The organism is Stenotrophomonas sp. 05N37 (genome assembly GCF_056397365.1).
Genome location: NZ_JBFTNG010000006.1, coordinates 1 through 57,671, shown reverse-complemented (window position 1 = coordinate 57,671; position 57,671 = coordinate 1). Strand labels below are relative to the sequence as shown.

At 68.7% G+C, this 57,671-nt stretch carries 52 protein-coding genes (1 of these 52 running past the window's edge); 3 read left to right on the top strand and 49 right to left on the bottom strand.

Translation table 11 applies throughout. The annotated features are described in order from the left end of the window. The 3 genes in view from AC1DGC_RS15935 to AC1DGC_RS15925 are tightly spaced (at most 23 nt apart) and all read left to right on the top strand, a layout consistent with a single transcriptional unit that may run on beyond the window. Positions 1-754, top strand: the 3' portion of a protein-coding gene (locus AC1DGC_RS15935) for a carbohydrate porin (RefSeq protein ID WP_478048319.1). Its footprint begins 542 nt before the window's first position; 754 of the gene's 1,296 nt are visible here — the last part of the coding sequence; its start codon lies beyond the left edge, outside the window; the stop codon is at positions 752-754. 23 nt (positions 755-777) lie between these two features. Further along, positions 778-1,800 carry an amidohydrolase family protein gene (locus AC1DGC_RS15930; protein WP_394163751.1) on the top strand — a complete coding sequence of 341 codons (1,023 nt, stop codon included), beginning with the start codon at positions 778-780 and terminating at the stop codon, positions 1,798-1,800. An 11-nt stretch (positions 1,801-1,811) separates the two neighbouring features. Then, positions 1,812-2,690 carry an amidohydrolase family protein gene (locus AC1DGC_RS15925; protein WP_259202492.1) on the top strand — a complete coding sequence of 293 codons (879 nt, stop codon included), beginning with the start codon at positions 1,812-1,814 and terminating at the stop codon, positions 2,688-2,690. 59 nt (positions 2,691-2,749) lie between these two features. Here AC1DGC_RS15925 and AC1DGC_RS15920 read toward each other — a convergent pair whose 3' ends face one another. The 49 genes from AC1DGC_RS15920 to AC1DGC_RS15680 all read right to left on the bottom strand — a co-directional run. Then, complete coding sequence (locus tag AC1DGC_RS15920) at positions 2,750-4,492, bottom strand: hypothetical protein (RefSeq protein WP_478048318.1); 1,743 nt, start codon at positions 4,490-4,492, stop codon at positions 2,750-2,752. A 162-nt stretch (positions 4,493-4,654) separates the two neighbouring features. After that, complete coding sequence (locus tag AC1DGC_RS15915) at positions 4,655-5,725, bottom strand: protein-glutamate methylesterase/protein-glutamine glutaminase (RefSeq protein WP_259202496.1); 1,071 nt, start codon at positions 5,723-5,725, stop codon at positions 4,655-4,657. Continuing rightward, positions 5,722-6,318 (bottom strand): chemoreceptor glutamine deamidase CheD, encoded by a 597-nt coding sequence (gene cheD, locus AC1DGC_RS15910; RefSeq protein WP_259202497.1) that lies wholly within the window; start codon positions 6,316-6,318, stop codon positions 5,722-5,724. The genes AC1DGC_RS15915 and cheD overlap by 4 nt, the downstream gene beginning before the upstream one ends. Further along, entirely contained in the window at positions 6,315-7,178 is an 864-nt protein-coding gene (locus AC1DGC_RS15905) for a CheR family methyltransferase (RefSeq protein WP_259202499.1), read from the bottom strand. Before AC1DGC_RS15905 ends, cheD begins: the two co-directional genes overlap by 4 nt. Before the next feature lie 53 nt (positions 7,179-7,231). Beyond that, positions 7,232-9,505 (bottom strand): methyl-accepting chemotaxis protein, encoded by a 2,274-nt coding sequence (locus tag AC1DGC_RS15900; protein ID WP_259202501.1) that lies wholly within the window; start codon positions 9,503-9,505, stop codon positions 7,232-7,234. An 809-nt stretch (positions 9,506-10,314) separates the two neighbouring features. Continuing rightward, entirely contained in the window at positions 10,315-12,687 is a 2,373-nt protein-coding gene (locus tag AC1DGC_RS15895) for a methyl-accepting chemotaxis protein (RefSeq protein ID WP_259202503.1), read from the bottom strand. A gap of 96 nt (positions 12,688-12,783) precedes the next feature. After that, entirely contained in the window at positions 12,784-13,167 is a 384-nt protein-coding gene (locus AC1DGC_RS15890) for a hypothetical protein (protein WP_259202505.1), read from the bottom strand. A 152-nt stretch (positions 13,168-13,319) separates the two neighbouring features. After that, the gene (locus AC1DGC_RS15885; protein ID WP_259202506.1) at positions 13,320-13,811 is read right to left on the bottom strand and encodes a chemotaxis protein CheW; all 492 of its coding nucleotides are present in this window, start codon (positions 13,809-13,811) and stop codon (positions 13,320-13,322) included. 435 nt (positions 13,812-14,246) lie between these two features. Further along, complete coding sequence (locus tag AC1DGC_RS15880) at positions 14,247-15,026, bottom strand: flagellar brake protein (protein WP_394163754.1); 780 nt, start codon at positions 15,024-15,026, stop codon at positions 14,247-14,249. Positions 15,027-15,232: 206 nt separating this feature from the next. Beyond that, complete coding sequence (locus AC1DGC_RS15875; RefSeq protein WP_478048317.1) at positions 15,233-17,473, bottom strand: methyl-accepting chemotaxis protein; 2,241 nt, start codon at positions 17,471-17,473, stop codon at positions 15,233-15,235. A gap of 705 nt (positions 17,474-18,178) precedes the next feature. After that, on the bottom strand, positions 18,179-20,158 hold the full coding sequence (locus tag AC1DGC_RS15870) for a chemotaxis protein CheA (protein ID WP_394163756.1): 1,980 nt from the start codon (positions 20,156-20,158) through the stop codon (positions 18,179-18,181). Between the two features lie 51 nt (positions 20,159-20,209). Further along, on the bottom strand, positions 20,210-20,575 hold the full coding sequence (locus AC1DGC_RS15865) for a response regulator (RefSeq protein ID WP_038688521.1): 366 nt from the start codon (positions 20,573-20,575) through the stop codon (positions 20,210-20,212). Next, a complete protein-coding gene (locus AC1DGC_RS15860; RefSeq protein ID WP_259202517.1) occupies positions 20,572-20,880 on the bottom strand; it encodes an STAS domain-containing protein in 309 nt (102 codons plus the stop codon). The genes AC1DGC_RS15865 and AC1DGC_RS15860 overlap by 4 nt, the downstream gene beginning before the upstream one ends. Before the next feature lie 267 nt (positions 20,881-21,147). After that, positions 21,148-22,281, bottom strand: a complete 1,134-nt coding sequence (locus tag AC1DGC_RS15855) for a chemotaxis protein CheW (RefSeq protein WP_478048380.1) — start codon at positions 22,279-22,281, stop codon at positions 21,148-21,150. 386 nt (positions 22,282-22,667) lie between these two features. Continuing rightward, positions 22,668-23,450, bottom strand: a complete 783-nt coding sequence (locus tag AC1DGC_RS15850) for a ParA family protein (RefSeq protein WP_259202518.1) — start codon at positions 23,448-23,450, stop codon at positions 22,668-22,670. Positions 23,451-23,455: 5 nt separating this feature from the next. Beyond that, the gene (gene motD, locus AC1DGC_RS15845) at positions 23,456-24,451 is read right to left on the bottom strand and encodes a flagellar motor protein MotD (protein ID WP_478048316.1); all 996 of its coding nucleotides are present in this window, start codon (positions 24,449-24,451) and stop codon (positions 23,456-23,458) included. A 1-nt stretch (position 24,452) separates the two neighbouring features. Next, positions 24,453-25,193, bottom strand: a complete 741-nt coding sequence (locus tag AC1DGC_RS15840; RefSeq protein WP_259202520.1) for a flagellar motor protein — start codon at positions 25,191-25,193, stop codon at positions 24,453-24,455. Positions 25,194-25,282: 89 nt separating this feature from the next. Beyond that, the gene (locus AC1DGC_RS15835) at positions 25,283-27,118 is read right to left on the bottom strand and encodes a chemotaxis protein CheA (RefSeq protein ID WP_478048315.1); all 1,836 of its coding nucleotides are present in this window, start codon (positions 27,116-27,118) and stop codon (positions 25,283-25,285) included. Between the two features lie 4 nt (positions 27,119-27,122). Continuing rightward, entirely contained in the window at positions 27,123-27,737 is a 615-nt protein-coding gene (locus AC1DGC_RS15830; protein WP_259202522.1) for a protein phosphatase CheZ, read from the bottom strand. Then, positions 27,737-28,129: a chemotaxis response regulator CheY gene (cheY, locus tag AC1DGC_RS15825; RefSeq protein ID WP_256776952.1), complete on the bottom strand. Its 393-nt coding sequence runs from the start codon at positions 28,127-28,129 to the stop codon at positions 27,737-27,739. Before cheY ends, AC1DGC_RS15830 begins: the two co-directional genes overlap by 1 nt. Before the next feature lie 16 nt (positions 28,130-28,145). After that, positions 28,146-28,892: an RNA polymerase sigma factor FliA gene (locus AC1DGC_RS15820; RefSeq protein ID WP_259202525.1), complete on the bottom strand. Its 747-nt coding sequence runs from the start codon at positions 28,890-28,892 to the stop codon at positions 28,146-28,148. After that, positions 28,889-29,776, bottom strand: coding sequence for a MinD/ParA family ATP-binding protein (locus tag AC1DGC_RS15815; protein ID WP_259202527.1), 888 nt, complete (start codon positions 29,774-29,776; stop codon positions 28,889-28,891). Before AC1DGC_RS15815 ends, AC1DGC_RS15820 begins: the two co-directional genes overlap by 4 nt. Further along, positions 29,763-31,589 carry a flagellar biosynthesis protein FlhF gene (gene flhF, locus AC1DGC_RS15810; protein ID WP_478048314.1) on the bottom strand — a complete coding sequence of 609 codons (1,827 nt, stop codon included), beginning with the start codon at positions 31,587-31,589 and terminating at the stop codon, positions 29,763-29,765. The genes AC1DGC_RS15815 and flhF overlap by 14 nt, the downstream gene beginning before the upstream one ends. Positions 31,590-31,742: 153 nt before the next feature. Beyond that, positions 31,743-33,824 (bottom strand): flagellar biosynthesis protein FlhA, encoded by a 2,082-nt coding sequence (gene flhA / locus AC1DGC_RS15805; protein WP_259203511.1) that lies wholly within the window; start codon positions 33,822-33,824, stop codon positions 31,743-31,745. Positions 33,825-33,847: 23 nt separating this feature from the next. Then, complete coding sequence (gene flhB / locus AC1DGC_RS15800; RefSeq protein WP_259202530.1) at positions 33,848-34,978, bottom strand: flagellar biosynthesis protein FlhB; 1,131 nt, start codon at positions 34,976-34,978, stop codon at positions 33,848-33,850. Between the two features lie 102 nt (positions 34,979-35,080). After that, a complete protein-coding gene (locus AC1DGC_RS15795; RefSeq protein ID WP_259202531.1) occupies positions 35,081-37,213 on the bottom strand; it encodes a putative bifunctional diguanylate cyclase/phosphodiesterase in 2,133 nt (710 codons plus the stop codon). 178 nt (positions 37,214-37,391) lie between these two features. Further along, a complete protein-coding gene (gene fliR / locus AC1DGC_RS15790) occupies positions 37,392-38,183 on the bottom strand; it encodes a flagellar biosynthetic protein FliR (protein ID WP_394163762.1) in 792 nt (263 codons plus the stop codon). A gap of 5 nt (positions 38,184-38,188) precedes the next feature. After that, complete coding sequence (locus AC1DGC_RS15785; protein WP_038688486.1) at positions 38,189-38,458, bottom strand: flagellar biosynthetic protein FliQ; 270 nt, start codon at positions 38,456-38,458, stop codon at positions 38,189-38,191. A gap of 1 nt (position 38,459) precedes the next feature. Beyond that, positions 38,460-39,245, bottom strand: coding sequence for a flagellar type III secretion system pore protein FliP (gene fliP / locus AC1DGC_RS15780; RefSeq protein WP_259202535.1), 786 nt, complete (start codon positions 39,243-39,245; stop codon positions 38,460-38,462). A gap of 2 nt (positions 39,246-39,247) precedes the next feature. Beyond that, positions 39,248-39,649 carry a flagellar biosynthetic protein FliO gene (fliO, locus tag AC1DGC_RS15775; protein WP_259202536.1) on the bottom strand — a complete coding sequence of 134 codons (402 nt, stop codon included), beginning with the start codon at positions 39,647-39,649 and terminating at the stop codon, positions 39,248-39,250. Then, positions 39,646-39,984 carry a flagellar motor switch protein FliN gene (gene fliN / locus AC1DGC_RS15770; RefSeq protein WP_259202538.1) on the bottom strand — a complete coding sequence of 113 codons (339 nt, stop codon included), beginning with the start codon at positions 39,982-39,984 and terminating at the stop codon, positions 39,646-39,648. Before fliN ends, fliO begins: the two co-directional genes overlap by 4 nt. Beyond that, positions 39,981-40,988 (bottom strand): flagellar motor switch protein FliM, encoded by a 1,008-nt coding sequence (gene fliM, locus AC1DGC_RS15765; protein WP_259202540.1) that lies wholly within the window; start codon positions 40,986-40,988, stop codon positions 39,981-39,983. The genes fliN and fliM overlap by 4 nt, the downstream gene beginning before the upstream one ends. A gap of 9 nt (positions 40,989-40,997) precedes the next feature. Next, the gene (locus AC1DGC_RS15760; protein WP_259202541.1) at positions 40,998-41,531 is read right to left on the bottom strand and encodes a flagellar basal body-associated FliL family protein; all 534 of its coding nucleotides are present in this window, start codon (positions 41,529-41,531) and stop codon (positions 40,998-41,000) included. Positions 41,532-41,979: 448 nt separating this feature from the next. Further along, positions 41,980-43,140, bottom strand: a complete 1,161-nt coding sequence (locus AC1DGC_RS15755; protein ID WP_478048379.1) for a flagellar hook-length control protein FliK — start codon at positions 43,138-43,140, stop codon at positions 41,980-41,982. Next, positions 43,140-43,598, bottom strand: a complete 459-nt coding sequence (gene fliJ, locus AC1DGC_RS15750; protein ID WP_394163763.1) for a flagellar export protein FliJ — start codon at positions 43,596-43,598, stop codon at positions 43,140-43,142. The genes AC1DGC_RS15755 and fliJ overlap by 1 nt, the downstream gene beginning before the upstream one ends. 3 nt (positions 43,599-43,601) lie before the next feature. Next, positions 43,602-44,990, bottom strand: a complete 1,389-nt coding sequence (locus tag AC1DGC_RS15745; RefSeq protein WP_259202544.1) for a FliI/YscN family ATPase — start codon at positions 44,988-44,990, stop codon at positions 43,602-43,604. Next, on the bottom strand, positions 44,987-45,622 hold the full coding sequence (locus AC1DGC_RS15740) for a FliH/SctL family protein (protein WP_259202546.1): 636 nt from the start codon (positions 45,620-45,622) through the stop codon (positions 44,987-44,989). Before AC1DGC_RS15740 ends, AC1DGC_RS15745 begins: the two co-directional genes overlap by 4 nt. Then, entirely contained in the window at positions 45,619-46,605 is a 987-nt protein-coding gene (fliG, locus tag AC1DGC_RS15735) for a flagellar motor switch protein FliG (RefSeq protein WP_259203514.1), read from the bottom strand. The genes AC1DGC_RS15740 and fliG overlap by 4 nt, the downstream gene beginning before the upstream one ends. Positions 46,606-46,624: 19 nt before the next feature. Then, positions 46,625-48,268: a flagellar basal-body MS-ring/collar protein FliF gene (gene fliF, locus AC1DGC_RS15730; RefSeq protein ID WP_259202547.1), complete on the bottom strand. Its 1,644-nt coding sequence runs from the start codon at positions 48,266-48,268 to the stop codon at positions 46,625-46,627. Positions 48,269-48,280: 12 nt separating this feature from the next. Then, the gene (gene fliE / locus AC1DGC_RS15725; protein ID WP_259202549.1) at positions 48,281-48,643 is read right to left on the bottom strand and encodes a flagellar hook-basal body complex protein FliE; all 363 of its coding nucleotides are present in this window, start codon (positions 48,641-48,643) and stop codon (positions 48,281-48,283) included. Between the two features lie 532 nt (positions 48,644-49,175). Then, positions 49,176-50,672, bottom strand: coding sequence for a sigma-54 dependent transcriptional regulator (locus tag AC1DGC_RS15720; RefSeq protein ID WP_449335818.1), 1,497 nt, complete (start codon positions 50,670-50,672; stop codon positions 49,176-49,178). Beyond that, entirely contained in the window at positions 50,665-51,045 is a 381-nt protein-coding gene (locus AC1DGC_RS15715) for a response regulator (protein WP_259202551.1), read from the bottom strand. The genes AC1DGC_RS15720 and AC1DGC_RS15715 overlap by 8 nt, the downstream gene beginning before the upstream one ends. A 14-nt stretch (positions 51,046-51,059) precedes the next feature. Then, the gene (gene rpoN, locus AC1DGC_RS15710; RefSeq protein WP_259202552.1) at positions 51,060-52,469 is read right to left on the bottom strand and encodes an RNA polymerase factor sigma-54; all 1,410 of its coding nucleotides are present in this window, start codon (positions 52,467-52,469) and stop codon (positions 51,060-51,062) included. Between the two features lie 276 nt (positions 52,470-52,745). Beyond that, positions 52,746-53,378, bottom strand: a complete 633-nt coding sequence (locus AC1DGC_RS15705) for a response regulator (RefSeq protein ID WP_312239169.1) — start codon at positions 53,376-53,378, stop codon at positions 52,746-52,748. 121 nt (positions 53,379-53,499) lie between these two features. Then, the gene (locus tag AC1DGC_RS15700) at positions 53,500-54,099 is read right to left on the bottom strand and encodes a PilZ domain-containing protein (RefSeq protein WP_259202553.1); all 600 of its coding nucleotides are present in this window, start codon (positions 54,097-54,099) and stop codon (positions 53,500-53,502) included. Then, on the bottom strand, positions 54,096-54,401 hold the full coding sequence (locus AC1DGC_RS15695; protein ID WP_259202555.1) for a hypothetical protein: 306 nt from the start codon (positions 54,399-54,401) through the stop codon (positions 54,096-54,098). Before AC1DGC_RS15695 ends, AC1DGC_RS15700 begins: the two co-directional genes overlap by 4 nt. Beyond that, on the bottom strand, positions 54,401-54,817 hold the full coding sequence (gene fliS / locus AC1DGC_RS15690; protein WP_259202556.1) for a flagellar export chaperone FliS: 417 nt from the start codon (positions 54,815-54,817) through the stop codon (positions 54,401-54,403). The genes AC1DGC_RS15695 and fliS overlap by 1 nt, the downstream gene beginning before the upstream one ends. 133 nt (positions 54,818-54,950) lie before the next feature. Then, a complete protein-coding gene (gene fliD, locus AC1DGC_RS15685; RefSeq protein WP_259202557.1) occupies positions 54,951-56,333 on the bottom strand; it encodes a flagellar filament capping protein FliD in 1,383 nt (460 codons plus the stop codon). Between the two features lie 447 nt (positions 56,334-56,780). Then, positions 56,781-57,671: flagellin (locus tag AC1DGC_RS15680; protein WP_478048313.1), on the bottom strand; the 891-nt coding region annotated here is incomplete at its 5' end.

The window sequence follows — 57,671 nt, the reverse complement described above, 5'->3', positions numbered from 1 at the left end:
CATCGTGCGCTACGACGTGGGCGACCGCTGGTACGCACAGGCCGGCGCGTTCGACTACAACAACGCGTTGAACCAGGCCGGCGAGAACGGGCTGGACTTCTCGGTGGGCGAGGGCACCGGCACCATCACCGCCTACGAGGTGGGCTACCAGACCACCTTTGCCAACGACCGCCTGCCGCGGACCTACCGCCTGGGCATGTACCGCAACAGCGATGGGGGCAAGAGCTCCTACTACGACGCCAACGGCAACTCGGCGGCGCTGACCGGCAGACCGACGGCGGTGCAGGAGGGGGCACGGGCGGGCGGGTATGCGATGGCCGACCAGACCGTCTGGCGGGGTGCAGGCAAGCGCAATCTCGCGTTGTTTGCACGCGCGTACGTAAACACGGGCAACGAAGCGCCGATCGACACCTTCTTCTCGGCCGGCTTCGTCAAGACCGGCACCTTCGCCGGCCGCGACCAGGACACGATGGCGATGTTCGTCTCCAACACGCATTTCAGTGACGAGCAGATCGACTACCTGCGTGATCGCCGCACCCGCAACGGCGGCAGCGGCGCACCACACGCCGACGAGATTATCGCCGAGCTCAGTTACGGCTGGGCGGTCTACAAGGGCGTGCGGCTGATGCCCAACGTGCAGTACGTCATCAACCCCGACCCCATTTACGCACCCACCCGCATCACCGACATCCCCGATGCACTCATCGTCGGGCTGCGCGTGGACGTGCATTTCGCCCAGCTGTTCGGCTGGTGATTCCTCCCCCACGAGGCCATTCCATGATCATCGACTGCCACGGTCACTACACGACCGCCCCCGCCAGCCACGACGCGTTCCGCAAGCAGCAGGTGGCGCATTTCAACGATGCGTCCCTGCCCGCGCCGGTCTACCCCCTGATCAGCGATGACGAGCTGCGCGAGAGCGTGGAGGGCAACCAGTTGCGACTGCTGCGCGAGCGCGGCGCGGACATGACCATTTTCTCGCCGCGTGCCAGCACCATGGCCCATCACATCGGCGACGAACAGGTCAGCGCGGAGTGGACGCGCCGCTGCAACGACCTTATCGCGCGCGTGGTCGGTTTGTACCCGGACACCTTCATCGGTGTCTGCCAGCTGCCACAGTCACCGGGTGTGCCGATCGCCCATTCGATTGCCGAACTGGAGCGTTGCGTCAACGAGCTCGGCTTCGTCGGCTGCAACCTCAACCCGGATCCTTCCGGCGGGCATTGGACCGGCCTGCCGCTCACCGATCGCGCCTGGTACCCGTTCTTCGAGAAGATGGTGGAGCTGGACGTACCGGCGATGGTGCACGTGTCGGGCAGCTGCAATTCCAACTTCCACGCCACCGGCGCGCACTATCTCAACGCCGATACCACCGCGTTCATGCAGTTCTTGCAGGGCGACCTGTTCCGTGATTTCCCGGACCTGCGCTTCATCATCCCGCATGGCGGCGGCGCGGTGCCGTACCACTGGGGCCGCTTCCGCGGGCTGGCGGACATGCTGGGCAAGCCATCGCTGAACGAGCATGTCATGAAGAACGTGTTCTTCGACACCTGCGTCTATCATCAGCCGGGCATCGACCTGCTGTTCAAGGTGATCGATATCGACAACATCCTGTTCGGGTCGGAGATGGTAGGGGCGGTGCGCGGCATCGACCCGGAGACCGGGCAGTACTTCGACGACACGCTGCGTTATGTGGAGGCGCTGGGGCTGTCCGACGCCGACCGGCGCAAGGTGTTCGAAGGCAACGCGCGCAGGGTATATCCGCGTCTGGACGCGCAATTGAAGGCGAGGGGGCTGTGATGAGTGCATTCGTGAAAGACGCTGACTGGCTGGATTTCTGCCCGGCCCCAAGCGTGCCGAGGTTCGTGCCGCCGCCTGGCGCGGTGGACGCGCATTGCCATGTGTTCGGCCCGGGGGAACAGTTTCCGTATGCGCCCGAGCGCAAGTACACCCCATGCGATGCGGGCAAGGACCAGCTGTTTGCGTTGCGTGACCGGCTGGGCTTCAGCCGCAACGTGATCGTGCAGGCCACCTGCCATGGCGCCGACAACCGCGCGCTGGTCGACGCGCTGCTGGCCTCCGAAGGCAGGGCACGCGGCGTGGCGACCGTGCGCGACAGCGTGACCGACGCCGAACTGCAGGCGCTGCACGCCGCCGGTGTGCGCGGGGTGCGCTTCAACTTCGTGCGCCGCCTGGTGGACCCCAAGCCTGACGCGTACTACCGGGCAATCATCGAGCGGATCGCGCCCCTGGGCTGGCATGTGGTGGTGTATTTCGAGGCGGCCGACCTGGCCGAGCGCTGGGCGTTCTTCACCTCGTTGCCCACCACTGTGGTGGTGGACCACATGGGGCGGCCGGATGTGAGCCAGCCCGTGGAGGGCCCGGCCTTCCAGCAGTTCGTGCGGCTGATGGACGAGCACCCGAATGTGTGGAGCAAGGTCAGCTGCCCGGAACGTCTGTCGCAGAGCGGTCCGCCGACCTATGACGATGTGGTGCCGTTCGCACGCCACCTGGTGGAGCGCTTCCCGGACCGCGTGCTGTGGGGCACCGATTGGCCGCACCCGAACCTGACCTCGCACATGCCCGATGACGGCGCGCTGGTCGATGTCATTCCGCGCATTGCGGTGAGCGCCGAAGAGCAGCGAAGGCTGCTTGTAGACAACCCCATGCGGTTGTACTGGGGCCAGTGACGTTGCCGCGCCCCTGCCGACCGGCGGGGGCGCGGTTGCCATTCAAGGCGGTCTGGCGATCAGCGCGGATCGAACGCAGCCCGGGGCAGGCTCTGGCAATGCCGGGTGGCCGCAGCGAGGTCGATGGCGCTACCGGCGGCGGCGCCGCGCTTGAGGTTGACCGTGGCGGCGGTTTCCCACAGGCCGGGCAGGGCCGGGCCCTTGTCCAGCACCATCGCCTCCAGCGGGCCATGCAGCGTGCTGGTGTAGTCCAGGTCGGGCACGACCACGCAGACGCGCGTGCCGGGCAGGGCAGCGGTCTGCTGCAGCACCTCCTGGAAGCGGGCGGCGTTGTCGGCGCTGTCGGGCAGGGTGTTCAGGGCGTCGTCGTTGCCCAGGCCCAGGCTGCGGTAGTGCACCGTGCCGGGCTCGAACAGGAACACCGCCATCTCCACGCGTGCGCGCAGCGCGGGCTGGGCCGGGGCCTGGCAGGAGGTGCGGGGCTGCACGACCGGGTTGTTCTGCAGCGTGCCGTCCTTTGCCACCTTGGTGCTGTAGAGCAGGCACATGCCGCCACCGATCTTCATGAAGACCTCGTAGTCGGCGCCCGGTTCGGGGATGAACTGCAGCGAGAGGTCGGCCGCGCAGCGGTAGTCGTTGGTGTTCTCGATGCGGGCATCGAAGATCAGCGGACGGCCGCCGGCCACCTCGAACTCCTGGTAGTTGGGCTTGGAGAAGGCGAAGCTCTTCATGTTGTGCACGGTGTCGGTCTCGGGCATGCCCAGCGAGACATTGTCCGGCGCACCGCCGAACACGCTGCCGATGGCCCGGCCCGCCGAACGCACTACCTCGATCTTGCCACTGTACTGCTCGCGGCACGGCGCATCGGTGAGCATGGTGATGCCCTGGCCATTGGCGCCGAAGATGCGGATGCGCGATTTGGCCGCGGCAGCGTCGCCTTCCTTCGGCGTGTTGTTGGCGGCGGCGAGCTTGAGCGCGACGGCCTCTTCGTTGGCCACGTCCTGCAACAGGTTGGGCAACTGCGCGGCGAACACTTCAGCGCACGCTTCGGCGACCTGGCGAGAGGCCTGCCGGACCTTGGCATAGTCGTCGGCCTGCCATTCCTGCAGGGTGGCCACCTGCGGCGGGGTGTTGCACTGCACGTTGCGACCGGCCGGCCCGCGCAGCACGCTGGCGATCGGGAACCCGATGTTCAGCTCGTGACGCAGCTCGTAGGCGGTGGCCCCGGGGGCCAGGTCCTGATACACCAGCGTCCATTGCGTGGTACGCGCTTCCAGGATGTGGCTCTCGCCGGGAATGGCGCCGGGATGGGCGCTGAAATAGCGGTCCAGCCGCTCGGCGAGCAGGCCCGGCAGGGCGTCGTGGGCGGGGCTGGGCAGATCGGGGATGAGCTCACCCTTGAGGTCGTCCTTGGAGAAGGTGCGGGTGGTGCCGTAGCCGCCGAGCGCGCGCAGCGCGAACTCGCCGACCTTCAGCGCGGTCACCTTGGCGGTGTCGCTGCGGACCACCAGGCGCAGGGTGCCTTTGTCGTTCTCAGTGTCGCGGGTGCCGGTGCCGGGCCGGCTGCGCACGATGATCTGCTTGCGCCAGTCGACGGCGGTGGCCGGGGCGGCCAGCGCGGTGGCGAGTGTGGCATCGGTGCTGGCGTCGGTGACGGCGGCCGGTGTGGCGTTCGCGCCAGGGGCCGGGGTGGGCGTGGCGGCATCCGCAGTGGCGCTGACCGGGTCGGCGGCGAAGGCCGGCGTGGACAGCAGCAGGCTGCACAGCAGCATGCAACGGAGGGTGTGATGTGAGGCTCTCACGGTGGTGCTCCTTGGAAAAATCCGGGTGTACGGTGTGGCGTGCGTGCGTGCGTGCATGCGGCGGGGGTTGCCACGCATGGCGTGGCAGTACCGGGACGTGCGGTGCGGATGCGCGCGGTAAGGGGGTGCCACGCATGGCGTGGCACTACCGGCAGGCAGGGGCTAGGCGCGCGCCAGGGCCATCAGGCGGTCGGCGATGCGCTCCAGGGGCACCATTTCTTCGGCGGCGCCCAGCTTGTAGGCGGCGCCCGGCATGCCCCAGACCACGCTGGTGGCTTCGTCCTGCACCAGCGTGGGGGCGCCGGCGTTGCGCAGTTCGAGCAGGCCGCGGGCGCCGTCGTCGCCCATGCCGGTGAGGATGGCGCCAATGGCGTTGCCGCCGGCACTTTCGGCGACCGAGCGGAACAGCACGTCCACCGCCGGTTTGTGGCGGTTGACGGCCGGGCCGTCATCGACGCGGCAGCGCCAGCGCGCACCGTCGCGGATGATGCGTAGATGCTTGCCGCCGGGCGGCAGGTAGGCGTGGCCGGCCAGCACGGCTTCGCCGTCGGTGGCTTCGCGCACGGACATCGCCGAATGACGGTCGAGGCGTTCGGCGAAGGGGGTGCTGAAGGCGGCGGGCAGGTGCTGGGTCATCACCACGGCCGGGGCGTCGGCGGGCATGCCTTCGAGCACCACGCGCAGGGCTTCGGTGCCGCCGGCCGAGGCACCGATGGCGATCAGGCGGTCGGTGGTGCGGAACTGGATGCTGCGTGCCGGCGCGGCGGCTGCCACGGTATCGAGGGTGATGCGCGGGGTGATCGGGCGGGCGAGGGTGCGTACCCGCGAGCGCGCGGCCATCTTGACCTTGCCGATGATTTCCTCGGCATAGCCCTGCAGGCCGCGGGCGACGTCGAATTTGGGCTTGGAGACGAAGTCCACCGCGCCCAGCGCCAAGGCCTGCAGGGTGGTGTCGGCGCCGCGCTCGGTGAGCGAGGAGATCATCACCACCGGCAGCGGGTGCAGGCGCATCAGGTTTTCCAGGAACGCCAGGCCATCCATGCGCGGCATTTCCACGTCCAGGGTGATCACGTCCGGGGCCAGGCGTTTGATCTTCTCGCGTGCGAGCAGCGGGTCGGCGGCGGTGCCGACCACCTCGATGCCGGGATCGCTGGCGAGGATTTCGCTGAGCATCTGCCGGACGACGGCGGAGTCGTCGACGATCAGCACGCGGCAGGGGCCGTTCTGGGTCATTCGAACAACTCCACGCCGCCGGTGACCGGGGCCTTGGACAGGCGCGCACGCACCGCCGATTCGGTCGCGGCCACTTCGGCCTCGTGGGCATGCGGCAGGCGCTGGACGACTACCCGGCCGGTGGTGGCGAAGAACCACACCTTGCGCGGATGGATGCCGCACAGGTCTTCGGCCAGCACCGGAATGTGCTCGGCCTGCAGGTACTGGCGCACGAACTCGGCGTTGCGGGTGCCGACCGGGTTGCTGGTGAAGCCCTTGAGCACGTTGGCCCCACCGAACACCTTGGCTTCCAGGCGCTTGCGATGGGCGCCGCGCTTGAGCAGGTCGTTGATCAGCAGTTCCATGGCGTAGCTGCCGTAGCGCGCGGGCGCGCCGTCGCCGACGTTGCCCTCCGGCAGCAGGAAATGGTTCATGCCGCCGATCTTGAGCACCGGGTCGCGCAGGCAGGCGGCCACGCACGAGCCCAGCGTGGTGGTCAGTGCGGTGTCGTCATCCACCACCAGGTACTGGGTGGGCAGCAGCTTGGCCGCGGTCACCTTGAAGCGGCTGTCGAAGTACCGCATCACATCGTCGTTGCGCACCGCTACATTCATGCCGGTGCTCCGGGCGCGCGCTTGTACAGGGTGCGACCGCACGGCTGGATCAGGTCGGCGGCGTGCAGGTAGTTCTCCGAGTGGCCGGTGTAGAGCAGGCCATCGTCGCCCATGTGCTGGATCAGGCGCGACAGGATGCCGCGCTGGGTGGGCTTGTCGAAATAGATCATCACGTTGCGGCAGAACAGCGCGTCGAACGGACCGCCGACGTCATAGCGCGGGGCCAGCAGGTTGAGCGGGCGGAAGTCGATCAGGTCGCGCAGCGCCGGATTGACCCGGCAGTGGCCCTCGTTGGGGCCGCTGCCGCGCTGGAAGTAACGCTTCTTCAGCGCCGGATCGAGCCCGGACACGCGGTCGATGGCGTAGACGCCGCGGCTGGCGGTGGCCAGCACCTGGGTGTCCACGTCGGTGGCCAGGATGCGCACCGGCGGCTTGAGCGTGCCGAACGCTTCGCAGGCGGTGATCGCCATGGAGTAGGGCTCTTCGCCGGTGGAGGCCGCGCACGACCACAGCTGCAGCGTGCCGTGGCCGGCGCGCGCACGCAGTTCGGTGTCGAGCTTCTCGAAGTGGTGCGGTTCGCGGAAGAACGCGGTGAGGTTGGTGGTGAGCGCGTTGGTGAACGCCTGCCACTCCTCGCCGCCGTCCTTTTCGAGCTGGTCCAGGTACTCGGTGAAGCTGCGCAGGCCGAGCGCGCGCAGGCGGCGCGAGAGACGGCCATAGACCATATCGCGCTTGGCCGGCGCCAGCGAGATGCCGACGCGTTGGTAGATCAGGTCGCAGACCCGGCGGAAATCGCGGTCGGCGAACTCGAATTCGCGGCCGTTCTGGGCGGTGGCGGCAGGAGCGGAAGGCGTGGACACGGGCGCACTCGATGGGGGTGGGGAGGCGGCGGCCGGGTGGCCGCCGCAAGGGCTCAGAACTCTTGCCAGTTGCCGTCGTCAGGGGTGGGGCTGCGCTGCGCACGGGGCGCCGGCTGCAGCCGCGCGACCGGTGCGGCGCCGCCCCTGGCCGTGGGGCGCAGCGCGGCGGGCACGACCACGCGCGCGGTCACCGCGCTGACTGCGGCCGCGACCTGGTTGTCCAGGCGGAAGATGGCCACGGCATCGGCGAGCTGGGTGGCCTGTTCTTCCATGGCACGCGCGGCGGCGGTGGCTTCTTCCACCAGCGCGGCGTTCTGCTGGGTGGTTTCGTCCATCTGGGTGACGGTCTGGTTGACCTGTTCGATGCCGGCCGACTGCTCCTGCGAGGCCGCCGAAATCTCGGCCATGATGTCGGTCACGCGCTGCACCGAGGCGACGATCTCGCCCATGGTGCTGCCGGCCTTGCGTACCAGGGCCGAACCATCGGCGACGCTGGCCACCGAGTCGTCGATCAGGCCCTTGATCTCCTTGGCGGCCCCGGCCGAACGCTGGGCCAGGGTGCGCACCTCGGAGGCGACCACCGCGAAGCCGCGGCCCTGCTCACCCGCACGCGCCGCTTCCACCGCGGCGTTGAGCGCCAGGATGTTGGTCTGGAAGGCGATGCCGTCGATGACCGAGATGATCTCGGCGATGCGGCGCGAGCTGGCTTCGATCGCGCTCATGGTGGTGACCACCTGGCCGACCACCTCGCCGCCCTGGCTGGCCACGCCATGCGCGCCGATGGCCAGCTGGTTGGCCTGGCGGGCGTGCTCGGCGTTCTGGCGCACGGTGGAGGTGAGCTCCTCCATCGAGGCGGCGGTTTCTTCCAGGTTGGCCGCCTGCTGCTCGGTGCGACGCGACAGATCGGTGTTGCCCGAAGCGATCTCGCCCGCGGCCTGGTTGATGCTGCCGGCCGAGGCCTGGATCTGGCCGACGATCTGGGTGAGCTGGCTGACGGTGGCGTTGGCGTCGTCGCGCATCCGCGCGAACACGCCCTGGAAGTCGCCGTGCATGCGCACGGTCAGGTCGCCCTCGGCGATGCCGGACAGCAGCAGCGAGAGCTTGCCCAGGTTGTCGTCGCTGACCTGCATCATCGCGTTGAGGTTGGCGATCATCAGGCGGAAGTCGTGGTCGAAGCGGGCGGTGTCGCCGCGCTGGCTGAAATCACCGGCTGCCGCGGCGCCGGCCAGGCGCTTGATTTCGTCGTTGATGCTGCCCAGGTTGCGCTTGACCGTGTCCACCGTGGTGGTGATCCCGGCCTTCTCGCCCGGGTAGCGGGCGATGTCGGCGTGCAGGTCGCCCACCGCATAGCGCTGCACCACCTGCAGCACGTCGTCCATGGTCTGTACGTGGGCGCCGACCAGGGCATTGGTCTCGTGCACCATCAGGCCGTACTCGCCGGGGAAGGCGCTCTCGTCCATGCGGAAGCGGGTCTGGCCGGCCTCGTGCTGGCTGGCCATCTCGCGCTGGCCGCTGATCACCGCGTGCAGCTGTTTCTGCATGCGGCCCATGCTTTCGAGCAGGCGGCCCGGTTCGTCGTGGGCCTGGGCGCCGATGCGGCTGTCCAGCTTGCCCGCGGCGATGCTCTCGGCCACGTGGGTGGCCTGGCGCAGGGGCAGGGTGATGCGGTTGCCGATCAGCCAGCTCAGCGCCAGCACGATCAGCACGACCACGCCGCCGGCCACGGTCATCACGGCGGTGAAGGCCAGAGCGTCGGACTGCACATCGTCCATGTAGACGCCGCTGGTCACGACCCACTGCCAGGGCGCGTACATGTCGGCGTAGGTGACTTTTTCGATCAGGTCATCCTTGCCGGGCTTGGTGGTCTTGTAGTACGTGAAGCCGCCGCCGGACCGGGCCATGTCCACCTGCTGCAGGTAGATCGGCACGCCGTCCTTGGAGGTGTAGTCCTTCTGCACCTTGCCGACGCGGTCGCGGGCGAAGGGATGCATCAGCAGCGTGTATTTCGTGTCGAGCACGTTGTAGTACGCGCTGTCGTTGTCGGCGCGCATGACCTCCAGTGCCTGCAGCGCGGCCGCCTTGGCGGCGTCCTCGGTGAGCTCGCCGGTGGTGGCCAGGCGCTTGTAGTGGTCCAGGATGCCGTAGCTGAGTTCGACCTGGGTCTTCAGCGCGTCCTTGCGGGTTTCCGCCAGATCCAGGTACTGCATGCGCGCGGCAATGATGGCCAGGGCGATGACGCCCACGGCGATGAGGGCGGTGAGCAGGTTGAGCTTGCGCCTGACCGACAGGTTGGCGAAGGACTGGTTCCAGCGGCTGAGCAGATTCATGGGCAGGGGTCTTTGATCGACGAACGTGTCGCGGCAATGCTGTTATCGGCCGCAGGGCGCGCGTATTGAGGCGGTGTGGCTGAGCGTATTCAGGTTGGAGCGGGGGCGGTGTGCGGCGCGACGTCCCGCGTAGCGGCATCGCATGGGTGGATGCATGTGGGGCTGGACGGAACAGCAGCCACGCATGGCGTGGCTCTACGCGGTATGGGTGCGTTTGTAGAGCCACCCCGTGGGTGGCTGCGCGCGGTGCCGGACGGAAGAGCAGCCACGCATGGCGTGGCTCTACGTGGTGTGGGGTCGCGTTTGTAGAGCCACCCCATGGGTGGCTGCACGCGCTGCCGGACGGAAGAGCAGCCACGCATGGCGTGGCTCTACGTGGTGTGGGGTCGTGTTTGTAGAGCCACCCCATGGGTGGCTGCGCGCGGGGCCGGACGGAAGAGCAGCCACGCATGGCGTGGCTCTACGTTGTGTGGGTGCGTTTGTAGAGCCACCCCATGGGTGGCTGCGCGCGGTGCCGGACGGAAGAGCAGCCACGCATGGCGTGGCTCTACGTGGTGTGGGGTTGCGTTCGTAGAGCCACCCCATGGGTGACTGCACGCGGTGCCGGACGGAAGGGCAGCCACGCATGGCGTGGCTCTACGTGGTATGCGTGCGTTTGTAGAGCCACCCCATGGGTGGCTGCGCGCGGTGCCGGTCGGAAGAGCAGCCACGCATGGCGTGGCTCTACGCGGATTGCAGCTTGACCAACAAAAAGGCCCCGACGGGTGTCGGGGCCTTTTGCAGTACCGGTTTACGGGCCGCAGGCGGGCTTAGAACTCCTGCCAGTCACCGTCGGCCAGTTCGGTGGCGACGGGGCGGGCAGCCGCGCGGCGGGCAGGTGCTGCCGGTGCGGCGGCGGCCTGGCGCACGGGTGCGCGCGGGGCCGGAGCGCTGAAGGCGACCGGTGCCGCCACGTCCTGCTCGTCGAGCGTGAAGATCGACACGGCGTCGCTGAGGTGGCCGGCCTGTTCTTCCATCGAGCGGGCGGCGGCGGTGGCTTCTTCCACCAGCGCGGCATTCTGCTGGGTGGTTTCGTCCATCTGCACGACGGTCTGGTTGACCTGTTCGATGCCGGCCGACTGTTCCTGCGAAGCCGCCGAGATCTCGGCCATGATGTCGGTCACGCGCTGCACCGAGGCGACGATTTCGCCCATGGTGGCGCCGGCCTTGTGCACCAGCGCCGAGCCGTCGTTGACCTTGCCGACCGAGTCGTCGATCAGGCCCTTGATCTCCTTGGCGGCACCGGCCGAACGCTGGGCCAGGGTGCGCACTTCAGAGGCGACCACGGCGAAGCCGCGGCCCTGCTCACCCGCACGCGCCGCTTCCACGGCGGCGTTGAGCGCCAGGATGTTGGTCTGGAAGGCGATGCCGTCGATGACCGAGATGATCTCGGCGATCTTCTTGGACGAGGTCTGGATCGCGCTCATGGTGGTGACCACCTGGCCGACCACTTCACCGCCCTGGCTGGCCACGGTGTGGGCACCGATGGCGAGCTGGTTGGCCTGGCGGGCGTGCTCGGCGTTCTGGCGCACCGTGGAGGTGAGCTCCTCCATCGAGGCGGCGGTTTCTTCCAGGTTGGCGGCCTGCTGCTCGGTGCGGCGGGAGAGGTCGCTGTTGCCGGTGGCGATCTCGCTGGCAGCCGAACTGATCGCCTGGCTGGAGTGCTTGATGCGGGTGACGATGCCGCTGAGCTGCTCGGCGGTGGCGTTGGCGTCGTCGCGCATGGTGGCGAACACGCCCTGGAAATCGCCGTGCATGCGCACGGTGAGGTCACCCTGCGACAGCGCGGTGAGCAGGCCGGAGATCTGTTCGATGCTGGCCGCGTTGGCGTCCAGCAGGCCGTTGATCTGCTGGGCCAGCTGCAGGAAGAAGCCGTCCTTGCCTTCGGCGACGATGCGACCGGACAGGTCGCCGGCGGCGGCCTTGGCGATCACGCGCGCCACTTCGGCTTCGACCAGCGCTTCGGGGGTGCGGTCACGCCACTCCACGACGTGGCCGACGCTCTCGCCTTCCTCGTTGCGGATGGTGGAGACCACCTGGGCAAACTGGGCATCGCCGAACTGCATGGCGCGACGGGCCACGCCATGCTGCTTCAGGTTGGCCAGCAGGCTGGCGTCCATCTCGCCGCGGTGCTCGAGCACGGTGAGCGGACGGCCGACCAGCGAGGCGCCCGCGTCGAAATCGGGCAGGTGCTTGCGCAGCTCGTCCTGGTACTGGGACAGGCTCTGCTCCAGGGCGCGGTTGGCGTAGACGATGTTGAGCTGGTTGTCGGTGAGGTAGACGCCGGTGGAGCTGTAGTCCAGCGCGGTGCGGATGCGCAGGTTCTCGCGGGCGATGGCCTGGTCGGTCTCGGTGCGCTCGCGCAGGTCGCGCTGCATGCGCTGCATGGCCTGCATCAGGTCGCCCACTTCGTCCTTGCGGCTCACGTCGATGTGGCCATCGAGCTTGCCGCTGGCGACATCGTTGGCCACCGACACGGCGCCGCGCATGCTGCCCACCAGCGAACGGGCGAACAGGTACACCAGGACCAGGCCCAGCGCGGCACCGCCGAGCAGGGCGATGACGGTCAGGGTGGCCGAGGCGGCATAGGTGGATTCGGCTTCCTCGCGCGAGGCGCGGGCCAGCCGGTTGTCTTCGGCGATCAGCGCTTCGAGCGCCGACGAGGCCTTCAGGTGCTTGCTGCGGGTTTCGCCGACGAAGGTGTCGATGGCGTCGTCCGGCAGGTCCAGCTCGAGCATCTCGGTGACCGCGTCGTAGGAGGCCAGCGAGTCTTTCCAATCCTTGGCGAAGGTGTCGAACAGCTTCTTCTGCTGGGGATTGTCGATGAGTTCGGGGTACTTCTTGATGGCCAGGTCGATCTGGCCACGCAGGTCCTTGGCACGCTTCTTCGCGTCGGCCTTGACGTCTTCGCTGGCGCGGATCAGGCCCTGGTAGGCCGAGTTGCGGTACTCGCCGACCATGCCGCGGATCTCACCGGCGGTACGGATGCTTTCCATCCGGTGGCCGGCCAGCTCGGTGGTGACGTTGTTGAGCGAGTAGAGGCCGCGATAGGCCACGATGCCCTGCAGCAGCATCACCAGCAGGAGGACGCCGAAAGTCAGCATCAACTTCGGCATCAGTTTGAGGTTGTTGATCCAGGGCATGAGCAGTGCGATCTCCAATGGCAGACGCGTCCGGGCGTCGTGCCCGGTTGCAACGTCCACGCCGGCCAGTGCCGGCGTGGCATGGCGTACGGCGGATTACTTGATGTTGGCGAGCTTCAGGCCGGCCGGCGAGCTGACTTCGATTTCAGCGCGCGATGCATCGCGGGCGATCTTGCCGATCACGCAGACGGTCTTGCCTTCCAGGGTTTCCAGCGGGAAGCTGAACTTGCCGCGGTTCGCACCGGCGATGCGGGCCGAGAAGGTGTGGCGCGGGAAGGCGCCGCCCATGTACAGGAAGGTCGGCTGGCCTTCGGAGCCTTCGGCGTAGCGGGCCTTTTCGACCTTGCCGCAGACCATGCCGTCCTTGCCGACCGAGCGCGGTGCCATTTCCGGCGGGATCATTTCGGCCGACTGGGCGAAAGCGGACGAGGCGGAGGTGGCGAGAACGGCAACCGAGAACAGCGCAAGCAGGGACTTCATCGGGAAAAATCTCCGGGGAAAATGGACGAATTGGCCCGGCCTTGGGCAGCCCCACACAGCCGGGTCCTGAAGCAGCTATCGGCCGTGCCGGGGGGAACTGAAGAACTTTTTTCGACCACGGCCGCAGGACGCTTTGGCCGGGGTACTGCGGATCAGGCGGCGACGTCTTCGACCGGGGTGGGGTTGCCCATGTCGGCGCTGTCGAGGAGGGTCTCGATGTCCAGCAGGATGAGCATGCGATCGTCCTGGGTACCGATGCCGGAGATGAAGCGGGTATCGACGGCGGCGCCGAACTCGGGCGTCGGGCGGATCTGGTCGGCGCTGAGCGGGATGACGTCGGAGACGCTGTCGACGACGATGCCGACGACGCGGTCCTCCACGTTGAGCACGATCATGACGGTGAAGGCATCGTAGGTGGCCTTGTCCAGGCGCAGCTTGAGGCGCAGGTCGATGACCGGGACGATGGTGCCGCGCAGGTTGATGACGCCCTTGATGTAGTCCGGCGCATCGGGGACGCGGGTGACCGAGTCGTAGCCGCGGATTTCCTGCACCTTGAGGATGTCCACGCCGTAGTGCTCGGCGCCGAGGGTGAAGCTGAGGTACTCGCCACCGCTGCTGGCGGCGTTGGGGTTGCTGTCGTTCATCGAGGGAATCCTGGGTCGGGCGTGGCGGTAAGGAAAAACCGGGCGTCACGCTCAATATCGGCCTGGATGGGGGCGACTTTAGCGGGCGTGGAGAGGGCGGTCGGCTGTGCACTGCCGAGGCGTGGCGGGCGGTGCCAGGCCCACAGATTCCGCGATCGGTTGGATGGAGCCGCCGCTGGCGGGGAGGGGGAGTGTCGAGCGCTGCTCGGCACCTGGACCCCCGGACGCTGCGAGCGCTTGCTCTCTACGCGGCCAAAGCCACCTGTCCCGGGGCGGTACGGGTGGGTTGGCGGGACCCGTTTTGCGCCATGGATGGCGCAAAAGGAGCCTGCACGGACGTACTTGCGGCGTGTCCCGCCAGCCCACCCGTACCGACCCTGCGCGCCACAGACGACCCGCCGCAGTTGACGTTGCTCCCAGGAAAAGCAGCCCGCCTTAACTCTCCCCGTTCTTGCGCGCACTGCGCTGGCGGTCGATGCGGAAGATGTAGCGCTGGATGGCGCTGTCGCCGCCGCGCGGCAGCGTGTCGAAGCGCATCCCGATCCGCTTCATCTCCACCCCGTTGGGCAGCTTCACCGCCAACTGGTTGCAGACGATGAGCGACACCTGCAGCGGCCCGCTGTCGGGCATGTCCAGGCGTGCGTCGTAGCGCTTCTGCAGGGAGAACACGTTGCAGTCCGGTGGCACCGTCACCGCCAGGCCGCCGCCGCTGATGTCCACCACCCGCAGGCTCAGTGCCTCGCTGCGATCCTCGTTGATCGGGAACAGCAGGTGTGGCGAGTCGGTGATCGGCGTCTCCAGCCGATACAGCTCGCGACGCTGGAGGTGCACCAGTTCGCTCGGGAACGCCACGCGGAAGGCCACGTGGCCCGAGCCGCCGGTGCGCTCCAGGTGATCCAGCCGGAACCGCACCATTACCCGGTCCAGCTGCGCGAAGCAGAGCAGGTGCCCGGCCTCCTCGGCGGCGCGGTTGGCCGGTTCGGACGGACTGCCGTCCAGCAGCAGCGTGTCCTCGTCCTCGTCCAGTTCCAGGATCGCGGTCGGGAACGACTGGTCGCGGCCGCCCAGGTGGGCGTTGATCAGCGAACGCTGGTCGATCAGGGCCTGCAGCAACTGGCGGATCTGCCTCGGGTTGCGGACCAGGTAACGGTCGTCCGTGCCGTCGTCGTGGGCGGCATGGGTTCCGTCGTGTACGTCAAGGCTACCTTCGGACATGGACTCTTGCTGGCTTGGGCGGGCGCCGATGGCGGACTTTGCCAGGGCTCTGTCCGTTTATCGGCAGCAGTTCACGTTTATGTAGGGGGAATTGTGTGTCGGGGGCGGGCTCATGCCGCGGCCGATGCCACGCCACCCGGTAGCCAAAACAGCGACACCCCGCCGGAGCGGGGTGTCGTGTCTTTATCGAAACCCGCGGCGGCGGATCAGAACTCCTGCCAGTCGCCGTCGTTGGCCAGCACCGGCTCGCGTACCGCGGCGCGGCGCGCCGGTGCCGGGGCGGGGCGGCCGCGGCCGGGGGTGGCCGCCGGCGCGCGGCTGCTGCCGGCCGGCGCAGTGGCCAGCGCGGCCGACTGGCCATCCAGCTTGAACAGCGCCACCGCATCGGTCAGGTGACCGGCCTGCTCTTCCATCGAGCGGGCCGCCGCGGTGGCTTCCTCCACCAGCGCGGCGTTCTGCTGGGTGGTCTCGTCCATCTGGGTGATGGTCTGGTTGACCTGCTCGATGCCGGCCGACTGCTCCTGCGAGGCCGCCGAAATCTCGGCCATGATGTCGGTCACCCGCTGCACCGAGGCGACGATCTCGCCCATGGTGCTGCCGGCCTGGTTGACCAGCGCCGAGCCCTCGGCCACCTTGCCGACCGACTCGTCGATCAGGCCCTTGATCTCCTTGGCCGCGCTGGCCGAACGCTGGGCCAGGGTGCGCACTTCCGAGGCGACCACGGCAAAGCCGCGGCCCTGTTCACCGGCACGCGCCGCTTCCACGGCGGCGTTGAGCGCCAGGATGTTGGTCTGGAAGGCGATGCCGTCGATGACGGTGATGATGTCGGCGATGCGGCGCGAGGAGGCGTCGATTTCATGCATCGTGCTGACCACCCGGCCGACCACTTCGCCGCCCTGGCTGGCCACGCTGTGGGCACCGATGGCGAGCTGGTTGGCCTGGCGGGCATGTTCGGCGTTCTGACGCACGGTGGAGGTGAGTTCCTCCATCGAGGCCGCGGTTTCTTCCAGGTTGGCGGCCTGCTGCTCGGTACGGCGCGACAGGTCGTTGTTGCCCGAGGCGATCTCGCCGGCGGCGGTGCTGATGCTGGAAGAGGCGTGCTGGATGCGCCCCACGATCTGGGTCAGCTGGGCGACCGTGGTGTTGGCATCGTCGCGCATGCTGGCGAACACGCCGTGGAACTGGCCCTGCATGCGTGCGGTGAGGTCGCCGTTGGCGATCGCCTGCAGCAGGTGCGAGAGCTGGGACAGGTTGCCGTCGGCCACTTCCATCATGGTGTTCAGGTGCTCGATCATCACCCGGAAATCGTGATCGAAGCGCAGTGCGTCGCCGCGCTGGCTGAAGTCGCCCGCGGCCGCGGCCTGGGCCAGCGACTGGATCTGGGTGTTGATCGCCAGCAGGCTGGCCTTGGCCGCATCCATCGATTCGTGCAGGATCGCGCGGCTGCCCGGCAGGCGGCGCGCGTTCTGCGACAGGTCGCCGGCCGCGTACTGGTTGAGCACGGCGATGGCGTCCTTGATCGCATCCAGGTGGTCGAACACCACCGTGTTGGTGCCCACGGCCAGTTCACCGTAGACGCCGGGGAAGTCCACCGGCATGCGGTGGGAGATATCCGGGCCGGCGTGCATGGCCGACATCTGACGGGTTTCGTCCGAGTAGCGGCGCAGCATGCTGGTCATCTCGCCGGTGGCGGCCAGCATCTGCCCGACTTCGTCGGCGCTGGTGGCACGGGTGGTGACGCTGAGATCGCCCCGGGCGACCGATTTGATGGCGTGCACGGCCTGCGACAGCGGCCGGGTGATCACCCGCGAGATGACGAACGCCAGGGCGGCGGCCACCACCGACAGCAGCACCATGCAGACCACGATGGCGATCACGCTGGCGCGGTGGGTGGCGTTGGCGCCAGCGATACGCTCGGCCATGAGGCTGTTGCTGTACGCGCCCAGCGCCTTGAGGTCTTCGAACAACTGGCGGCGCGCCGGACGCGACTTGTTGTCGGAGATGTCGCGGGCACCGGCCGCATCGCCGGCGGCCACGGCGGCGCGCAGGTCGGTGTTGGCCAGGAAGTAGGCGTCGGTGTCCGCGGCGACCTTGGCGTACAGCGCACGCTCGCGGTCATTGGCCGGCAGCGCGGCGTAGGCCGCCAGTTCGTCGCGGACAACCTTGGCCGAGTCGTCCATGCGCTTGTTGTAGTCGGCGACCTTGTCGGGCTGGTCGAGCATGCTGACCTGGGCCAGTTCGTAAGTGCGGAACTCACCCAGCACTGCGCGCGCCTCACCCAGGTGCTGGAGGGTGGGAATGTTGTTGCCGGCCATCGCGGCCAGTTCGGCATTGGCGCCGTTGAGGCGGACCAGGGCGAACACGCCCAGGACGACGGTCATCAGCGTGGTGAGGGTGAACCCCACCGCCAGCTTGCGGGCGATGGGCAGATCATGGAACCACTTCATGGTGTGAACTCCGGGCAGGGCGGGGGCGCACAGCCGTGGGGTGCTGGGCGAGAGGTCGTAACGAAGGCGAGGTGGGGCGCGGGACACGTGACGATGGCGTCATAGCTCTCCCGGGATAACGGCGCTGCCCCGTCGCAACTTGAGTGCTCGATGTCACATTTTTTTTGAAAACGACGCAGCGCAGGGCATACCGCATTGGTTGCAAGAGCAAGCAATGGCAAGGCTTCCGCGTGCGTCGCCCGAAAGACGGGTCAGTCCGCCCGCGTATCGGCCAAGTTCGACGTCACAGCTTCAAAAAAGGCGCGTAACCCGCACGCGTAGCGCCGCGCCGTTGATCGCAGGCCCGGGTGTGCCGAACGCGAGGCGGCAGCACCCAACGCCGCAACCACCCGGCGTGTCGGCGCAGGAGTCGTGCGGGGCGCGGGCCAAAGGTAAGGTCTGGAGCCCACGCAAGCAGCCCGCGCCACTGATCGGGGGTACGGTAGTGCCGGCCGTTGGCCGACAGCACGTGACGCTGCAACCACCGCGAGTATCGATGCAGGAAAGACTGCGAAGAGCCGGCCAACGGAAGGCGCGGAACCCAAAGACGAGGAGCCCCCGCTAGTAGCGGGGGCGCGCCGACGGCGGGGGGTGTTGGGTGCTGGTGAGGCCGGGGCCCAGGGTTTGCGTAGCAAACCCTGGGGAAATCTTCGCGAATGCGCAGATTTAAGCGGCCTGCGGCACCCGCAGCGACCGCACCAGCCCGCCGATGTCCACGATCAGCGAGACCCGGCCATCTCCGAGGATGGTGGCGCCGGACACACCGCTGATGCGGCGGTAGTTGTTCTCGATGTTCTTGACCACGACCTGCTGCTGGCCAACCAGCTCGTCCACTTCCAGTGCGATCTTCTGGCCATCGCCTTCGACCACCACCACCAGCGAATCGTCCTTGGTGCGCCCGCCAAACCCGTAGTACTCGCTCAGCGAGAGGATCGGCAGGTACTCGCCACGCACGCGCAGGACGCGGCCTTCGCCGGCCATGGTGCGCACGTCTTCCGGCTGCGGCTGCAGTGCTTCGAGCACGTAGGCCAGCGGCAGGATCACCGTTTCGCCGGCCACGGCCACGGTCATGCCGTCGAGGATGGCCAGGGTGAGCGGCAGGCGGATCAGCACGCGGGTGCCGTTGCCGGCCTTGCTCTCCAGCTGCACTTCGCCGCCCAGCGCCTGGATGTTGCGGCGGACCACGTCCATGCCCACGCCACGCCCGGACAGGTCGGTGACCGCATCGGCGGTGGAGAAGCCGGGCTGGAAGATCAGGTCCCAGACCTGCGCGTCGGTGGGGTTGTCGGGCACGCTCAAGCCACGTTCGAGCGCCTTGGACAGAATCTTGTCGCGGTTCAGGCCGCGGCCGTCGTCGCTGACTTCGATCACGATGTGGCCGCCCTGGTGCGAGGCCGCCAGGGTGATGGTGCCGGTCTCGTCCTTGCCGGCATCGCGACGGATGTCGGGCATTTCCAGGCCGTGGTCGATCGAGTTGCGGACCAGGTGGACCAGCGGGTCGGCGATCTTTTCGATCAGGCCCTTGTCCAGCTCGGTGCCTTCGCCGATGGTGCGCAGGCGGACCTGCTTGCCGAGCCGCGAGGAGAGATCGCGGACCAGGCGCGGGAAGCGGCGGAACACCGCATCCACCGGCAGCATGCGCACGCCGATCACCGCTTCCTGCAGGTCGCGGGTGTTGCGTTCGAGCAGGTCCAGGCCGGCGAACAGCTGCTCGGCATGGACCGGGTCCAGGGCATGCGAGACCTGCTTGAGCATGGCCTGGGTGATGACCAGTTCGCCGACCAGGTTGATCAGCGCATCGACCTTTTCCACGGCGACGCGGATGGAGGTTTCCGCTTCGTGCGCGGCGGCAGCCGGCGCGCCGGCCGCCGGTGCGGCAGCAGAAGCGGCAGGCGCCACCGCTGCCGGGGCAGCCGGGGCGCTGGTGGCCAGGCTGGGCGGGGCGGCCGGACGGATGTCCAGCTCGCAGTCGTCCACGACCCAGGCGAAGGTGTCTTCGATCTTGCTGCGCGGCACCTTGCCGACCAGGCCGAGGTCCCACGCCAGGTGCGCTTCGAGCGGGTCGAGCTGGTCGAAGCCGGGCAGGCGCTCCATGCGCGCGGCGACCTGCAGCGAACCGAGGTGTTCCAGCTCGCGGATGATGCGCAGGGGGTCGTTGCCGCTCATGAACAGCGACGGCGACGGCACGAAGCCGATCTGCCACGCTTCCGGGGTGTCATCGACCTTGGCGGCGGCGACCGGGGCGCTGGCAGCGGCCTGGCCGGACAGCACCGCTTCCAGCCGTGCCTTGATCGCGGCCACCGCCTGCGGGTCGGCGGGCTGGCCGTGTTCGGCCTCGCGCAGCAGGGCGCGCAGCACGTCCACCGAGGACAGCATGGCATCCACCGCGTTGGCTTCCAGGGCACGCTTGCCGGCGCGCAGTTCGTCCAGCAGCGTCTCCAGCACGTGGGTGAGCGCGGCGATCGCATCGAAGCCGAAGGTGCCGGCGCCGCCCTTGATGGAGTGCGCGGCGCGGAACACCGAATTGATGATTTCCGGGTCCTGCTGGCCCGATTCGAGCGCCAGCAGGCCAGCCTCCATGGCATCCAGCCCTTCGCGGCTTTCTTCGAAGAACGTGGCGTGGAAACGTTGCAGATCCATGCTCATGGTGCGTGGGGTCCGGTTGCGAAGGGAGGGAGGGGCGAAGCGGCGCTGGGCTCAGCCCAGGACTTTCTGCACGGTGGCCACGAGCTGTTCGGGATTGAACGGCTTGACCAGCCAGCCGGTGGCACCGGCGGCCTTGCCTTCGGACTTCTTGTCGGCCGCCGATTCGGTGGTGAGCATCAGCATCGGGGTGAACTTGTAGTCCGGCAGCTGGCGCAGCTCGCGGATCAGCGAGATGCCGTCCATGTTGGGCATGTTGACGTCGGTCACCACCGCGTTGAAGCGCTGGCCCTTGGCCCGGCCCAGCGCGACGGCGCCGTCCTCGGCTTCTTCGACGGAAAAGCCGGCCGAGGTGAGGGCGAAAGAGACCATCTGGCGCATCGACGCCGAATCGTCCACCACCAAGATACGTGCGCTCATGCAGCGTTCTCCACAGATTTCAGGTTGTCATGGGTTGCGTCCAGGCCGAGGGCCTGGGTGACGCCGAGCAATCGCGCGGCATCACGGAAGGTTGCAGTGCAACCGTCGAATCCGGTCGGGTAGCCTGCCTGGCGGCGGGCGTCGACGAATGCGCACAGGACCTGCATTGCTGCGGTATGGATACGGCTCACTTCGCTGGCATCCAGCGTCAGTTCGCCGGCCTGGTCCACCAAAGGGGCCAGGCGGGTTTTCAGCTCGGTGCTGGTCTCGATACCGAGATCACCACCCAGGGCCACAGTGCTCATCGTTGCTCCGGACAAACGGTTCCGAGGTTTATAACGGCCCAAAGCGGGGAAGCTTTAGGGGGACGGGCCAAGGGATCTTCACCGTTAGGGGAAACCGCCCGGTAGCGCGAGCCCTTGGAAGGCGGCGCGGCAGCGCAACGGAGCCGTCCGGGCGCCATCGGGCGGTGCTGGCGCCGGGTCGGAGAGCAGCCACGCATGGCGTGGCGCTACCGGGGACCGGGTGCCGAGGTGGAGCAAGGCCCTGGGGGGCTGCCCTGCAGATGGCGGTCAATTCAACAGCTGGGTCGCATCGAGCAGGATCATCGGCTGTGCGGTGACCCGCGCCACGCCGCGGAACAGGTCGTTGGAAATCTGGCAGATGCGCGCGGTATCGGGCGGTTCGATCTGCGAGTCGGTGAGGTTGGCGACATCCTCCACCGCCGACACGCGCAGGCCCATGGTTTCGCCATCTTCCTCCAGCACCACGATGCGGGTGTTGGCGTCGTCCTGGGCCGGGCCGGCGCCGAGGTGGATGCCCAGGTCCATGACCGGCACCACCTGGCCGCGCAGGTTCATGATGCCCAGCATCGCCGAGGCGGTGCCGCGCAGCGGCAGCAGGGGTACCGGCAGCACTACTTCCTGCACCTTCAGCAGTTCCAGCGCATAGGCCTGGGCGCCGCAGCGCAGGCGCAACCAGCGCGAGGTGCGTTCGCTGGCGCGGCGGCTCTCGCGCGGGCTGGAGGCCGGGTTCTGCGCCTGCGCCTGCAGTTCCTGCCAGCTGCCCGGGCGGGTGTGGGCCGGGGCGGGGGCGGCGGCACGGGCGCTGGGCGCGGACAGGGGCATCGTCGTCGGCATGGGGCGGGCGGCAGGCAGCGGGGCGGGAGCGGGGGCAACGGGAGCCGGGGCGATCGGTGCCGGCGCCGGTGCGGCGGCCTTGGGCGGTGCGCTGTCGTGCAGCACCTCGTCAGGCAGATCGTCCCAGCTGGGGCGGCCGGCCTCGGCAGCGGCAGGAGCAGCCGAGCGTGGCTCGGCTCTACCGGGCGAGGTGGGAGTTTCGTGAGCGGACGCGCGGTTATCGACCGGCGGGCCGAGCGCGGGGTCGTTCATCAGTTCGTCGAGCAGCGCGAGGTTGGCCGGGCTGCCGGGTGACGTCGGCGTGTCGTGCGCGGTCGCGATGCTCTCGACCGGCGGGCCTAGCGCGGGGTCGTTCATCAGTTCGTCGAGCAGCGCGAGGTTGGCCGGGGAGCCAGGTGACGTCGGCGTGTCGTGCGCGGTCGCGATGCTCTCGACCGGCGGGCCCAGCGCGGGGTCGTTCATCAGTTCGTCGAGCAGCGCGAGGTTGGCCGGGGAGCCGGGCGAGGTCGGCGTGTCGTGCGCGGTCGCGACGCTCTCGACCGGCGGGCCCAGCGCGGGGTCGTTCATCAGTTCGTCGAGCAGCGCGAGGTTGGCGGGGCTGCCGGGCGAGGTCGGCGTGTCGTGCGAGGCCGCGAGGCTGTCGACCGGAGGACCCAGGGCCGGATCGTTCATCAGCTCGTCGAGCAGCGCCAGATGGGCCGGCGCGCCCGGTGAGGTCGGGGTGTCGTGGCCGACCGCAACGGCCGCGTCCGGCGCAGGCGCAGCCTCGACGTCGCCGGCAGCCGACCCGGCAAATTCGGCACTGATCGCCAGGGCGACACCGGCTGCTTCAGCGCCGTCCTGGGCGGCCACCGCCGCCGCCGGGGCGACGGACAGTTCCTCCCGAGCGGGCGCGGCGGGCACGGCATCGCCGAGCAGCTGCTCCAGGTAGTCGTCGAGCACGCCGGCGGTGTTCATGCCGCGCGCTCCATCTGCAGCGCGTCGTCGGCCAGGATCCATTCCAGCGCACGCCGGTACGCGGCCAGGCCGCGACCGGGGTAGTCCTCCGACTGCGGCGGCACGGTCAGGCTGGCCGCGTTGCAGATGCGGGTGTCCACCGGGATCGCGTCTTCCCACACGCGCTGGCCGTGCTTGTCCTGCATCAGCTTGACCGTCTCGTTGCCGGCGCGGGTGCGGCGATCGAACAGGGTCGGCAGGATCGACATCGGCAGGGGACGGCGGCGCGAGCGCTCGACCATTTCACCGGTGCGGACCATGCCATCGAGGCCGTGCAATGCCAGCGGCTCGGCCTGGGTGGGGATGATCAGGCGGTCGGCCGCGGCCAGCGCGTTGATCATCAGCAGCCCCAGGGTGGGCGCGCAATCGAGCAGGATGTAATCGTGTTGCCCATGGTGGCGGGCCAGGGCGTTCTGCAGGGCCAGGCCGAGGCCGGGCTGGTTGGCGCTGCGTCGCTCCAGGGTGGCCAGCGCGGCTTGCGCGCAGACGTAGTCCAGGCCCGGGATGTCGCTGCGATGGCCGAGGGTGCCCAGCTCGGCCGGCGGTGCGCCGAACAGTTCCAGCACGCCCTGCGGCGGCGGGTCCAGCGGCACGCCGAAGGCGCGGGTCAACGAAGAGTGCGGATCGAGGTCGATCAACAGCACGCGGTGGCCGAGCGTGGCCAGGCCACGGCCCAGGGCCAGGGTGGTGGTGGTCTTGCCCACGCCGCCCTTCTGATTGGCGATTGCCCAGATGCGCATTCGGTTCACTCCTTCATTGCAGGGGGAACGGCGGCGCCAACGCGGCTGCCGGCCGGCACCGGTGGCAACTGCACCGGGGCGAGGGGGGGTACGGAGGGGGTGGTCGGCCTGGCGGTTGGCGGCGCGTCGGTCTGCGCGCTGAGCTGCGGCCCGATCGGGTCTGCGCCGCGCGTGGTGTCGGCCAGGACGATGACCATGACGCGGCGGTTGCGGTTGCGCCCTTCGGCGGTCGCGTTGTCCTCGCGCGGGCGGAACTGGCCGTAACCCACCATGGCCAGCCGCGCCGGCTGCAGGCCCTGGTCGGCGAACAGGTGCACTACGCTGGCCGCGCGCCCGGCCGAGAGTTCCCAGTTGGAGGGGAACAGCGAGGTGGCGATCGGGACGTTGTCGGTGTGGCCTTCCACGCGCACGCCGTTGGGCGCATCGCGCAGGACCTGGGCCAGCGTGGAGAGCGTGTCGCGCGCGTGCACGTCCAGCGTGGCCGAGCCGGTCGGGAACAGGATGTCGCTGTTGATCTCCACCTCGATCCACAGCTCGGTGCGGCGCACGGTGATCATGCCGCGCTCGATCAGCGGGGCCAGCGTGGCGGTGAGCTTGTCGGCGATGGTGTTGAGCTGGCGCTCGGCACGCTGCAGCTGTTCCTGGTTGCGCACCGAGACCGGCATGCGCATCTGCGAGGCCATCGCCGGCAGCAGGGTGGGGTCGTTGGAGGGCGAGGGCGCGGAGGGGCCGACGCGGTTGCCGGCCTTGATCACCGACGGGCTGTCCCAGCCGCCGCCCTGCACCTGCTGGTTGCCCACCTGCACCGGGTTGATGGTGCGCGGCGCGCCGCCGAAGGCGGTGGTCAGCGCATCGGCCATGACCCGGTACTTGCCCTCGTTGAGCGAGGAGATGGCGTACATCACCACGAAGAAGGCGAGCAGCAGCGTCATGAGGTCGGCATAGGGGATCGCCCAGGCCTCATGGTTGGCATGCTCTTCGTGGTGCTTGCGGCGGGCCATGTCAGTGCAGGAATCCGGACAGGTTGGTTTCGATGTTGCGCGGGTTCTCGCCCTGGGCGATGGAGATCAACCCTTCGATGATCATTTCGCGGTCGCGGCTGTTGTGGTGGATCACGCTCTTGAGCTTGGCCGACACCGGCAGGAACAGCAGGTTGGCCGAGGCGATGCCGTAGATGGTGGCAGTGAAGGCGGCGGCGATGCCGTGGCCGAGCTTGCTCGGGTCGGCCAGGTTCTTCATCACCGCGATCAGGCCGAGCACGGCGCCGATGATGCCCAGCGTCGGCGCATAGATGCCCATGCCCTCGAACACCTTGGACGCGGCCAGGTCCTGGTGCTCCTGGCTGCTCAGCTCGATTTCCATCATGTGCCGGATGGTCTCCGGCTCGACGCCGTCCACCAGCAACTGCAGGCCCTTGCGAAGGAACGGGTCGCTCTGCGCGTCCACCTGCGCTTCCAGGCCCAGCAGGCCCTGGCGACGGGCGATGTTGCTCCAGTCGACGATCTGCCGGATCAGCTCATGGCGGTCGCTGCTCGGCGGCAGGATCACCCAGCGCACGATCTTGAAGGCGTGCTTGAACACCGCCGGCGAGGTGTGCAGCAGGATCGAGGCGATGGTGCCCACGATCACGATCACGAATGCCGCCGGCGACCACAGCGACGCCAGGCCGGCCCCCTTGAGGATGCTGCCGCCGACCAGCGAGGCCAGGGCGAGGAAAAGTCCAATGAGGCTGAGTCTGTCCATGGGTCCGTTATCGGCTTGTGTGAATGGGACTTGAGACACCGACGGCGGCAGGTGTTGCAGCGGTCACACTTTTGCAGGGGGCAGGGCGGTCAATCGTGCGGGGTGCGCAGCCCGTCCACGTCCAGGATCAGCGACATCCGTCCGTCGCCGATCAGGGTCGCGCCGGCATAGCCGCGCAGCCCGCGCAGAGCCTTGGGCAGTGGCTTGATCACCACTTCCTCGCGGCCGCGGACCTGGTCCACCACCAGACCGAAGCGTGCTTCGCCGGCCTGCAGCACCACGATGGTGAGCAGCGGCGAGGCGGCCGGCTCCACCGCCAGCCAATGGCGCAGGTCCACCAGCGGCAGGGTGTGCGACTTGCGGTCCAGCACGGCGCGGCCGTCGAACCAGCCCAGCGAGGTATTGGGCGCGTGCAGCACTTCCATCACGCGCGCCAGTGGCAGGGCGTAGACGTCCTCGCCGGCCTGCACCAGCAGGGTGGGCAGGATGGCCAGGGTGAGCGGGACGCGGATCATGAAGCGGCTGCCGCGGCCCAGTTCGGACTGGATCTGGATCTGGCCGCTGAGTTCGCGGATGCGCGACTGCACCACGTCCATGCCGACGCCACGGCCGGAAATATCGGTCACTTCCTGCTTGGTCGAGAAGCCGGGCAGGAACACCAGGTGCAGGCATTCCTCGCTGCTCAGGCGGGCAGCGGCTTCGGGATCGATCAGGCCCTTCTCGCGCGCCTTCTGGCGCAGCCGTTCCGGATCGATGCCGGCGCCGTCATCCTGCACTTCGATGCTGACGTAGTCGCCTTCCTGCTGCGCCGACAGGCGCACGTGGCCGCTGCGCAGCTTGCCCTGGGCTTCGCGCAGCTCCGGGGTTTCGATGCCATGGTCGATGGCGTTGCGGACCAGGTGCACCAGCGGGTCGGCGAGCGCTTCGACCAGGTTGCGGTCCAGTTCGGTTTCCGCGCCGACCAGCTCCAGCTCGACTTCCTTCTTCAGGTTGCGGGCGACGTCGCGGGCGACCTTGGGGAAGCGCGAGAACACCTTGCCCACCGGTTGCATGCGGGTGCGCATCACCGCCGACTGCAGGCGCGCGGTGGCGATGTCCAGGGTGGACACGGCGCGGTCGAGTTCTTCGTCGTGCAGGCGCGCGCGCAGGGTCTTGAGGCGGTTGCGCGAGAGCACCAGTTCGCCGATCAGGTTGACGATGGCGTCCAGGCGCTTGGTGTCCACGCGCACGGTGTGCTCGGCTTCGGTCACCGGCTTGTTGGCCGCCGGCTTGGCCGGCAGGGCCGGGGCGGCGGCGGGCGCGCGCGGCGCCGGTGCGGCGGCCACGGCCTTGGCGCCCGGGGCGGCGCCGCCGTGCAGCTGGTCCAGCAGGGCCTCGAATTCGTCTTCGCCGATCAGGCCGTCATTGGCCTTGTTCGCCGGCACCACGGCGGTGGGCGCGGCGCCGCCGTGCAACGTGTCGAGCAGGGCCTCGAACTCGTCGTCGGTGATCAACTCGCCGCTGGTCGGTGCCGCCGCAGCGGCGGCCACCGGTGCCGGCGTGGCCGGCCCGTTGACGTCGAACTGCGCGATCAGCTCCGGCGGCGCATAGCCGGGCTCGGTGCCGGCCGAGACCGAATCGAGCATCGACTGCAGGTAGTCCAGCGATTGCTGGGCCGCATCGAAGTGATGGGCCTGCAGCACCGCCTTGCCCGACCGCGCCATGCCCAGGGTTTCCTCGGCGGCGTGGCACAGTTCGACCATCGCCTGGATGCCGAGGAACCCGGCACCGCCCTTGAGGGTGTGGAAGCCGCGGAACACCGCGTTGAGCTGGTCGCTGTCCTGGGGCGACTGCTCCAGCGACACCAGCTGTTCGCCGAGGCGATCCAGGATTTCCTGGGCCTCGAGGATGAAATCGGCGGCAATATCGTCTGGAACAGCGCTCATGGTGTTACAGCCCCAAATCGGAAAGCAGGTCGTCAGCGTCGACCTGTGACACCTGGTGGCGATCCAGACCGTTCACGGCCGGGCCGGCCAGGCCGTTGTCGCGCTTGTGCGCGCTGTCGTCCTGCGGCGGCAGGCCGAGCGCGCCGAAGCCCTCGTGCACGCGGCGCACGATGCCCACCACGCGGCGGATGATCTGCCCGGTCAGGTCCTGGTAGCTCTGGGTGAGCGCGATCTCGGTGAGGTTGTGGCGGATCCGGTCCAGCTGCTGGTCCTGGTCGGCCGTCAAGCCATTGGCGCGCAGCTGCTCGGTGAGCGTGCGGCATTCCTCGGCCAGGTCCAGGGTGCGGTGGGTGGCCTGCTCGGTCATCGCCACCACGTGGTCCAGGCGTGCGCAGGCATCGTCCAGTTCGCCGGCCTCGCTGGGCAGGCTGGGCAGTTCGCCCAACGCCTGGCCCAACTCGCGGGCGAGCCGGTTCAGCCCGGCCATCATCGGCTGGGTACGCAACGCGGCCAGCGCGTCGATTTCCCGCCGCCAGCCGGCTTCGTCGCCGCTTTCCAGCGCGGCCAGGGCATCCTGCAGGCGCTGCACCAGCGCCGATTTGTCGCGGAGGGTTTCCATCAGGCGCTCGCCGCCAGGCGTTCGAAGATCTTGCCGAGCTTTTCTTCCAGGGTCTGGGCGGTGAAAGGCTTGATGATGTAGCCGTTGACGCCGGACTGGGCCGCTTCGATGATCTGCTCGCGCTTGGCTTCGGCGGTCACCATCAGCACCGGCAACGTCTTCAGCTTGGCGTCGGCGCGGATCGCCTTGAGCAGGTCGATCCCGGTCATCACCGGCATGTTCCAGTCGGTGACCACGAAATCGAACGACTGGCTCTGCAACAGAGACAGCGCGGCATGCCCGTCCTCGGCTTCGGCCGTATTGGTGAAGCCCAGATCGCCCAGCAGGTTCTTGACGATACGACGCATGGTCGAGAAATCGTCGACGATCAGGATACGCATGTTCTTGTTCAAAGCACTTTCCTCGGTATCAATGGTTCTCGAGGCCGGCGTCGGCCGCCTCGAAGATCTTCAGTCGGCCACGCAGGCGCAGGACCGCCTGGCCGTGGATCTGGCAGACGCGCGACTCGCTGACACCGAGTACCGCGCCGATCTCCTTCAGATTCAGTTCCTGCTCGTAGTACAGCGACAGCACCAGCTGCTCGCGCTCGGGCAGCAGCCCGATCGCATTGCCCAGCTCGCGGCCGAATTCGCCGCGCTCAAGCACCTGCTGCGGGGTCGGGCCACCCTGGGCGACGGTATCCAGCTCGCCCTGGTCTTCGATCCGAGACTCCAGGCTCAGCACCTGGCCGCGCGCGGCGTCTTCCATCAGCCGCAGGTAGTCCGGCAGGGGCATGTCCATCGCCGCGGCCACTTCGGTGGCGCTGGCGGCACGGCCGGTGCTCTGCTCCAGGCGGCGGATGGTGGAGGCGGCGTCGCGGGCGCGGCGGTGCACCGAACGCGGCACCCAGTCGCCGCGGCGGATCTCGTCGATCATCGAGCCGCGGATGCGGATCGAGGCATAGGTTTCGAACGAGGCGCCCTGGTCGGCGTCGTAGCTGCGCGAGGCCTCGATCAGGCCCATCATGCCGGCCTGGATGAGGTCATCCACTTCCACGCTCGCCGGCAACCGGGCGGCCAGGTGATGGGCGATCCGCCGGACCAGGTCGGAGTGCTGTGCGATGCACTCGTTGGCGGCCGTGCGTTGCACCTCTTTGTATTGTGCGGCGCCTTTCATGCGGTCACCCCGCGTTGCTTGAGGATGCGTTCCAGGAAGAATTCGACCCCGCCTCGCGGCTCGGTCGGTGCCTGCCAGCGGGCGGTGCGGCGGGCGATCTCGGTGATCGCCTGCGCGGCCGGGCTGGACGGGTAGGCCTTGACCACCGGCTGCTGGCGCTGCACCGACAGGCGCAGCCAGTCGTCCTGCGGCACGCAGCCCAGGTAGTTGAGCGAGACATCAGCGAGGAATTTCTCGCAGACCCGGGTCAGCTTTTCGTAGAGCACGCGGCCTTCGTTGGGGTCGCGGACCATGTTGGCCACCACCTGGATACGGTCCACGCCGCGCTCGCGCGAGAGCACCTTGATCAGCGCATAGGCGTCGGTGATCGAGGCCGGCTCGTCGCAGACCACCACCACGGTGTCCTGCGCGGCCTGGCAGAAGGTCAGCACGCCGTCGGTGATGCCGGCGGCGGTGTCCACCACCATGAAGTCCAGCTCACGCTCCAGTTCGGAGAACACGTTGACCAGGCCCACGTGCTCGGCCGGCTGCAGCTCGGCCATGTGGCGGCGGCCGGACGCGGCCGGCACCACCAGCACGCCGCCCGGGCCTTCCAGGATCACTTCTTCCAGGGTGCAGCGCCCGGCGACCAGGTCGGCCAGGGTCACCTTGGGCTGCAGGCCCAGGATCACGTCGATGTTGGCCAGCCCGAGATCGGCGTCCAGCAGCAGCGTGCGCTTGCCCATGTCGGCGAGCGCCACGGCCAGGTTGGCCGACACGTTGGTCTTGCCCACGCCGCCCTTGCCGCCGGTGACGGCGATGGTGCGCACGGGGCCCAGCGGCTGGCTGCGGGTGGCCGACAGCGGGAAGGTCTTGGTCAGCTTGGCATACTCACGCGACGGCATGGTTCAACTCCGGGTTGCAGGGCATATCGGCCGCGCGGCGCAAATCTTCAAGGCGAAGTACAAGATTGGCCGCACTGGCCCGGTGCAGGTCTTCGGGAACGTCCTGGCCATCGGTGACCCAGGTGATCGGCAGGCGGTGGTCCACGGCCACCGACAGGGCGGTGCCGAAGCGGCCGGTTTCGTCCAGCTTGCTCAGCACCACGCCCTGCGGGTTGGCGGCGCTGAAGCGGCGGACCACTTCGTCCATGTCGCCAAAGCTGGTGTTGGCCGGCAGCACCAGCAGGGTGCGGATCTGCTGGGCGGCGCGCAGCCAGTGCAGCTGGGCAGCCAGGGCGCGGTCGCGCGGGCCCAGCCCGGCGGTGTCGATCAGCACCAGCTTGTAGTCCTGCAGGCGCTCCAGCAGCTGGTTGAGGTCGCTGCCGCTGTTGGCCTCGTGCACCGCGATGCCGAGCTGGCGGCCGAAGCCGTAGAGCTGCTCGCGGGCGCCGATGCGGCCGGTGTCGGTGGTGACCAGGGCCACGTCGCGGGCGGCGTGCTTCTCGGCGAAGCGGGAGGCCAGCTTGGCGATGGTGGTGGTCTTGCCGGCGCCGGTTGGGCCGACCAGGGCGATGACGCCGCCCGATTCCAGCGGGTCGACCGGGGCGATCGGCAGCTTCTTGGACAGCAGGCCGAGCATCAGCCCGCGGCCGCGGTGGGCTTCGGTGTCCAGCGGGATCTGCATGGCCACGTCGCGGCTGATGCCGGCGTCGAAGCCGTATTCGTCCATCAGGTCCAGGGCGGCGGCACGCACCGGCGAGCCGCGCAGGCGTTCGTCGGTGAAGCGGTGCATCTCGCGTTCGATCACCTGGCGCATGCCGGCCACTTCATGGCGCAGTTGGCGCAGTTCTTCGTCATCGCGCGGCACCACCACCAGCTCGGCGGCGGGCAGCGGCTGGGCCTGGGCCGGTTCGGCGAGAACCGGCAGGGCCACCGGCGCGGTTGCGACCGGTGCGCTGCCAACCTGTTCCTGGACCATGGCCGGCGCGTCCAGACGCGGCTCGAATGCCATCGGGGCCGGCACGGCGGCCTGCACCGGTGCCGGTGCGGCGACCATGGCCGGGGCCGCAACCGGAGCCGGGATCGCGACCGCGGCCGGGATCGCCGGCACGGTGACGCTCACCGGCAGCGGCGGCATCGCCACCTGTGCCGCAGGCACGTGCATCTGGAAGTGCGGTTCGTCGTCCAGCGGCGGGTCGATGATGAAGCGCGCGCGGTTGATCGGTGCCGGTGCGGCGACCGGTGCAGCCTCGACGATCGCGGCCAGCGTCTCCACCGGCGCCGGGGAGGCGGCCGCGGCCTGTTCGACGTTGAACGGGGCGAAGATCTGCTCCGGCAGTGCGGCGGCGCGCAGCGACGGGGCGACGGCCTGCGCCAGGGTGGCGGCAAAGCCGGTGCTGCCGCGCGGCGGCACGATTTCGTTGGCCGAATCCAGGGTGCGACCGGTCGCGCCGACCGCGGCGCGGGCCAGCGCGGCCACGGCGGAGGTGGTGGCGGCCACCGGCTCTGCGACGGCGACCGGCTTGCGGCGGGTCACCGCGGCGATCACCGCATCGGCGGCATTGCGCGGTCGCGGTGCCGGCGCCGGCGCCACATCCTTGCGGGCCGCTTCCAGGGCACGCTGCACGGCGCCTTCGTCATAGTTCGCCGCGGCCACGATCTCCACGCCTTCCTCGATCCGCCGGTTGGACAGGATCACCGCATCAGGACCGTGTTCCTTGCGTACCAGGTTCATGGCCGAGCGCATATCGGAGGCGACGAAGCGTTTGATTTTCATGCTGTGGTACCGGGACTGGGGCGGCGGGGTGGTGGAAGGGAAGCGCTGGTTGTCGGTGGTCTGCACGGTCCGGGTTTCCCTTTATGTCCTGCTGCGTTGATATCGAATGGGGGTGTGTCTGTTTTCTGGCGCATCACCGTCGGGGTTCCGGCGTCAGCTGATCGTGCCGACCAGCTTCAACCGTTTGTCCTCGGGGACCTCGCTGTAGGCCAGCACCGACAGCGAGGGGACGCTGTGGCGCACCAGCCGTGCCAGCGCGGCACGCACCGGGCCCGGTACCAGCACGACCGCCGGCTCGTTCTTCGCTTCCTGCTTGCCGACGCATTCGGCCAGGCTTTGATGCAGTCGCTCGGCGAGTCCGGGTTCCAGCGCGGCGCCGTTGCCCTGCGTGGACTCCTGCAAGACGCGTTCCAGTTGTGGGTTGAGGGTGAACACCGGCAGCTCCGCCGACATCCCGGCGATCTCCTGCACGATGAAACGGCCCAGCGCGTTGCGCACCGCCGCGGTCAGCACCGAGGGGTCCTGGCTGTTGGGCGCGTTCTCGACCAGCGACTCGACGATCTTGCGCAGCTGGCGGATCGGAATGCGCTCGATCAGCAGGTTCTGCAGCACCCGCACCACCGCCGACAGCGGCAGCGACTTGGGCGTGAGGTCTTCGACCAGCTTGGGCGCGCTCTTGGCCAGGTTGGCCAGCAGCTGCTGCACTTCTTCGTGGCCGAGCAGCTCGGGGGCGTGTTCGCGGATCAGGTGCGACAGGTGGGTGGCCACCACCGTGGCCGGGTCGACCACGGTGTAGCCCATCGATTCGGCGTGCGCGCGCTGGTGCGGCTGGATCCAGGTGGCGTCCAGGCCGAAGGCCGGGTCCTTGCCGGCGATGCCGTCCAGTGTGCCCAGGGCGCTGCCCGGGTCGAGCGCGAGTTCGCGGTCGGGGTGGATGTCGGCGGTGGCCACCGGCACGCCGTGGATCAGCAGGCGGTAGCCGCTGGCCGGCAGTTCCAGGTTGTCGCGGATGTGCACCGAGGGAATCAGGAAGCCGATGTCGTGGGTGAGCTTGCGGCGCACGCCCTTGATCCGCGCCATCAATTCGCCGCCCTGGTTCTTGTCCACCAGCGGGATCAGCCGGTAGCCCACTTCCAGGCCCAGCGGGTCGACCGGGCGCAGTTCGTCCCAGGTCAGCTCGGCGGTGGGCGAGGGCGCCGCGCCGGGCAGGCCCAGGGTTTCGCCGCGGCCGGCGGCCGGGGTCTCGGCGACGCGCTCTGCGGCGGTGCTCTTCTTCCAGGCCTTCCAGGCCACGAAGCCGAGGATGGCGGCCAGCGTCAAGAAGGCGACGTTGGGCATGCCCGGGACCAGGCCGACCACGCCCATGATCGCCGCGGCGATGGTCAGCGCACGGTACTGGCCGAACACCTGGCCCATCATGGCCTGTGCCATGTCCTGCGAGCGCGAGGCGCGGGTGACCAGCATGGCCACCGCCGAGGACACCAGCAGGGCGGGCAGCTGCGCCACCAGGCCGTCACCGATGGACAGCAGGGTGTAGGTCGCGGCGGCTTCGCCGAACGGCATGCCGTGCTGGAGCACGCCCACGGCCAGGCCGCCGAGCAGGTTGATGAACAGGATCAGGATGCCGGCGATGGCGTCGCCGCGGATGAACTTGCTGGCACCGTCCATCGCACCGTAGAAGTCCGCTTCCTCGCGCACTTCCTCGCGCCGGGCCTTGGCCTCCTCACGCGTCAGCAAACCGGCGTTGAGGTCGGCATCGATGGCCATCTGCTTGCCGGGCATGGCATCGAGGATGAAGCGGGCGGTCACTTCCGACACGCGCCCGGCACCCTTGGTGATGACCACGAAGTTGATGATGGTCAGGATCGCGAACACCACGATACCGACGGCGTAGTTGCCGCCGATCACGAACTCGCCGAACGCGGCGATCACCTTGCCGGCCGCCTCGTGGCCGTTCTGGCCGTTGAGCAGGATCACGCGGGTGGAGGCCACGTTCAGCGCCAGCCGCAGCATGGTGGTGATCAGCAGCACGATCGGGAAGATGGTGAAGTCCAGCGGGCGCTTCACGTACACCACCGCCAGCAGCACCATCAGCGAGATGGCGATGTTGAAGGTGAACAGCGCATCCAGCACCGGGGCGGCCAGCGGCACCACCACCATGGCCAGCAGCGCCAGCACGATCAGCGGGGCGCCCAGGCCGTTGCGGATCATGTCCAGGGCCTTGCGTGCGTTCATGCCGGCACCGGCGGGCTGGGCGCTCACGGGCGGCCTCCCGTGCCGAACTCATCCACATCGATGCTGGGCGCAGCCGGCATCGGCCCGCCGCGCCAGGTGCGCAGCTGGTACACGTAGGACAGAACCTGGGCCACGGCCGAATACAGTCTCACGGGAATTTCCTTTCCAAGTTGACCTTCCCGATACAAGGCGCGTGCCAAAGGCGGGGCGGAGACGATGGCGACCTTGTTGCCGTCGGCCACTTCACGGATGCGCAGGGCGGTTTCGTCCACGCCCAGGGCCACCACGGTGGGCGCGCCCATCTTGCCGCCCTCGTACTTGAGGGCCACCGCGTAGTGGGTGGGGTTGACCACCACCACGTCGGCGGTGGGCACCGCTTCCATCATCCGGCGGTTGGACAGCTGCTGCTGCAGCTGGCGGATGCGGCCCTTCACCTCGGGGCTGCCCTCGCTTTCCTTCATTTCCCGGCGCAGCTCTTCACGGGTCATCTTCAGCTTGCGCATCCAGTTCCAGCGCTGGTACGGCGCATCGATGGCGGCCAGCAGCATCATTGCCCCGCCGGTGGCCAGCATCAGCTTCAGGGTGAAGCCCAGGCCATGCACCATGGCCGCTTCCAGCGGCTGGTTGAGCAGGTCGCGCAGCGGCCGGATGCCGTGCCAGACCACCAGCCCGGCGGCGGTGCCGACGAAGGCGATGCGCAGCAGCGACTTGGTGAATTCGGCGATCGCCTCCGGGCCGTACAGGCGCTTCATGCCGGCCATCGGGCTGAGCCGGGTGAAATCGGGCACCAGCGACTTGTTGGACCAGCGCAACCCGCCCATCACCACCGGCGCCAGGAAACTGGCCAGGAGGCAGATGAGCACCAGCGGCCACATCGCCAGCAGCAGCTGCAGCAGCAGCTGGCCGAAGTGCCCGAACAGCGCCTGCGGATGCATGCGCAGGCCCGGTTCGGGGCTGAGCGCCAGCGTCATCCAGGCCTTGGCGCCGCTGCTGATGCTGCCCGAGTAGGCCATCAACGCCAGCACGCCGGCGCCGAACACCGCCGCCGTGGCCAACTCCCGCGAGCGCGGGATGTTGCCCTGCTCGCGGGCATCGCGCAGGCGTTTTTCGGTCGGTTGTTCGGTTTTTTCGCCGGCTTGTTCGTTCTCGGACATGGGCTGCACGACACGGGGGGGTACCCGGGGTGGTGCAAGAACCGTTCCGAGACGGGGCGTCGGACGTTCGCCGACGGTGGGCGGTCGGCCGGGGGCGCGACCCTACCGGCGGCTGGCGCTGCCGGTATAGCCGGCCGCCACCTCCACCCGCGGCCGGGGGTGGTCGTGCAGTTGCATGAAGCGCTGTGCGTCCACCGGGCGGCCCAGCAGGTAGCCCTGCAGGTAGTCGCAGCCCAGCCGCTCCAGGTAGGCGCGCTGCCCGGCGGTTTCCACGCCTTCGGCCACGATGTCCATGTCCAGCGCGTGGCCCAGGGCGACGATCGCCGAGACGATCACCACGTCTTCGGAGCTGTTTTCCAGGTCGCGCACGAACGCGTGGTCGATCTTGATCTCGGTGGCGGGCAGGCGCTTGAGGTACAGCAGGCTGGAATAGCCGGTGCCGAAATCATCGATGGAGATGCCCACGCCCAGGCTGGCCATCGCCTGCAACAGCCTGAGGCTGGCATCGGTGTCGCGCATCACCGTGCTTTCGGTGATCTCCAGCACCAGCCGCCGTGGCTCCAGGCGATGGGTCTGCAGGACCTGGCGCACCTCCTGCAGCAGGTGGGGGGAGCTGAACTGGATCGGCGAGAGGTTCACCGACACCGTCCAGCTGTCATGCCCGGCGTCCTGCCACTGGCGCAGCTGGCGGCAGGCCTCGTCCAGCGCCCAGCGGCCGATCTCGTTGATCACGCCGCTGCGCTCGGCCAGGCGGATGAAGCGGTCCGGCGGAATCAGGCCCTGCTGCGGATGGTGCCAGCGGATCAGCGCTTCGGCACCGCTGACGCCCTGGCCGGCCACGCGGATCTTTGGCTGGTAATGCAGGAACAACTGCTCGGTGCCGATGGCGCGGCGCAGGTCGGCCAGGAGCTGGAACTGCTGTTCGGCGCTGTCGTTCATCCAGTCGGCGAACACCGCGTAGGCGTTGCGGCCGGCCTCCTTGGCCTGGTACATCGCCGCGTCGGCGAAGGCCATCAACTGGCGCTCGCTGGCGGCGTGGTCGGGGCAGATCGCGATGCCGACGCTGGCGGTGACCTGCAGGTCGTGGTCGGGCAGCAACGGGCCGCCGCCGATCGCCTGCAGGATGCGGCTGGCCAGGGTGGCGATGTCCTCGTCGTTGTCGATGCGCACCACCAGCACGAACTCGTCGCCCCCCAACCGGGCCAGCACGTCGGACGGGCGCAGCAGGTGCCGGGTGCGCTCGGCGACCGCCACCAGCAGCGCATCGCCGGTCTGGTGGCCGTAGGCGTCGTTGACCTGCTTGAAGCCGTCCAGGTCCATGAACATCACCGCGAACCGGCTGCCGCGCTGCTCCGCTTCGGCCAGCGCGTTCTCGATGCGCTGTTGCAGCAGCAGGCGATTGGGCAGGCGGGTCAGCGGGTCGTGCAGGGCGGCCTGGGTCAGTTCCTGCTGCGCATCGTCCAGCGAACTGCGCAGGATGTCGTTGCGGATGCGCAGCAGCTGCGCCTGCATGCGCTGGTCCAGCCAGGACACGATCAACACCACGGCCAGGATCGCGGTGGTCAGCACCAGCACGATCGCCGCCAGCCACTGGGTCTGCAGCCCGTCGCCCGCCGCCGCCCCGCAGATGCTGCCGGCCTGGAAGCGGGCGGCGGCCATGCCGGTGTAGTGCATGCCCACGATGGCCGAGCCCAGCAGCACCGCCGGCAGCAGCCGGTGGCGCAGGCGGCGTTGGCTGAGGCGCAGGCGGAAGGCCACGAACAGCGCGCTCCAGGATGCGGCGAAGGCGATCAGCAGCGAAACCGCCAGCCACGCCGGGTCGTACTCGATACCCGGCTGCATGCGCATCGCCGCCATGCCCAGGTAGTGCATCGAGGCGATGCCGCTGCCCATCAGCAGCGCGCCCAGCGCCAGGCGGGTGTGCGGCAGGGTGGGGCGCGACACCAGCCATAACGCGAAGATGGAGGAGGCCAGGGCGGCCAGCAGCGAGATCGCGGTCCAGGCCAGGTCGTAGCCCAGGGGGATCGGCAGGCGGAAGGCGAGCATGCCGATGAAGTGCATCGACCAGATGCCCAGCCCCATCGCGCAGCCACCGCCAAGCAGCCACACCAGGCTCAGCCGCGTGCTGGGCGCGGTGGTGATGCGATTGGCCATGTCCAGCGCCGTGAACGAGGCGAGCATGGCGACCAGCAGCGAAACCACGACCAACCACGGTGTGTAGCTGCCGTCGAGCATCGATGACTCTCCTTGGTCAGCACATCTGCAATGGCGTTATGGCATGCAGGCCGCGCGTGCCTTTCCCCGGCGTGCGCGGCTCCCGGCCCGGCAACTGCGGGCGGTAGCGACAGCCTACCGCCAACGATGGGGGGGATCGCAAGTGTCGCGACGCATTATTTCGTGAGGGCTGCGTGAATCAATGGGTCACGCCGTCGGCGGCCTGGAAGGCGGCATCGAACAGGCGCTGCACCGGCGGTCCCATTTCCCCGGCCAGCACGGTGAGCAGGAACAGACCCAGCAGCAACGCCACCGGCAGGCCGAGCTGGATCGGGTTCAACGCCGGCGCCGCGCGTGCCAGCACGCCGAAGGCCAGGTTGATCGCCAGCATCGCCACGGTGAGCGGCAGCGCCAGCCCCAGCGCGCCACGGAATACCTGCAGGGCAAACGTCGGCGCGGCGCTCAGGAACGCGTTGATGTCGGGCAGGGAGGTGCCGATCGGCACGGCCTTGTAACTGTCCATCAGCAGCGAAATCAGCGCGAGGTGGCCATTGCTGGTGAAGAACAGCAGGCCGAACAGCAGGTAGAACCACTGCCCGATCACGCCGGAACTGCCGCCGCGCAGCGGGTCGCTCATCTGCGCGAAGGCCAGGCCGGTGCCTTGGGCGACCAGCTCGCCGGCCATCGCGCCGGCTTCGAATACCAGCCGCAGCAGGAAGCCGATCGACACGCCGATGGCCAGTTCGCGGGCAATGCTCAACACGGTGGCCGCATCGAAGCCGGACCAGGCCGGCACCGGCGGCAGCATCGGCGACAGCGCCACGGCCAGCGCGCCGGCCAGGACCACGCGTACCCGCGAGGGCACCGCGCGGGTCCCGATCAGTGGCATGGCCATGATCATCGCGCCGATGCGCAGCATGGTCCACAGGATGGTGCCGATCATGCCGAAGGCCTGCAGGCCGTCGGCCGCCATCTGGGTGGCCGAATCCATCGTGGCTACCCGATCAGGTGGGGAATGCGCTGGAACAGCAGCGTGGTGTACTCCACCAGCTGGCCGATCAGCAGGCTGCCGAGCGCGAACAACACCGCGGTCAAGGCCGCGGCCTTGGCGACGAAGGCGATGGTGGGCTCGTTGAGCTGGGTGGCGGCCTGCACCACGCCGACCACCACGCCCACGATGAGCACGGTGAGCAGCAGCGGACCGGCCACCCACAGCACCACGATCAGCCCACCGCGCAGTTCGGTGAGGGCGAGTTCGGGGGTCATGTCACTGCACCGCGTTGAAGCTGGCGGCCAGCGTGCCCACCACCAGCACCCAGCCATCGACGAGCACGAACAGCAGGATCTTGAACGGTGCCGAGACCAGCATCGGCGACAGCATCATCATGCCCATCGACATCAGCACGCTGGCCACGACCAGGTCGATGATCACGAACGGGATGAAGATCAGGAAGCCGATTTCAAAGGCGGTCTTCAGCTCGCTGGTGACGAACGAGGCCACCAGCACCGGGAACGGGATCGCGTCCGGCCCGGAGTAGGTGCCGTGCCCGGCCATGCCGGCGAAGGTCATCAGGTCGGTCTCGCGGATCTGGGCCAGCATGAAGGCACGCAGCGGCGCGGTGGTGAGCGTCCAGGCGGTCTGGAAGTCGATCTCGCCATTGAGGTAGGGCGCCATGCCGGTACCCCAGGCCTTCTGCCACACCGGCAGCATCACCATCGCGGTGAGGAACAGGGCCAGGCCGAGCAGTACCTGGTTGGACGGGGTCTGGCCGGTGCCCAGCGCCTGGCGCAGCAGGCCCAGCACGATGATGATGCGGGTGAAGGCGGTCAGCACCAGCAGCATCGACGGGATCAGGGTGATCGCGGTCATCAGCAGCAGGGTCTGCAGCGGCAGGCTGACCGCCTGGCCGCCGATCTTGCCGACATTCACGTCCGGCAGCGACGGCGTGCCGGGCAGGCCGGGGGCGGCCATCGCCAGCGCGGGCAGGGCGCACAGCAGCAGGAGCAGCAGCAACGGCAGGTAACGGGTCCAGGAGGCGTTCGGGCCACGCATGATCAGGGTTCCTTGCGCAGCCGCTGTTGCAGCAGCTGGGCGAAATTCGGGAGATGTTTGAAGTCGGGCAGGCGCGCCGGGGCCGGCGTCGGCAGCGGTTCGGGCAGGTGGTGCAGGGTGTTGATGCCGCCGGCGGTCACGCCCAGCAGCAGCTGCTCACCGTTGACTTCCACCACCACCACGCGCTCCTTGGCGCCCACGTTGAGGCTGGCCACCACGCGCATGCCCTCGGCCGGGCGGAAGCCGCTGCCGGGCATGCGCTTGAGCAGCCAGCCCAGGCCTACGATCAGGGCCAGCACCGCCAGCAGCGCCAGCACCGCACCGAACATGCTCGGTGCGGCGGCCGCGTGCTGGCCGACCTTGGTCGCCGGGGTGCCGGCGGCGATGAGCAGCGATGCGATCAACGCAGTCTCCGGATCCGTTCGCTCGGGCTGACCACGTCGGTCAGGCGCACGCCGAAGCGATCGTTGATGACCACCACTTCGCCATGTGCGATCAGGGTGCCGTTGACGAACACGTCCAGCGACTCGCCGGCGCCGCGTTCCAGTTCCACCACCGAGCCCTGGTTGAGCTGCAGCAGGTTGCGGATCGGCAGGCGGGCGCGGCCCACTTCCAGCGACAGGGTCACCGGCACATCCAGGATCACATCCAGGTTGAGCTCGTCGCCGACGGTGGTGTCGTCGGACTGCAGCTGGGTGAACTGCGCCGGGGCCGGTTCGTTGGTGTCGATATCGTTCATTGCGGGTCTTCCTGCAGTACGGGAACGCGCGGGCGGGTGCCCGGGGGATGGGTGGCGGTGATCTTCACCGCGTTGAAGCCGTTGGCGACGCCGAACTCACCGGTGAACACCGGCACGTTCTCCACGCACACCGGCACCTGCTTGGGCAGTTCGATGGGCAGCACGTCGCCGATCTTCAGGCGGGTCAGGTCGCGCAGGCTCATGCGCTTGGTGGCCAGCACGCTGGACAGGGTGACTTCGGCCACGTTGAGCTGTTCGCGCAGCATCACGCCCCAGCTGGCATCGCGGTCGTTGCGGTCGCTCTGGATGCCGGCATCGAGCAGCTCGCGGATCGGTTCGAGCATCGAATAGGGCAGGGTGACGTGGATATCGCCGCCACCGCCGTCCAGTTCGACATGCAGGCGGCAGACCACCACGTACTCGCGCGGCGTCACGATGTTGGCGAAGTGCGGGTTGATCTCCGAGTTGATGTATTCCAGCTCGACATCCATCACCGGCGCCCAGGCTTCGCGCAGGTCGGCGAAGGTCTGCTTGAGCAGCAGCTGGATGACCCGCATTTCCGTGGCGGTGAACTCGCGGCCTTCGATGCGGGTCGGGTAGCGCCCGTCGCCGCCGAAGAAGTTGTCCACGATCGCGAACACCAGGGTCGGCTCGAACACGATCAGCCCGGTGCCGCGAAGCGGCTTGAAGCGGATCAGGTTGAGGTTGGTGGGCACGTACAGCGAGTGCATGTAGTCGTTGAACTTGATCAGCTCGATGCCACGCACCGACAGCTCGGCCGAGCGCCGGATCAGGTTGAACAGGCCGATCCGCCACAACCGGGCGAAGCGCTCGTTGACCATTTCCAGGGTCGGCATGCGCCCACGGATGATCCGGTCCTGGCTGGCGAAGTCATAGCTGCGCGCCTCGCCGGGCGTGGCGGCATCCACCTCGGTTTCGACCGCACCCGAATCCACGCCGTGCAACAGCGCATCGATTTCGTCCTGGGAAAGCAGGTCATTCATGGCAGGCCCTTACTGGGTGACGAAGCTGGTGAACAGCAGTTCGTCGGCGCCCGGCTTGCCGGTCTCGGCCTTGAGCAGCTTCTGCACCTCGGCCAGCGAGTCGGCCTGCAGGCGTTCCTTGCCGGCGCGGTCGGCGATCTGGTTCGGCTCGACCTGCGAGAACAACATCAGCAGCTTGGCGCGGATGGCCGGGGCGTGCAGCTTGATCGCCTCCATCGCAACCGGGTCGCGGGTCATCAGCTGCACTTCGACCTGCAGGTAACGCGGGCCGTCGAGGCTGCTGTTGAGGTTGACCACGAACGGCGGCTCCAGCCCGAAGTACTGCGCCGGCGCCGGCACCGCCTTGCTGGCGGTCGGCTTGGCGTCCTTGCTGTCGTGCTGGGAGGACGAGGCGAAATACCACGCGCCGCCACCGGCGGCACCGGCGGCCAGGACCGCCACCAGGGCAGTGATCAACAACGGACTACGCGGCTTGGCGGCCTTGTCCTTGTCGGCGGATTTCTTGGTTTTGTCGGCGGCTGCGGCCACGAGGGGAAGCTCCATTGGATTGCTTCCTGGCTACATGCAAAGCCCGTGCCTGAATGCCGGGGCCGCAGCGCGTCGGGTTTCTGGCGGCGCGGCGACAGCGTGTCGCCACGCCACGCGTGGCCAAGGCCGCACAGACCCACCCAACGCGTAGAGCCACGCCATGCGTGGCTGAGGCCGTACCGACCACCCAACGTAGAGCCACGCCATGCGTGGCTGAGGCCGTACCGACCACCCAACGTAGAGCCACGCCATGCGTGGCTGGCCTGTACCGACCACCCAACCGTAGAGCCACGCCATGCGTGGCTGGGCCGTACCGACCACCCAACCGTAGCGCCACGCCATGCGTGGCTGAGGCCGTACCGACCACCCAACCGTAGCGCCACGCCATGCGTGGCTGAGGCCCATACCGACCCCATCCAGCACCGCAAGGCCCCGGCCAACGCCCGGCACCCCGCGGTGGCGCTTACGCGTACGCGTCCACCAACCCACGCTGGCGCATCAACTGCGCCGGCGACACCGTGATATCGGCCAACGCCGGTTCCCCGTCGCCGCCGCCCGCGCCCGATTGACCGCCGCCCGCCGTGCCATCCTGCGCGGTGTGCTGGTGGCCGACATCGGCGTTGCCGAGCTGGAACCCCTGCTCGCCGAGCATTTCACGCAGACGCGGCAGGCTGGTTTCCAGCGCGTGCCGGACCTCGGCATGCGCACTGCTGAAACTGGCGTGGACCTTGTCGCCGTCGATCTGCAGGCGCACTTCCACCTGGCCCAGGTCGTGCGGGGTGACCCGGATCACCGCGTGCCCGATCTTCTGGTCGGCCAGCCAGCCGATCCTCGCGCTCATGGCATCGCCGAAATCATCCGCGCCCACGTCCGGGGTGGCGGTCGGGCTGCCGCTGAAAACCGGGCTGGCCGCACTGCCCTTGAGCTCGGCGGCGGCATGCAGGGCGTGCAGCAGCGGCGCCTGCGGCGCGTCGCCGCCGTCGCTGCTGGCGATGGCATCGGTGACCGCCTTGAGCAGCTGGCTGTCGTCGGCACCCTCGGCATCGGCCGGCAGCACGATCGCGGCGGGCGCTGCGGCCGAGGCGGTCGCGCCCGTTGCCCCCGCAACGGGAAGCGCGGGTGCGACCGCCGTCGGCGTGGCTGCGGCGGCGGCCAGCAGCGGGTCGGTGGCCGCGCCGGTGGCGCCGGGAGCCGGCGCGGGCGCTGCGGCGGCCGGCGGTGCCGCCGGCGCCAGCCCGATCAGGGCGAGGCCGGCCAGGCCGAGCGGCGGCCATGGCGCGGCCTCGGTGTCCTCGGCCGGCGCCTCGCCGGGCTTGGCCGGGGTCGCTGGCGTGGCGGCAGTCGCCTCGCTGCCGGCGTCGATGGCGTCATCGCTGGCCGGGCGCTTGCCCGGTTCACCGGGCTTGGCGGCGTCTGCGTCGGGCGCCGGTGCGCCCTTCGCGTCCGGCGTGCCCGACCTGCCGGCGCGTTGTTCCGCGGGCTTGGCCACGCTGTTGGCGTCGCCCTTGAGCATCGCGTCAAAGTCCCGGCGGTCGCCAGTGGCGGCGCTGTCGGGACGCGGGCTGGCGCCGGTGGCCGTGGCGGTACCGGTGGCGGCGCCGCTGCCGAGCAGAGCGGGGGGCATCACGCGGTACCTCCGGTGTCGCTGTCGTCACGTTGCGCCTGGCGGCTGCGGCGCGCGCCCAGGTCATCCATCTCGCGCTGGTCGCGGCGGTCGGTGACCACCTTCTCCTGGGCACGGTAACTGGCGGCCAGCTGTTCCAGCACGGCCTTGTCGCGGCTGGCCAGGATCAAACGCGCGCGTTCGGCCTCGACCTTTTCGCGGTTGCTGTTCACGGTCTGGCTCTGCTGGGCCACCGCGCTGTCCAGCCGGTCCAGGAACGCGCGCCGGTTGAGCAGCTGCGCCGGGCTGGTCGCGGCCATTTGCGCGTTTGCATACTCTTCGGCGTAGCGGCGCAGTTCGTCCAGCCGCGACAGGTGGGTGTCGAGCGTGCGCTGGCGTTCGGCCAGGTCGCGCGCCACCTCGTCTTCGTGGTCCTGGGCCCGCTTGAGCAGGGGATCGAAACGCTTGGACTGGATCATGGCTTAGCTCTCTGGTTCCACCAGGCGCTTGAGTGCGGCCTGGCTGTGCGGCAGGTCGGCTGCCTTGCCGACGTCCTGTCCGAGGAATTCGGCGATGTCCGACCAGCGCTCCAGCGCTTCGTCGGTGGCCGGATCGTTGCCACGCTGGTACGCGCCGATGGCGATCAGGTCGCGGTTGGACGAGTACGCCGAGACCAGCCGCTTGAGCTTGCGGATGCGCAGGCGCCACGGCTCGTCGGCGATCTCGGTGACCACGCGGCTGACCGAGGACTCCACGTCGATGGCCGGGTACAGGCCGCTGTCGGCCACGCGTCGCGACAACAGGATGTGGCCATCGAGGATGGCGCGCGCCGCGTCGGCGATCGGGTCCTGCGGGTCGTCGCCTTCGGTCAGCACGGTGTAGAAGGCGGTGATCGAGCCGCGGCCCTTGGCACCGTTGCCGGCGCGCTCGACCAGGGCCGGCAGCTTGGCGAACACCGACGGCGGGTAGCCGCGGGTGGTCGGCGGCTCGCCCACCGACAGGCCGATCTCACGCTGGGCCTGGGCGAAGCGGGTCAGCGAATCCATCAGCAGCAGCACGTTCAGGCCCTGGTCGCGGAACCACTCGGCGATCGCCGTGGCGCGGTAGGCGCCGTGCAGGCGCGCCAACGGCGGGCGGTCGGCCGGACTGGCCACCACCACTGCGCGGCGCAGGCCTTCCTCGCCCAGCGTGCTTTCGACGAAATCGCGGACTTCGCGGCCACGTTCGCCGATCAGCCCGACCACGATGACATCGGCGGCGGTGTAGCGGGTCATCATGCCCAGCAGCGTGGACTTGCCCACGCCCGAGCCGGCGAACAGGCCCACGCGCTGCCCGCGACCGATCGGCAGGAGCGCGTTGATCGCGCGCACGCCCACGTCCAGCGGTTGGGTAATGGGTTCGCGGGCGAGCGGGTTGATCGACACGCCCGCCATGCTGACCGTGCCCTCGGCGCGGATCGGGCCCTTGCCATCCAGTGGCACGCCGTCGCTGTCGATGACCCGGCCAAGCAGGCCTTCACCGACTTCCACGCCCCCGCGGCCGAGCACCGGCACCACGCGCGCGTTGGGCAGCAGGCCATGCAGCTCGGCGCTGGGCATCAGGTAGGTGCGTTCGCCGGCGAAGCCGACCACTTCGGCGTCCACCCAGCCACCGTCGGCCACTTCGACCTTGCAGCTGGCGCCCAGCGGCGACTCGCAGCCCACCGCTTCCAGGGTGAGCCCCACGGCGCGGCGCAGCACGCCTTCGCGGATCAGCCCGCGGCCATGGGTGCCATCGGGCTGGATGCCGTCCAGGCGGGCGGCCAGGCGCAGATTGCGCGCGGCGGCCCAGTCGGCCGCGGGGGCCGGCGTCGGCAGGGGGTCGGTCATCATGCGCTGGCTCCGGAACGGCGCAGCACCGCATCGAGCGCGCCGCGCAGGCGCGCCTCCAGGGTGCCGTCGATGCGCACGGCCTCGGCATGCACGCGCAGGTCGCCGCGGCTCAGGCTGAGGTCGGCGGTGAGGCGTTGGGTGGGCGACAGCTGCAGCAGCGGGGTGAGCGCGGCGATGTCGTCCGGGTGCAGGCGCACCTCGACCTCGCGGTTGGCGCCGCCCACGGCGTCCACGGCTTCGCCGACCAGCTGTGCGAGCAGGGCCGGGTCGGCCTCGTAGGCGCGGCCGACCAGGGTGCCGGCGATGCGCACGGCCAGTTCGCCGAGCGCGGCCACCACTTCGTTCTCCAGCCGCACCAGCGGCCGGCTGAAGTTGTCCAGGATGCCTTCGATCTGTGCGATCAGGCGGCGCACTTCGGCCTGGCCCTGGGCCAGGCCATCGGCGTGCCCCTGCTCGAAGCCGTCTTTCTCCGCGCTGTCCTGGATCGCCTGGATTTCTTCCAGCGTGGGCAGCTGCAGCAAGGGCTCCGGCTCGTGTTCGGGGTCCGGTTCGGTGAGTTCGAACTGCTCCTCCTGCGGCGGCTCGGGCACCGCCAGCAGGTCCGGGGCAAGCCAGCGCACGGCGTTGTTCACAGCATCGCCTCCGCATTGCCGCCGATGGTGACGGTGCCCTCATCGGCCATGCGCTTGACGATGGCCAGGATCTCGCGCTGCGCCACTTCCACATCCGACAGGCGCACCGGGCCACGGGCTTCCATGTCTTCCAGCAGGATTTCGGCGGCACGCTGGGACATGTTGCGGGTGATCTTGTCGCGCACCTTGATGTCGGCGCCGCGCAGGGCCAGGCCGAGGCGCTCGCCGCTGACTTCGCGCAGCACCAGCTGCAGTTCGCGGTCGTCCAGGTCGACCAGGTCGTCGAACACGAACATCAGGTCCTGGATGCGGCCGCTCAGCGGCGCGTCGATGCGTGCGATTTCACCCAGGATCGCCTGGTCCTGGCCGCTGTCCATGAAGTTGAGGATGTTGGCCGCGCACTGCACGCCGCCGATGTTGGACGACTTCAGGTTCTGGTTGCCGGCGAACTGGCGCTCCATGATTTCGTTCAGTTCGTTCAGTGCGTTCGGCGGAATGCCGTCCAGCGTGGCGATGCGCAGCAGCACGTCCACGCGGGTGCGTTCGGGCAGCAGCTTGAGCGCGTCGGCGGCCTGGTCGGTTTCCAGGTGGGCCATCACGATGGCGATGATCTGCGGGTGTTCGTTGCGGACCAGGTCGGCCACCGCACGCGGGTCCATCCACTTCAGCGCGTCCAGGCCGGTGGTGTTGCGGCCGAGCAGGATGCGGTCGATCAGGTTGCCGGCCTTCTCGCTGCCCAGCGCCTGCACCAGCATGTTGCGGATGTAGTCGTCCGAGCCGACGCCGAGCGAGGTCTTGGAGCCCAGTTCGTTGCTGAACTGGTCCATGACCCCTTCGACCTGGGCGCGGGTGATGTCGGTCATGGTGGCCATGGCGATGCCGATCTTCTGCACCTCCTTGGGTTCCATGTGGCGCAGCACTTCGGCCGCGTCCAGTTCGCCCAGCGAGAGCAGCAGCACGGCCGCGCGCTGCACGCCGGTCAACGGTGCGTTGGGGGCGGCGTCAGTCATTGGCCACCCAGCCCTTGACCACCTGGGCCACGCGCTTGGAATCGGTCTTTACAGCTTCACGCGCCATGCGCAGTCGTTCCTCGTAGGAGTCCACCGGCAGGGCCAGGGTTTCATGTCCGGCCGCGCCCAGCCGTTCGCTACCGAGCGCGGGCAGGCCCTCGCCGTCGTCGACCAGCTGCACGTCGGCACTGTGCGGTTCCAGGGGTTCATCGCCAGGCTTCCGGGCCTGGCCGGTGATCGAGCGCAGCGCCGGGCGCAGCACGCCGAACACCAGCGCCAGCACTACGATCGCGCCGAGCAGCAGTCGCAGGCCATCCTGCACCTGCGGCAGCTCCCACCACTTCGGGCCTTCGACCGGGGTCACTTCGCGCACGAACGGGGCGTTCATCACCGACACGGTGTCGCCGCGCTCGGCGTCGAAGCCGACCGCCTGCTTGACCAGGGCTTCGACCCGGGTGAGCTCGGCGGCGGACAGCGCCTGGTCCACCATCTTGCCGTTGGCACCGGCGCGCGGCACGTTGTCCACCAGCACGGCCACCGAGACACGCTTGATGCGGCCAGCCGGCTGGCGGGTGTGCTGCAGGGTGCGGTCGAGTTCGTAGTTGCGGGTGGCGTTCTTGGAGGTTTCGGTGGGCGTGGCCGCGGTGGTCGGCGCGGCGGCCGGGCCGGGCGGGGTATTGCTGGCCGCGCCCGGCACGCCCTGCGGGCCCGGGGTGCTGCTGCTGTTCTCGCTCATCTGCTCGCTGCGCAGCTTCTGCGGCTCGCCGTTGTACAGCTCACGGGCTTCCTCGATCACCGAGAAGTCCATGTCCACGCTGACTTCGGGGTTGACCCGGCCGGGGCCGGTCATGGGCTCGAGCAGTTCGCGGATGCGCTGGTTGAAGGAGGTCTCCTGGCGGCGCACCTGCTCGAACTGCGCCGCGTTCAACGCCGCCTCGCTGTTCGGATCGGACACGCTCAGCATGCGCCCGCTCTGGTCGACCACGGTCACGCGTTCGGGGGTGAGATCGGGGATGCTGGCGGCCACCATGTGCACGATCGCATCGATCTGGCCGCGCTCGAGCTGCTGCCCGCCGCGCAGTTCCAGCACCACCGAGGCGCTGGCCACGTCACGCTGGCGGGTGAAGGCGCTCGGCTTGGGGATGGCCAGGTGCACGCGCGAATCGCGCACCGGGCGCAGGGTGTTGATGGTGCGCGAGAGCTCGGTTTCCAGCGAATGCTGGTAGCGCGCGTTCTCCATGAACTGGCTGACGCCGAAGCCCGGGTCACGCTCCATCAGTTCGAAACCGAGACGGCCGCTGTCGGTCAGGCCCGAACCGGCCAGTTTGAGGCGCGCGTCGTGCAGGTTCTTCTCCGGCACGGTGATGCCCCCGGTGGCCGGGTCCAGTTCGAAGGGAATCTGCGCGGTGCGCAGCAGGTCGGTGGCTTCGGCGGTGGCCTTCTGGTCCAGGCCGGTGTACAGCGGCACCATGCCCGGTTTCTGCGACCAGAAGAACACGAACAGGCCTGCCGCCACGGCCACGGCGATCATCGCCATCAGTCCGAGCCGACGGGTGATCTGCAGGCTTTGCAGCCGGTCGAACCACTGGCCCGCCTTTTCGGCGTTCAGGGATTCCTTGGAGAGCGACAGGGCCATGCGTTTCTATCCTTACAGCGGCATGTTCATCACGTCCTGGTAAGCCTGGACGAGACGGTTACGGACTTCCACGGTGGCGCGGAAGGCGATCTGGGACTGCTGCGAGGCGACCATGACCTTGGCCAGGTCGGCACCGGGTTCACCCAGTTCGAAGGCCTTGGCGAGGGCGCCGGATTTCTGTTGCGCTTCGTTGACGCCGGCAATGGCGCCGCGCAGGGTTTCGGTGAAGCTCGGGCCCTGTACTTCCTGCGGCGACACCAGGCCCTGGATGGCATTGCTCTTCGGCGCCTCCGTCAGCGGGCTGACGGCGGACTGCCCCATCTGGGTCTGGAGGGTGCGGATCTGGGAAAGGACGGAGGTGACGGAGTGCGACATCTGGAACGTTCCGAAGCTGGGATGGGGTTTCGAGTGAATACGTTGCAAGTGGCGTGCCGAAATCGCTGCACGGTTCAGTTTTGTTGGTGTAGCTGGCGATGCGGTGGGTCGGGCGGGCCCCGGTGCTGCGGGCGGGGGCTGCGGCAACCTGACGCGGCGCCGGGTCGGCTTGCGGTAGGCCCCTGGTGCAAATGTCCCCCGGCCGCAAGCGGCCTCCTCCTTTATTTTGCCCAGGGGCCTACCGACCGCTACGGGGCTCGGCTTGCGGTACGGACGTGGAGCGGAGCAGGCAGGACGGCCTTTGGTGGGGCGGGCGCTGGGCCCCATGCCCTTGGAGGCGAAATAAAGGGGGAGGGGGCGGCCGCAGGCCGACGCCGGAGGACATTCGCCGGAAAGGGTATGGGGCCCAGCGCCCGCCCCACCAAAAGCCGCGTCCGGAACGCGTCAAGGCATGCTTCTGCCGGCCACGCGGAGGGCTCGGGGACAAAAAAAAGCCCGGGCAGGCCCGGGCTTTTTTGGTGCTGCGCGGCGATCAACCGGCCAGTTCGGCCTGGTCGCGTTCGATACCGTACTTGCGCAGCTTTTCCACCAGGGTGGTGCGGCGCAGGCCGAGCAACTGCGCGGCGTGGGCAACCACGCCCTGGGTGCGCTCCAGCGCCTCGTTGATCAGGGTCAGCTCGATGTTGGCCATGTGGTTGCGCAGGTCCAGGCCGGCGTCGGGCAGGCCGGTCGCGCGGGTGACCGGGCCGATGCCGTTCTCCAGCGGGGCAGCCGTGCCCGGGGCCGGGGTGTGGAAAGAGAAGCTGCGCAGGTCCAGGCGCTCGTCGACCGGCGCCGGCGGTGCGGCCACGGGGGCCGGTGCCGCCACGCTGAAATCGCCGCGGTACCGTGCCGGCAGGTCCTGCACGCGCACGTTGCCGCCGGGGTGCAGCACTGCCAGGCGCTCGACCAGGTTGGTCAGCTCGCGCACGTTGCCCGGCCACTCGTAGCTGGCCAGCGCCTGCAGTGCCTCGGCGCTGAAACGTACTTCACCACGGCCGGTGCGGGCCAGCTGCGCGGCGATGGTGGTCACCAGCGCCGGCAGGTCTTCGCTGCGCTCGCGCAGGGCCGGCACGTCGATCGGGAACACGTTGAGACGGTAGAACAGATCCTCGCGGAACTTGCCGTCGGCGATACGCGACTCCAGGTCGCGGTGGGTCGCGGCGATCACCCGCACGTTGCAGCGGATGGTCTGGTTGCCGCCGACCCGCTCGAAGCTGCGTTCCTGCAGCACGCGCAGCAGCTTGACCTGCATCGGCAGGCTCATGTCGCCGATCTCGTCCAGCAGCAGAGTGCCGCCTTCGGCCATTTCGAAACGGCCCTTGCGCGCGCTCAGTGCACCGGTGAACGCGCCCTTTTCGTGACCGAACAGTTCGCTTTCCAGTAGGTCGGCGGGAATCGCGCCGCAGTTGATCGCCACGAACGGGCCATCGCGACGCGGCGAGCGCTGGTGGATCGACCGCGACACCACTTCCTTGCCGGTGCCCGATTCGCCCAGCACCAGTACCGTGGTATCGAACGCGGCAACCTGCTCGATCATCAGGCGCAACGCGCTCACCGCCGCGCCGTCACCGGTCGGGCCCTGTTCCTGCACGGCACCGGCCTGGTGCTCGGCGTCCAGTCGCTTCAGGCTCGCGCGGCGCAGCAGCGCTTCCATCTGCGCATGGCGCAGCGGGGCTTCCAGCGGCCACACGTTGGCCTCGTGCAGGCCGTGCTGCTGGGCGAAGCTGGCGGCATCCCCATCGACCAGCATCACCGGCGGCGGCAGGGCGCCCTTGCCGACCCAGGCAAACAGCGCATCGCTGCGCGCGCCGGGGTCCAGGCTGCCGATGATCACCGCCACCCAGTCGTTGGGGCGCTGGCGGGTGGTGTCGATATCGGCCGCGTCGGCCACCCAGCGCGGGTTGAAATCCATGAACTCGAGCAGGGCGACGGTGCGTTCGGCGCGGACGGCGTCGTTGTCCAGTACCAGGATGCGCGACTCACTCATGATCCTTCCCCTTCAGGCCTTCCAGGATCGGCATGACCTCCTGGATGTAGGACAGCTTGCTGACGAAGTTGTCGGCGCCGGCACGCAGCGCGTGTTCGCGGTGCTCGACATCGTCGAAATGGCTGGCGATGACGATGTAGGGCGCATCGTCCTGCGACTTGATCAGGCGGGTGGCCTGCAGGCCGCCCATCTCGGGCATGGCCAGGTCCATCAACACCACCTGAGGGCGCAGCGACTCGGAGCGTTCGATGGCTTCCAGGCCGTTGGCGGCGCTGCCGATCACGTCCAGCCAGTCGACCTTGCGGAAGTGGCGCATGGCGGCATTGATGAAACCCTCGTGGTCGTCGACCAGCAGGACGGTGAGCTTGTTCATGTCTTCCATTTCCTTCAGCCCACCCGGGCCAATTGCGGGGTGCGGGCATGCATCCGGCGGCGTTCGCGGGCCGGGGCGATGTCCAGTTGTTCTCGGTATTTTGCAACGGTACGGCGGGCGATGTTGACCCCCTGGCGCGACAGCAGCCCGGCAATGGCCTCATCGGCCAGCGGCCGGCCGACCGGCTCGGCATCGATCAGCCGGCGCACCATCGCCTTGACCGCCTGGCCGGAGACGCTCGCGCCTTCCAGCCGCACGGCGAAGAAGTGCTTCAGCTCCAGCGTGCCGCGCGGGGTCTGCAGGTACTTGCCGGTGGTGATGCGCGAGACCGTGGACTCGTGCATGCCGATCGCATCGGCGACTTCCTTCAGGGTCAGCGGCGCCATCGCTTCCTCGCCGCGGGTCAGGAACCCGGCCTGGCGTTCGATGATCACCCGGGTGGTGCGCAGCAGGGTGTCATAGCGCATCGACAGCCCACGGGTCAGCCAGCGCGCCTCCTGCAGCATGTCGCGCAGCGGCTGGGCGGCCTCGCCGGCGTCGGCCAGCGCGGCTTCGTAGCTGGCGTTGATGCCCAGGCGGCGGCTGGTGGCCGGGTTCAGCGCCACGCGCCACTGGCCATCGGCGTGCCAGGCGATCACGTCGGGGATGACCACGCCGTTGTCGTCCGGGCGCAGGCTGTCGCCCGGGCGCGGCTGCAGCGACAGGATCAGCCGCACCGCTTCATGGATGTCGGCGATCTCGGCGTCGAGCTGGCGCGACAGGGCCAGGTAGTCGTGCGCGGCCAGTGCGGCCAGGCCCTCGTCGAGCACGCGCTGGGCGAGGTGGCGGGCGGGCACGCGGCCGGGCAGGGCGCGCAGCTGCACGCTCAGGCATTCGTGCAGGTCCTGGGCGGCCAGCCCGGCCGGGTCGCCGTGCAGGATCTGCTGGCGCACCGCTTCCACCCCGGCGGCATCCACGTCGCACCGCGCGCTGGCCAGCAGCTGCAGCTGTGCCAGCGGGGCATCGAGGTAGCCAGCGTCGTCGCAATGCTCCAGCCAGAAACTGGCCACGGCCAGTTCGCGCGCATCCAGCTCCAGCGACAGGCGCTGCAGGGCGCGCAGCTGCGGGTCGCTGGATTCGTCGGCGGCGATGCGCTGCATGCGGTCGTCGTCGCCGTCCTGCCAGCTGGCGCCGGGCACGTCCCACATGGCGCTTTCGGGAAGCTCGTCGAAGGCGGCCACGTCCTGCACGGTCACGCTCTCGCTGGTGTCACTGGCCGGCGCCTCGGGCGCTTCTTCCAGTTCCAGCAGCGGGTTGGTTTCCAGTGCGCGGCGGATCTCCAGCTCGAGCTGCATGCCGTCCAGCTGCAGCAGCCGGATCGACTGCAGCAGTTGCGGCGTGAGGTGGAGCTGCTGACCCAGCTGGGTCGACATCGTCGGCTTCATGTGTTTTTCCCCGTCGCACCGACTCCCCGGTGCGTTATGGAACACATCTTGCTTCTGATATCCCGACGCCGTAATCGGGGGGTTCCTGAGTGCTGTCGTTGGTTTCCTGACGCTCCGTCAGGAAAACCCCTACATAACCCCGGACTTTTGACGCTGCCTACGGCGGGAGCCTTTGTGTTTCCGTAGCCAAGGCGGCTGGGAGCGGTTCAAAAATCCGGCGGGCCGCAGGCTGAAGCCTTCAGGGTGTCGGGGAACCGACGCATTGCCCGGGCCGGTTCACTCCAGCTCGTGCTGGTGGCGGGCGGCAAGCAGCAGCAGATCGTTGGCGCGGCGGCACCCCAGCGACTCCATCATGCGCGCGCGGTGGGTTTCCACCGTCTTGACGCTGATCCCCAGGTCGGCGGCGATCTCCTTGTTGCTCTCGCCGCGGCCGATCTGGCGCAGGATTTCGCGCTGGCGCGGCGACAGCGCCGCCACCCCGACCGGTTTTTCCTTGCCCAGCATGGGCGCCAGCATCTTGGCCGAGATCTGCGGGCTCAGGAATACCTGGCCGGCGTGGGCGGCCCGCAGGGCCAGTTCCAGCTCCTGCGGCGCGGCATCCTTGACCACGAAGCCGACCGCGCCACGGTCCAGGGCATCGCGCACGTGCACGGCGTCGTCGTGCATGGTCATCATCACTACCCGGGTGCCGGGGGCGCGCAGCAGGATGTCGCTCAGGGCTTCCAGGCCGGTGCGGCCGGGCAGCGAGAGGTCCATCAGGATCACGTCCGGGCTGTGCTGGATGGCCAGCTGCAGGGCCTGTTCGGCATTGCTGGCTTCTGCGGCGACCTCCACGTCGGCAAAGCCCTGGAGCAGGCGGCTGAGGCCGGCGCGGACCAGGGTGTGATCGTCGACGATGAGAACGCGCACAGGCAGGGCTTCGGCAGATGTTAAGGCGGGGTGACCACCTTAACGGAGTGGCGGCCTACCGCCAAGCCGATCCCGTCACGGTAGTGCCGGCCGTTGGCCGGCAACCCGTCAAACAATGGGCTCAGGGGTCCAGCGGACGGCGATCGGCCAGGCGCGCCTGCGCGACCTGGCGACGGTGCAGGCGGAACAGGTGCCGTTCCAGCGCCATCTCCAGCGCATCGCTCATCGGCTCGAAACGCAGCCAGAGGAAATGCGCGCCGGCGCCGGTGGCCGCTTCGGCCAGCACGGAGACGGGCAGGTCGATATGGTCCGGGAGCCAGTCGCAGGGCTGCAGCCGGATCACGCCCAGGCTGCCAGCCGTCGCGCCGGTACGCATGCCCTGTTCCAGGCGGATGCCGCGCCGTGACCAGCGTAGCGGGCGCAGGTCCAGGTCCTGCGCGGTCTGCCGCACCAGCCGGCCGAGCAGCACCATGGTCAGGTCCAGCTTGGCCTCCAGGCGCTGCAGTTGCGCGGTGGCTTCGCCGCGCTCGTCGTGGCCGTCATCGCCGCGCGAATCTTCCACCAGGGCCACGCTGCGCAGCAGGGTCTCGGCGCTGCCCGGACGCACCACCGCGCTGCCCAGGCGGAACTCGGCCGGCAGCGCCACCTCGCAGCTCAGCGTTTCATCGAACAGCTCGCTTTCGGCCGGATGATGGATGGCGCTGGGCCGCAGCTCGCTCATGACAGGGATTCCGCGGTGAGGTAGGCATGCGCGGCGCGGTTGGCGGCAGCGCCCTTGCGCACGTGGCCGGCGGCCTCGTCGCGCTGGCTCATGATCATCACCATCAGGCGCTGCTGGCGGCTTTCCAGTGCGCGCAGGCCGGCAACGTCATCCAGCCCGCCGGGCTGGGCCAGCAGTTGGGTCTGGTCGGCGTGCAGGGTGTCCAGGCAGGTGCCCGCACGTGCGTGGTCACCGTCCAGCAACGCTGCTTCCAGCGTGTCCAGCGTGCTGTTGAGGTCGGCCAGGGTGGGCGCGGTGGCCATTACACGGCGGCCTGCGCGGGCGCGCGCTGGTCGCGCGGGATTGCATTCCAGGCCGCGTCGATCTCGCCCAGCAGCTCCAGCGACTCGCGCAGGGCCTCCGGATCGTTGTGCAGGTTGGCTTCGGTCAGGCGCTGCATGACGTAATCGTACAGGGCCGACAGATTGCCGGCGATTTCGCCACCGGCTTCATGGTCGAGCGAGCCGTTGAGATGCCCGACGATCGCGCACACCTCGCCGATCGCCTTGCCCTTGCGCGCCTGATCGCCACGTTCCAGGCAGGCCTGGGCCAGCCGCACGCGTTCGAGTGCACCGGCCAGCAGCAACGCCACCAGCTTGTGCGGGTCGGCGTCGATGATCGAGCTCTGCACGCCGACCTTGCGGTACTGCTCGGTGAATTGACGGTTTGAACCGTACATCAATCATGTCTCCTTCGTGCGGGGCCGCGTGCCTTGCGGGGTCTGCGGCACCGGGGTGGAGCCTGCGTTGGCTGCTGCGCTGGTACCAGTATCGGCAGCGTTCGCGCTTTACTTGAGCAGGCGGCCGTGTCGATCAACCGGCCAGCTGACTGAGCTGCGAGGTGAGCGACGACGTGGTCTGGCTCAGCTTGCCCATCAATGCATCCAGGGCCAGGAACTGCTTCTTGTAGCGTTCCTCCACGCCGGCCATGCGCACGTCCAGCGCCGCGCGGCGCTTGTCGATGTCGGTCAGGGTGGCGTTGATGCTCTTGGTGCGCGAAACAAAGGCGCCTTCCTTGCCAACGGTGGTGCTGACATAGCCATCCACCATGTTGAACAGCTTGGTAGCCGCGCCGTCATCACCGGTCAGCGCCTGCCGTACCGCACCGGCCTGGTTGACCAGCGCCGCTTCGAACTTGGTGGCATCCAGCACCAGGCTGCCGTCGGCGTTGGGATAGGCGCGGGTCTGCAGGCCCAGCGTCTTCGGGTCCAGGCCGACCGCGGCCAGGTCCTTGAGCACGCCGCCCATCATCGAGCGCAACTGGCTGGAGGCGCCGCGCATCTGCGCATCGCCGGTCAGCGAGGAGGGCTCCTTGTTCTCGATGTCGTACTTGGTGGCGGTGTTGATCGCGCTGATCGCACCGTTGTAGGCGGTGACGAAGTCCTGCATCACCTTGCGTGCCGCCGCCACGTCGGTGCTGACGGTAACGGTGGTGTCGCCCTTCTTCTTGAGGTTGAGGGTCAGGCCGGGAACCACGTCGGTGACGGTGTTCTCGCTGGACACCACGTCCACCCCGTCGATGGTGAGCTTGGCATCGGCGGCCGGGGTGCGTTCGGTCAGGCTGTTGGCCAGTGCGGTCAGCTCGGCATTGCCGGCACCGGCGCTGAGCTTGATCGCATTGGCGGTGCCGGACTTCTCCTGCGACAACGACAGGTACTGGTTGTCGCCGGAGGCGATGAGGGTCGACTGTACGCCCAGGCTGCGGCCGGCCTTTTCGATCTTGGTGCGGATCGAGGACAGGGTGTCATCGGCCTCGACCTGGATCTCCAGCGTCTTCTTTTTGTCGCCCACGCCCACGTCCAGCGTCAGGGTGCCGGCGCCGAAGGTCTTGGTCTTGGGCACCGCCGTGTCGGCGATCCACTTGTTGGCCGTGGCCAGCTGGTCGACGTGGATGACATGGTTGCCGGTGGCCGCCGAATTGGTGCTGGTGACCGTCAGGATGTCGTCGGTGCCGTCCTTGGTCGCACTGACCAGGCGGGCGTCGAACGCGGTCGAGGCCTTCAGCGCCTTCAACGAGGTGCTCAGCAGGTCGAACGCGGACTTGACCGTGCCCACTGCCGACAGCTGCATCTTGGCTTTGGACTGCTGCAGGTTGAGTGCGTTGTCCGAAGGTTTGCGGTCTGCCGCCACCAGGCTGGCGACCATGCCGGAAATATCCAGTCCGGAACCGATGCCGCCGTAACCAAAGTCAGCCACGTTGTATCTCCTGTCTGTGTGCCGCCGCGGCGTCGCCGCGTGGCCGTGCTGTCAACGAAGGTAGCGGCCGTAGCCGCCAGGTCTTTAGAACCACGTTGATGCAGGAGTTGTGCCAATGGCCTGGCGCGGAGAAATGGCACGCGCTTTGCAGGGGCATAAGGGCGGGACGCAATGCAGGTCCGGCCGGTGGTCTGTAAAAAACCCTCCTCCAATGTAGAGGAGGGCTCAGGCTACTGAAAAGCGGGGGGAGACGAAGCCACCCGGGGAGTTCAGTCAAACAAACAGCGCCGATAACGGTTGGGCCGCAGGGGCGGGCCATGGCCACGGTGGATGTGGCGACCGGGAGAGAGTCCGGCCCATGGCCATGGCCCGTTCCTGCGCGACAGTTGGCTGTCTTGTCGGGGTTGCCCGCGCCGCCGGCCTTGGCCGGCGGCGTGGACGCGTGGATCAGCGCAGCAGGCTGAGCACGTTCTGCGGCACCTGGTTGGCCTGGGCCAGCATGGCCGTACCGGCCTGCTGCAGGATCTGGGTGCGGGTCAGCTCTGCGGTTTCCTTGGCGAAATCGGTGTCCTTGATGCGGCTACGCGACGCGGACAGGTTTTCCGAGGAGGTCTGCAGGTTGGCAACGACCGAGGTGAAGCGGTTCTGGATCGCACCGAGGTCGGCACGGGTGTTGTTGATCGAGCTCAGCGCCTTGTCAACGATTTCCAGCGCCTGCTGGGCACCCTTCACGGTGGACACGTCGATCTTGTCGGCGAACTGCTTGGTCGGGACCGTGGTGTTGCCGGCCAGCGTGATGTCGGTACCGCTCAGCTGCACGACGGCGCCGTCCTTGTCGACGCTGTCCTTGACCGAGGTCAGGGTCAGGGCGCCGGTGGTGGCATCGGCTTCGGCATAGATGCCGGTTTCGCCGATCTTGGCGTTGATGTGCGCGGCCAGCGACTGGCCGGCCTTGGCGGTGGTGGTCTCGGTCAGCTTCAGCTCGGCGAAGGACACCGTGCCCGACGCGCTGGTCAGGCTGAAGGCGGCGACCGTCGAGGTGCCGTCGGCGGCGACCGTCGGGGCGTCGGCGGTGGCGGTGACGAACTGCGCGCCGCCCAGGGCGTCGGCCTTGGCGTCCACGACCTTGTCGATGGCGATGGCCTGGCCGGCGTTGGCGCCGACCTGGAACAGCTGGCTGGAGAACGAACCGTCCAGCAGCTTGGTGCCGTTGAAGTCGGACTGCTTGGCGACGCGGTCGATTTCGCTGACCAGCTGGGTGACTTCGGCCTGCAGGGCCTTGCGGTCGCTGGCGGAGTTGGTGGCGTTGGACGCCTGCACCGACAGTTCGCGGACGCG

Coding starts and splice junctions, on each gene's coding strand:
- AC1DGC_RS15930 (WP_394163751.1), top strand. CDS start 778: ATGATCATCGACTGCCACGGTCACTACACGACCGCCCCCGCCAGCCAC.
- AC1DGC_RS15915 (WP_259202496.1), bottom strand. CDS start 5,725: ATGACCCAGAACGGCCCCTGCCGCGTGCTGATCGTCGACGACTCCGCC.
- cheD (WP_259202497.1), bottom strand. CDS start 6,318: ATGAATGTAGCGGTGCGCAACGACGATGTGATGCGGTACTTCGACAGC.
- AC1DGC_RS15900 (WP_259202501.1), bottom strand. CDS start 9,505: ATGAATCTGCTCAGCCGCTGGAACCAGTCCTTCGCCAACCTGTCGGTC.
- AC1DGC_RS15895 (WP_259202503.1), bottom strand. CDS start 12,687: ATGCCCTGGATCAACAACCTCAAACTGATGCCGAAGTTGATGCTGACT.
- AC1DGC_RS15890 (WP_259202505.1), bottom strand. CDS start 13,167: ATGAAGTCCCTGCTTGCGCTGTTCTCGGTTGCCGTTCTCGCCACCTCC.
- AC1DGC_RS15885 (WP_259202506.1), bottom strand. CDS start 13,811: ATGAACGACAGCAACCCCAACGCCGCCAGCAGCGGTGGCGAGTACCTC.
- AC1DGC_RS15880 (WP_394163754.1), bottom strand. CDS start 15,026: ATGTCCGAAGGTAGCCTTGACGTACACGACGGAACCCATGCCGCCCAC.
- AC1DGC_RS15875 (WP_478048317.1), bottom strand. CDS start 17,473: ATGAAGTGGTTCCATGATCTGCCCATCGCCCGCAAGCTGGCGGTGGGG.
- AC1DGC_RS15870 (WP_394163756.1), bottom strand. CDS start 20,158: ATGAGCATGGATCTGCAACGTTTCCACGCCACGTTCTTCGAAGAAAGC.
- AC1DGC_RS15865 (WP_038688521.1), bottom strand. CDS start 20,575: ATGAGCGCACGTATCTTGGTGGTGGACGATTCGGCGTCGATGCGCCAG.
- AC1DGC_RS15860 (WP_259202517.1), bottom strand. CDS start 20,880: ATGAGCACTGTGGCCCTGGGTGGTGATCTCGGTATCGAGACCAGCACC.
- AC1DGC_RS15855 (WP_478048380.1), bottom strand. CDS start 22,281: ATGAACGACCCCGCGCTGGGCCCGCCGGTCGAGAGCGTCGCGACCGCG.
- AC1DGC_RS15850 (WP_259202518.1), bottom strand. CDS start 23,450: ATGCGCATCTGGGCAATCGCCAATCAGAAGGGCGGCGTGGGCAAGACC.
- motD (WP_478048316.1), bottom strand. CDS start 24,451: ATGGCCCGCCGCAAGCACCACGAAGAGCATGCCAACCATGAGGCCTGG.
- AC1DGC_RS15840 (WP_259202520.1), bottom strand. CDS start 25,193: ATGGACAGACTCAGCCTCATTGGACTTTTCCTCGCCCTGGCCTCGCTG.
- AC1DGC_RS15835 (WP_478048315.1), bottom strand. CDS start 27,118: ATGAGCGCTGTTCCAGACGATATTGCCGCCGATTTCATCCTCGAGGCC.
- AC1DGC_RS15830 (WP_259202522.1), bottom strand. CDS start 27,737: ATGGAAACCCTCCGCGACAAATCGGCGCTGGTGCAGCGCCTGCAGGAT.
- AC1DGC_RS15820 (WP_259202525.1), bottom strand. CDS start 28,892: ATGAAAGGCGCCGCACAATACAAAGAGGTGCAACGCACGGCCGCCAAC.
- AC1DGC_RS15815 (WP_259202527.1), bottom strand. CDS start 29,776: ATGCCGTCGCGTGAGTATGCCAAGCTGACCAAGACCTTCCCGCTGTCG.
- flhF (WP_478048314.1), bottom strand. CDS start 31,589: ATGAAAATCAAACGCTTCGTCGCCTCCGATATGCGCTCGGCCATGAAC.
- flhA (WP_259203511.1), bottom strand. CDS start 33,824: ATGAACGCACGCAAGGCCCTGGACATGATCCGCAACGGCCTGGGCGCC.
- flhB (WP_259202530.1), bottom strand. CDS start 34,978: ATGTCCGAGAACGAACAAGCCGGCGAAAAAACCGAACAACCGACCGAA.
- AC1DGC_RS15795 (WP_259202531.1), bottom strand. CDS start 37,213: ATGCTCGACGGCAGCTACACACCGTGGTTGGTCGTGGTTTCGCTGCTG.
- fliR (WP_394163762.1), bottom strand. CDS start 38,183: ATGGATTCGGCCACCCAGATGGCGGCCGACGGCCTGCAGGCCTTCGGC.
- AC1DGC_RS15785 (WP_038688486.1), bottom strand. CDS start 38,458: ATGACCCCCGAACTCGCCCTCACCGAACTGCGCGGTGGGCTGATCGTG.
- fliP (WP_259202535.1), bottom strand. CDS start 39,245: ATGCGTGGCCCGAACGCCTCCTGGACCCGTTACCTGCCGTTGCTGCTG.
- fliN (WP_259202538.1), bottom strand. CDS start 39,984: ATGAACGATATCGACACCAACGAACCGGCCCCGGCGCAGTTCACCCAG.
- fliM (WP_259202540.1), bottom strand. CDS start 40,988: ATGAATGACCTGCTTTCCCAGGACGAAATCGATGCGCTGTTGCACGGC.
- AC1DGC_RS15760 (WP_259202541.1), bottom strand. CDS start 41,531: ATGGAGCTTCCCCTCGTGGCCGCAGCCGCCGACAAAACCAAGAAATCC.
- AC1DGC_RS15755 (WP_478048379.1), bottom strand. CDS start 43,140: ATGCCCCCCGCTCTGCTCGGCAGCGGCGCCGCCACCGGTACCGCCACG.
- fliJ (WP_394163763.1), bottom strand. CDS start 43,598: ATGATCCAGTCCAAGCGTTTCGATCCCCTGCTCAAGCGGGCCCAGGAC.
- AC1DGC_RS15745 (WP_259202544.1), bottom strand. CDS start 44,990: ATGATGACCGACCCCCTGCCGACGCCGGCCCCCGCGGCCGACTGGGCC.
- fliF (WP_259202547.1), bottom strand. CDS start 48,268: ATGGCCCTGTCGCTCTCCAAGGAATCCCTGAACGCCGAAAAGGCGGGC.
- fliE (WP_259202549.1), bottom strand. CDS start 48,643: ATGTCGCACTCCGTCACCTCCGTCCTTTCCCAGATCCGCACCCTCCAG.
- AC1DGC_RS15720 (WP_449335818.1), bottom strand. CDS start 50,672: ATGAGTGAGTCGCGCATCCTGGTACTGGACAACGACGCCGTCCGCGCC.
- AC1DGC_RS15715 (WP_259202551.1), bottom strand. CDS start 51,045: ATGAACAAGCTCACCGTCCTGCTGGTCGACGACCACGAGGGTTTCATC.
- rpoN (WP_259202552.1), bottom strand. CDS start 52,469: ATGAAGCCGACGATGTCGACCCAGCTGGGTCAGCAGCTCCACCTCACG.
- AC1DGC_RS15700 (WP_259202553.1), bottom strand. CDS start 54,099: ATGAGCGAGCTGCGGCCCAGCGCCATCCATCATCCGGCCGAAAGCGAG.
- AC1DGC_RS15695 (WP_259202555.1), bottom strand. CDS start 54,401: ATGGCCACCGCGCCCACCCTGGCCGACCTCAACAGCACGCTGGACACG.
- fliS (WP_259202556.1), bottom strand. CDS start 54,817: ATGTACGGTTCAAACCGTCAATTCACCGAGCAGTACCGCAAGGTCGGC.